71 protein-coding genes and 2 tRNA genes (2 of these 73 cut by a window edge) are annotated in these 49,315 nt (G+C 63.7%); 38 read left to right on the top strand and 35 right to left on the bottom strand.

Features of this window, described 5'->3' with window-relative positions; all coding sequences use genetic code 11:
• From BRAGE_RS0116390 to BRAGE_RS0116350, 9 genes are all read right to left on the bottom strand, one after another.
• On the bottom strand, positions 1 to 1,017 hold the 5' portion of the coding sequence (locus BRAGE_RS0116390) for a 3-deoxy-7-phosphoheptulonate synthase (RefSeq protein ID WP_027557932.1). It extends 69 nt beyond the left edge of the window; only the first 1,017 of its 1,086 coding nucleotides appear in the window; it begins with the start codon at positions 1,015 to 1,017; its stop codon lies off the left edge, out of view.
• A gap of 234 nt (positions 1,018 to 1,251) precedes the next feature.
• Positions 1,252 to 1,830 (bottom strand): HdeD family acid-resistance protein, encoded by a 579-nt coding sequence (locus BRAGE_RS0116385; protein ID WP_027557933.1) that lies wholly within the window; start codon positions 1,828 to 1,830, stop codon positions 1,252 to 1,254.
• Positions 1,831 to 1,899: 69 nt separating this feature from the next.
• Entirely contained in the window at positions 1,900 to 2,940 is a 1,041-nt protein-coding gene (locus BRAGE_RS0116380; RefSeq protein ID WP_027557934.1) for a PrsW family glutamic-type intramembrane protease, read from the bottom strand.
• A gap of 231 nt (positions 2,941 to 3,171) precedes the next feature.
• Positions 3,172 to 3,327: a hypothetical protein gene (locus BRAGE_RS54610; protein ID WP_156950866.1), complete on the bottom strand. Its 156-nt coding sequence runs from the start codon at positions 3,325 to 3,327 to the stop codon at positions 3,172 to 3,174.
• Positions 3,328 to 3,416: 89 nt separating this feature from the next.
• Positions 3,417 to 3,656, bottom strand: a complete 240-nt coding sequence (locus tag BRAGE_RS0116370; protein ID WP_027557935.1) for a hypothetical protein — start codon at positions 3,654 to 3,656, stop codon at positions 3,417 to 3,419.
• 111 nt (positions 3,657 to 3,767) lie between these two features.
• Positions 3,768 to 4,394, bottom strand: a complete 627-nt coding sequence (locus BRAGE_RS0116365) for a pilus assembly protein PilZ (protein ID WP_027557936.1) — start codon at positions 4,392 to 4,394, stop codon at positions 3,768 to 3,770.
• A gap of 152 nt (positions 4,395 to 4,546) precedes the next feature.
• Positions 4,547 to 5,209: a hypothetical protein gene (locus BRAGE_RS0116360; RefSeq protein ID WP_027557937.1), complete on the bottom strand. Its 663-nt coding sequence runs from the start codon at positions 5,207 to 5,209 to the stop codon at positions 4,547 to 4,549.
• 141 nt (positions 5,210 to 5,350) lie between these two features.
• Positions 5,351 to 6,154: an FkbM family methyltransferase gene (locus BRAGE_RS51675; RefSeq protein WP_063617162.1), complete on the bottom strand. Its 804-nt coding sequence runs from the start codon at positions 6,152 to 6,154 to the stop codon at positions 5,351 to 5,353.
• 108 nt (positions 6,155 to 6,262) lie between these two features.
• Positions 6,263 to 6,337, bottom strand: a tRNA-Glu gene (locus BRAGE_RS0116350).
• Between the two features lie 223 nt (positions 6,338 to 6,560).
• On the opposite strand from BRAGE_RS0116350, the gene BRAGE_RS0116345 reads away from it, so the two are divergent.
• From BRAGE_RS0116345 to BRAGE_RS54605, 3 genes are read left to right on the top strand one after another with little or no spacing between them, the layout of a single operon-like run.
• A complete protein-coding gene (locus tag BRAGE_RS0116345; RefSeq protein ID WP_027557938.1) occupies positions 6,561 to 6,815 on the top strand; it encodes a PilZ domain-containing protein in 255 nt (84 codons plus the stop codon).
• Between the two features lie 47 nt (positions 6,816 to 6,862).
• Positions 6,863 to 7,108 (top strand): hypothetical protein, encoded by a 246-nt coding sequence (locus BRAGE_RS0116340; RefSeq protein ID WP_027557939.1) that lies wholly within the window; start codon positions 6,863 to 6,865, stop codon positions 7,106 to 7,108.
• A gap of 5 nt (positions 7,109 to 7,113) precedes the next feature.
• On the top strand, positions 7,114 to 7,281 hold the full coding sequence (locus BRAGE_RS54605) for a hypothetical protein (protein WP_035729766.1): 168 nt from the start codon (positions 7,114 to 7,116) through the stop codon (positions 7,279 to 7,281).
• A 128-nt stretch (positions 7,282 to 7,409) separates the two neighbouring features.
• Here BRAGE_RS54605 and BRAGE_RS0116330 read toward each other — a convergent pair whose 3' ends face one another.
• From BRAGE_RS0116330 to BRAGE_RS0116310, 4 genes are all read right to left on the bottom strand, one after another.
• Positions 7,410 to 8,048, bottom strand: a complete 639-nt coding sequence (locus BRAGE_RS0116330; RefSeq protein ID WP_027557940.1) for a glutathione S-transferase family protein — start codon at positions 8,046 to 8,048, stop codon at positions 7,410 to 7,412.
• 292 nt (positions 8,049 to 8,340) lie between these two features.
• Positions 8,341 to 8,793, bottom strand: a complete 453-nt coding sequence (locus BRAGE_RS0116320) for a VOC family protein (protein ID WP_027557941.1) — start codon at positions 8,791 to 8,793, stop codon at positions 8,341 to 8,343.
• Between the two features lie 96 nt (positions 8,794 to 8,889).
• Positions 8,890 to 9,120, bottom strand: a complete 231-nt coding sequence (locus tag BRAGE_RS0116315) for a hypothetical protein (protein WP_036055544.1) — start codon at positions 9,118 to 9,120, stop codon at positions 8,890 to 8,892.
• 163 nt (positions 9,121 to 9,283) lie between these two features.
• The gene (locus tag BRAGE_RS0116310; RefSeq protein WP_027557943.1) at positions 9,284 to 9,502 is read right to left on the bottom strand and encodes a hypothetical protein; all 219 of its coding nucleotides are present in this window, start codon (positions 9,500 to 9,502) and stop codon (positions 9,284 to 9,286) included.
• A gap of 546 nt (positions 9,503 to 10,048) precedes the next feature.
• Between BRAGE_RS0116310 and BRAGE_RS54595 the strand changes: the two genes are divergently transcribed.
• Complete coding sequence (locus tag BRAGE_RS54595) at positions 10,049 to 10,189, top strand: hypothetical protein (protein ID WP_156950864.1); 141 nt, start codon at positions 10,049 to 10,051, stop codon at positions 10,187 to 10,189.
• A gap of 216 nt (positions 10,190 to 10,405) precedes the next feature.
• Here the strand turns inward: BRAGE_RS54595 and pyrF are convergent, their stop codons facing one another.
• Positions 10,406 to 11,311 carry an orotidine-5'-phosphate decarboxylase gene (pyrF, locus tag BRAGE_RS48730; protein WP_027557944.1) on the bottom strand — a complete coding sequence of 302 codons (906 nt, stop codon included), beginning with the start codon at positions 11,309 to 11,311 and terminating at the stop codon, positions 10,406 to 10,408.
• A 259-nt stretch (positions 11,312 to 11,570) separates the two neighbouring features.
• Here pyrF and BRAGE_RS0116295 point away from each other — a divergent pair, with 259 nt between their 5' ends.
• The gene (locus tag BRAGE_RS0116295) at positions 11,571 to 12,068 is read left to right on the top strand and encodes a hypothetical protein (protein ID WP_141263133.1); all 498 of its coding nucleotides are present in this window, start codon (positions 11,571 to 11,573) and stop codon (positions 12,066 to 12,068) included.
• Between the two features lie 87 nt (positions 12,069 to 12,155).
• Here BRAGE_RS0116295 and BRAGE_RS0116290 read toward each other — a convergent pair whose 3' ends face one another.
• The gene (locus BRAGE_RS0116290; RefSeq protein ID WP_028146298.1) at positions 12,156 to 12,623 is read right to left on the bottom strand and encodes a cupin domain-containing protein; all 468 of its coding nucleotides are present in this window, start codon (positions 12,621 to 12,623) and stop codon (positions 12,156 to 12,158) included.
• 193 nt (positions 12,624 to 12,816) lie between these two features.
• Between BRAGE_RS0116290 and BRAGE_RS0116285 the strand changes: the two genes are divergently transcribed.
• The 5 genes from BRAGE_RS0116285 to BRAGE_RS0116265 are packed head-to-tail and all read left to right on the top strand — an operon-like array spanning position 12,817 to position 14,204.
• On the top strand, positions 12,817 to 13,017 hold the full coding sequence (locus BRAGE_RS0116285; RefSeq protein WP_027557947.1) for a hypothetical protein: 201 nt from the start codon (positions 12,817 to 12,819) through the stop codon (positions 13,015 to 13,017).
• Complete coding sequence (locus tag BRAGE_RS0116280) at positions 13,017 to 13,286, top strand: hypothetical protein (RefSeq protein WP_027557948.1); 270 nt, start codon at positions 13,017 to 13,019, stop codon at positions 13,284 to 13,286. Before BRAGE_RS0116285 ends, BRAGE_RS0116280 begins: the two co-directional genes overlap by 1 nt.
• A 28-nt stretch (positions 13,287 to 13,314) precedes the next feature.
• Positions 13,315 to 13,578, top strand: a complete 264-nt coding sequence (locus tag BRAGE_RS0116275; protein WP_027557949.1) for a hypothetical protein — start codon at positions 13,315 to 13,317, stop codon at positions 13,576 to 13,578.
• Positions 13,579 to 13,589: 11 nt separating this feature from the next.
• On the top strand, positions 13,590 to 13,754 hold the full coding sequence (locus BRAGE_RS54590) for a hypothetical protein (RefSeq protein WP_156950863.1): 165 nt from the start codon (positions 13,590 to 13,592) through the stop codon (positions 13,752 to 13,754).
• A gap of 12 nt (positions 13,755 to 13,766) precedes the next feature.
• The gene (locus BRAGE_RS0116265) at positions 13,767 to 14,204 is read left to right on the top strand and encodes a hypothetical protein (RefSeq protein WP_027557950.1); all 438 of its coding nucleotides are present in this window, start codon (positions 13,767 to 13,769) and stop codon (positions 14,202 to 14,204) included.
• An 86-nt stretch (positions 14,205 to 14,290) separates the two neighbouring features.
• Here BRAGE_RS0116265 and BRAGE_RS55900 read toward each other — a convergent pair whose 3' ends face one another.
• Both BRAGE_RS55900 and BRAGE_RS0116255 read right to left on the bottom strand, forming a co-directional pair.
• Positions 14,291 to 14,467, bottom strand: a complete 177-nt coding sequence (locus tag BRAGE_RS55900) for a hypothetical protein (protein WP_167336509.1) — start codon at positions 14,465 to 14,467, stop codon at positions 14,291 to 14,293.
• A gap of 174 nt (positions 14,468 to 14,641) precedes the next feature.
• Positions 14,642 to 14,914, bottom strand: coding sequence for a hypothetical protein (locus BRAGE_RS0116255; RefSeq protein WP_027557951.1), 273 nt, complete (start codon positions 14,912 to 14,914; stop codon positions 14,642 to 14,644).
• A gap of 392 nt (positions 14,915 to 15,306) precedes the next feature.
• On the opposite strand from BRAGE_RS0116255, the gene BRAGE_RS0116250 reads away from it, so the two are divergent.
• Positions 15,307 to 15,642, top strand: coding sequence for a GYD domain-containing protein (locus tag BRAGE_RS0116250; RefSeq protein WP_027557952.1), 336 nt, complete (start codon positions 15,307 to 15,309; stop codon positions 15,640 to 15,642).
• A gap of 68 nt (positions 15,643 to 15,710) precedes the next feature.
• On the opposite strand, the gene BRAGE_RS0116245 is transcribed toward BRAGE_RS0116250, so the two are convergent.
• Positions 15,711 to 16,013, bottom strand: coding sequence for a hypothetical protein (locus tag BRAGE_RS0116245; RefSeq protein ID WP_027557953.1), 303 nt, complete (start codon positions 16,011 to 16,013; stop codon positions 15,711 to 15,713).
• Between the two features lie 190 nt (positions 16,014 to 16,203).
• On the opposite strand from BRAGE_RS0116245, the gene BRAGE_RS0116240 reads away from it, so the two are divergent.
• The 6 genes from BRAGE_RS0116240 (at position 16,204) to BRAGE_RS0116210 (ending at position 18,962) form a co-directional block, all read left to right on the top strand.
• Positions 16,204 to 16,497: a hypothetical protein gene (locus tag BRAGE_RS0116240; protein WP_027557954.1), complete on the top strand. Its 294-nt coding sequence runs from the start codon at positions 16,204 to 16,206 to the stop codon at positions 16,495 to 16,497.
• A gap of 292 nt (positions 16,498 to 16,789) precedes the next feature.
• Entirely contained in the window at positions 16,790 to 17,086 is a 297-nt protein-coding gene (locus BRAGE_RS0116235; protein WP_027557955.1) for an HU family DNA-binding protein, read from the top strand.
• A 329-nt stretch (positions 17,087 to 17,415) separates the two neighbouring features.
• Positions 17,416 to 17,553 carry a hypothetical protein gene (locus tag BRAGE_RS55895; protein WP_167336508.1) on the top strand — a complete coding sequence of 46 codons (138 nt, stop codon included), beginning with the start codon at positions 17,416 to 17,418 and terminating at the stop codon, positions 17,551 to 17,553.
• Positions 17,554 to 17,900: 347 nt separating this feature from the next.
• Positions 17,901 to 18,038 carry a hypothetical protein gene (locus BRAGE_RS55890; RefSeq protein ID WP_167336507.1) on the top strand — a complete coding sequence of 46 codons (138 nt, stop codon included), beginning with the start codon at positions 17,901 to 17,903 and terminating at the stop codon, positions 18,036 to 18,038.
• A gap of 209 nt (positions 18,039 to 18,247) precedes the next feature.
• Entirely contained in the window at positions 18,248 to 18,613 is a 366-nt protein-coding gene (locus BRAGE_RS0116215) for a hypothetical protein (protein ID WP_027557956.1), read from the top strand.
• 151 nt (positions 18,614 to 18,764) lie between these two features.
• The gene (locus BRAGE_RS0116210; RefSeq protein ID WP_027557957.1) at positions 18,765 to 18,962 is read left to right on the top strand and encodes a hypothetical protein; all 198 of its coding nucleotides are present in this window, start codon (positions 18,765 to 18,767) and stop codon (positions 18,960 to 18,962) included.
• Here BRAGE_RS0116210 and BRAGE_RS57580 read toward each other — a convergent pair.
• Entirely contained in the window at positions 18,959 to 19,084 is a 126-nt protein-coding gene (locus tag BRAGE_RS57580; protein WP_035729763.1) for a hypothetical protein, read from the bottom strand. The genes BRAGE_RS0116210 and BRAGE_RS57580 overlap by 4 nt on opposite strands.
• Positions 19,085 to 19,153: 69 nt before the next feature.
• Entirely contained in the window at positions 19,154 to 19,384 is a 231-nt protein-coding gene (locus BRAGE_RS0116200; protein ID WP_027557958.1) for a hypothetical protein, read from the bottom strand.
• Between the two features lie 283 nt (positions 19,385 to 19,667).
• On the opposite strand from BRAGE_RS0116200, the gene BRAGE_RS0116195 reads away from it, so the two are divergent.
• The gene (locus tag BRAGE_RS0116195) at positions 19,668 to 19,958 is read left to right on the top strand and encodes a hypothetical protein (RefSeq protein ID WP_027557959.1); all 291 of its coding nucleotides are present in this window, start codon (positions 19,668 to 19,670) and stop codon (positions 19,956 to 19,958) included.
• 67 nt (positions 19,959 to 20,025) lie between these two features.
• Here BRAGE_RS0116195 and BRAGE_RS55885 read toward each other — a convergent pair whose 3' ends face one another.
• Positions 20,026 to 20,190: a hypothetical protein gene (locus tag BRAGE_RS55885; protein ID WP_018457755.1), complete on the bottom strand. Its 165-nt coding sequence runs from the start codon at positions 20,188 to 20,190 to the stop codon at positions 20,026 to 20,028.
• Between the two features lie 257 nt (positions 20,191 to 20,447).
• Here BRAGE_RS55885 and BRAGE_RS0116185 point away from each other — a divergent pair, with 257 nt between their 5' ends.
• From BRAGE_RS0116185 to BRAGE_RS0116165, 5 genes are all read left to right on the top strand, one after another.
• Positions 20,448 to 21,209: an SIR2 family NAD-dependent protein deacylase gene (locus BRAGE_RS0116185; protein WP_027557960.1), complete on the top strand. Its 762-nt coding sequence runs from the start codon at positions 20,448 to 20,450 to the stop codon at positions 21,207 to 21,209.
• 198 nt (positions 21,210 to 21,407) lie between these two features.
• A complete protein-coding gene (locus tag BRAGE_RS0116180; RefSeq protein ID WP_027557961.1) occupies positions 21,408 to 22,043 on the top strand; it encodes a cold-shock protein in 636 nt (211 codons plus the stop codon).
• A gap of 247 nt (positions 22,044 to 22,290) precedes the next feature.
• The gene (locus tag BRAGE_RS0116175) at positions 22,291 to 22,773 is read left to right on the top strand and encodes a DUF192 domain-containing protein (RefSeq protein WP_231164020.1); all 483 of its coding nucleotides are present in this window, start codon (positions 22,291 to 22,293) and stop codon (positions 22,771 to 22,773) included.
• Positions 22,774 to 22,891: 118 nt separating this feature from the next.
• Positions 22,892 to 22,968 (top strand) — tRNA-Pro (locus tag BRAGE_RS0116170).
• 175 nt (positions 22,969 to 23,143) lie between these two features.
• Positions 23,144 to 23,872 carry an outer membrane protein gene (locus tag BRAGE_RS0116165; protein WP_027557963.1) on the top strand — a complete coding sequence of 243 codons (729 nt, stop codon included), beginning with the start codon at positions 23,144 to 23,146 and terminating at the stop codon, positions 23,870 to 23,872.
• Between the two features lie 129 nt (positions 23,873 to 24,001).
• On the opposite strand, the gene BRAGE_RS54585 is transcribed toward BRAGE_RS0116165, so the two are convergent.
• The 3 genes from BRAGE_RS54585 to BRAGE_RS55880 form a co-directional block, all read right to left on the bottom strand.
• The gene (locus tag BRAGE_RS54585; protein WP_156950862.1) at positions 24,002 to 24,349 is read right to left on the bottom strand and encodes a hypothetical protein; all 348 of its coding nucleotides are present in this window, start codon (positions 24,347 to 24,349) and stop codon (positions 24,002 to 24,004) included.
• Positions 24,350 to 25,311: 962 nt separating this feature from the next.
• Positions 25,312 to 25,437, bottom strand: coding sequence for a hypothetical protein (locus tag BRAGE_RS57575; RefSeq protein WP_265441953.1), 126 nt, complete (start codon positions 25,435 to 25,437; stop codon positions 25,312 to 25,314).
• Between the two features lie 78 nt (positions 25,438 to 25,515).
• A complete protein-coding gene (locus tag BRAGE_RS55880; protein ID WP_167336506.1) occupies positions 25,516 to 25,674 on the bottom strand; it encodes a hypothetical protein in 159 nt (52 codons plus the stop codon).
• 326 nt (positions 25,675 to 26,000) lie between these two features.
• On the opposite strand from BRAGE_RS55880, the gene BRAGE_RS0116145 reads away from it, so the two are divergent.
• Positions 26,001 to 26,195, top strand: coding sequence for a hypothetical protein (locus tag BRAGE_RS0116145; protein WP_027557964.1), 195 nt, complete (start codon positions 26,001 to 26,003; stop codon positions 26,193 to 26,195).
• A gap of 42 nt (positions 26,196 to 26,237) precedes the next feature.
• Here BRAGE_RS0116145 and BRAGE_RS0116140 read toward each other — a convergent pair whose 3' ends face one another.
• Positions 26,238 to 27,419 carry an OpgC domain-containing protein gene (locus tag BRAGE_RS0116140; protein WP_027557965.1) on the bottom strand — a complete coding sequence of 394 codons (1,182 nt, stop codon included), beginning with the start codon at positions 27,417 to 27,419 and terminating at the stop codon, positions 26,238 to 26,240.
• A gap of 259 nt (positions 27,420 to 27,678) precedes the next feature.
• On the opposite strand from BRAGE_RS0116140, the gene BRAGE_RS0116135 reads away from it, so the two are divergent.
• The 3 genes from BRAGE_RS0116135 (at position 27,679) to BRAGE_RS0116125 (ending at position 29,367) form a co-directional block, all read left to right on the top strand.
• Complete coding sequence (locus BRAGE_RS0116135) at positions 27,679 to 27,984, top strand: ETC complex I subunit (protein ID WP_027557966.1); 306 nt, start codon at positions 27,679 to 27,681, stop codon at positions 27,982 to 27,984.
• 374 nt (positions 27,985 to 28,358) lie between these two features.
• A complete protein-coding gene (locus BRAGE_RS0116130) occupies positions 28,359 to 28,850 on the top strand; it encodes an Lrp/AsnC family transcriptional regulator (protein ID WP_027557967.1) in 492 nt (163 codons plus the stop codon).
• A gap of 226 nt (positions 28,851 to 29,076) precedes the next feature.
• On the top strand, positions 29,077 to 29,367 hold the full coding sequence (locus tag BRAGE_RS0116125) for a DUF3551 domain-containing protein (RefSeq protein WP_027557968.1): 291 nt from the start codon (positions 29,077 to 29,079) through the stop codon (positions 29,365 to 29,367).
• A 91-nt stretch (positions 29,368 to 29,458) separates the two neighbouring features.
• Here BRAGE_RS0116125 and BRAGE_RS0116120 read toward each other — a convergent pair whose 3' ends face one another.
• Positions 29,459 to 30,487: an AraC family transcriptional regulator gene (locus tag BRAGE_RS0116120; protein ID WP_027557969.1), complete on the bottom strand. Its 1,029-nt coding sequence runs from the start codon at positions 30,485 to 30,487 to the stop codon at positions 29,459 to 29,461.
• A 159-nt stretch (positions 30,488 to 30,646) separates the two neighbouring features.
• On the opposite strand from BRAGE_RS0116120, the gene BRAGE_RS0116115 reads away from it, so the two are divergent.
• The 4 genes from BRAGE_RS0116115 to BRAGE_RS0116100 all read left to right on the top strand — a co-directional run bounded on the left by BRAGE_RS0116115 (position 30,647) and on the right by BRAGE_RS0116100 (position 36,372).
• The gene (locus tag BRAGE_RS0116115) at positions 30,647 to 31,774 is read left to right on the top strand and encodes an isovaleryl-CoA dehydrogenase (RefSeq protein ID WP_108914325.1); all 1,128 of its coding nucleotides are present in this window, start codon (positions 30,647 to 30,649) and stop codon (positions 31,772 to 31,774) included.
• Positions 31,775 to 31,846: 72 nt separating this feature from the next.
• Positions 31,847 to 33,451: a carboxyl transferase domain-containing protein gene (locus BRAGE_RS0116110; RefSeq protein WP_027557971.1), complete on the top strand. Its 1,605-nt coding sequence runs from the start codon at positions 31,847 to 31,849 to the stop codon at positions 33,449 to 33,451.
• Positions 33,452 to 33,455: 4 nt separating this feature from the next.
• Positions 33,456 to 35,459 (top strand): acetyl/propionyl/methylcrotonyl-CoA carboxylase subunit alpha, encoded by a 2,004-nt coding sequence (locus BRAGE_RS0116105; protein ID WP_027557972.1) that lies wholly within the window; start codon positions 33,456 to 33,458, stop codon positions 35,457 to 35,459.
• 1 nt (position 35,460) lies between these two features.
• A complete protein-coding gene (locus tag BRAGE_RS0116100) occupies positions 35,461 to 36,372 on the top strand; it encodes a hydroxymethylglutaryl-CoA lyase (protein ID WP_027557973.1) in 912 nt (303 codons plus the stop codon).
• A gap of 129 nt (positions 36,373 to 36,501) precedes the next feature.
• On the opposite strand, the gene BRAGE_RS0116095 is transcribed toward BRAGE_RS0116100, so the two are convergent.
• The 4 genes from BRAGE_RS0116095 to BRAGE_RS0116080 form a co-directional block, all read right to left on the bottom strand.
• Positions 36,502 to 37,428 (bottom strand): dihydrodipicolinate synthase family protein, encoded by a 927-nt coding sequence (locus tag BRAGE_RS0116095; RefSeq protein ID WP_027557974.1) that lies wholly within the window; start codon positions 37,426 to 37,428, stop codon positions 36,502 to 36,504.
• Positions 37,429 to 37,502: 74 nt separating this feature from the next.
• Positions 37,503 to 38,486 carry a TRAP transporter substrate-binding protein gene (locus BRAGE_RS0116090; RefSeq protein ID WP_027557975.1) on the bottom strand — a complete coding sequence of 328 codons (984 nt, stop codon included), beginning with the start codon at positions 38,484 to 38,486 and terminating at the stop codon, positions 37,503 to 37,505.
• A gap of 24 nt (positions 38,487 to 38,510) precedes the next feature.
• The gene (locus tag BRAGE_RS0116085) at positions 38,511 to 39,776 is read right to left on the bottom strand and encodes a TRAP transporter large permease (RefSeq protein WP_027557976.1); all 1,266 of its coding nucleotides are present in this window, start codon (positions 39,774 to 39,776) and stop codon (positions 38,511 to 38,513) included.
• Positions 39,776 to 40,384: a TRAP transporter small permease gene (locus BRAGE_RS0116080; protein WP_035731262.1), complete on the bottom strand. Its 609-nt coding sequence runs from the start codon at positions 40,382 to 40,384 to the stop codon at positions 39,776 to 39,778. The genes BRAGE_RS0116085 and BRAGE_RS0116080 overlap by 1 nt, the downstream gene beginning before the upstream one ends.
• A 214-nt stretch (positions 40,385 to 40,598) precedes the next feature.
• Here BRAGE_RS0116080 and BRAGE_RS0116075 point away from each other — a divergent pair, with 214 nt between their 5' ends.
• Positions 40,599 to 41,282 (top strand): GntR family transcriptional regulator, encoded by a 684-nt coding sequence (locus BRAGE_RS0116075; RefSeq protein WP_028146295.1) that lies wholly within the window; start codon positions 40,599 to 40,601, stop codon positions 41,280 to 41,282.
• 131 nt (positions 41,283 to 41,413) lie between these two features.
• Here the strand turns inward: BRAGE_RS0116075 and BRAGE_RS0116070 are convergent, their stop codons facing one another.
• Genes BRAGE_RS0116070 through dctP form a run of 3 tightly spaced genes read right to left on the bottom strand, consistent with a single transcriptional unit; the run spans position 41,414 to position 44,342 of the window.
• Entirely contained in the window at positions 41,414 to 42,772 is a 1,359-nt protein-coding gene (locus BRAGE_RS0116070; protein WP_027557978.1) for a TRAP transporter large permease, read from the bottom strand.
• Positions 42,769 to 43,323: a TRAP transporter small permease gene (locus BRAGE_RS0116065; RefSeq protein WP_027557979.1), complete on the bottom strand. Its 555-nt coding sequence runs from the start codon at positions 43,321 to 43,323 to the stop codon at positions 42,769 to 42,771. Before BRAGE_RS0116065 ends, BRAGE_RS0116070 begins: the two co-directional genes overlap by 4 nt.
• Complete coding sequence (dctP, locus tag BRAGE_RS0116060) at positions 43,320 to 44,342, bottom strand: TRAP transporter substrate-binding protein (RefSeq protein WP_027557980.1); 1,023 nt, start codon at positions 44,340 to 44,342, stop codon at positions 43,320 to 43,322. The genes BRAGE_RS0116065 and dctP overlap by 4 nt, the downstream gene beginning before the upstream one ends.
• A 347-nt stretch (positions 44,343 to 44,689) precedes the next feature.
• Here dctP and BRAGE_RS0116055 point away from each other — a divergent pair, with 347 nt between their 5' ends.
• Positions 44,690 to 44,932 carry a pentapeptide MXKDX repeat protein gene (locus tag BRAGE_RS0116055; protein WP_027557981.1) on the top strand — a complete coding sequence of 81 codons (243 nt, stop codon included), beginning with the start codon at positions 44,690 to 44,692 and terminating at the stop codon, positions 44,930 to 44,932.
• A 126-nt stretch (positions 44,933 to 45,058) separates the two neighbouring features.
• On the opposite strand, the gene BRAGE_RS0116050 is transcribed toward BRAGE_RS0116055, so the two are convergent.
• A complete protein-coding gene (locus BRAGE_RS0116050; RefSeq protein ID WP_027557982.1) occupies positions 45,059 to 45,406 on the bottom strand; it encodes a DUF6481 family protein in 348 nt (115 codons plus the stop codon).
• Positions 45,407 to 45,672: 266 nt separating this feature from the next.
• Between BRAGE_RS0116050 and BRAGE_RS0116045 the strand changes: the two genes are divergently transcribed.
• From BRAGE_RS0116045 to BRAGE_RS0116035, 3 genes are all read left to right on the top strand, one after another.
• Entirely contained in the window at positions 45,673 to 45,909 is a 237-nt protein-coding gene (locus tag BRAGE_RS0116045) for a hypothetical protein (RefSeq protein ID WP_027557983.1), read from the top strand.
• 76 nt (positions 45,910 to 45,985) lie between these two features.
• Positions 45,986 to 46,204, top strand: a complete 219-nt coding sequence (locus tag BRAGE_RS0116040; RefSeq protein ID WP_027557984.1) for a hypothetical protein — start codon at positions 45,986 to 45,988, stop codon at positions 46,202 to 46,204.
• 174 nt (positions 46,205 to 46,378) lie between these two features.
• The gene (locus BRAGE_RS0116035) at positions 46,379 to 47,158 is read left to right on the top strand and encodes a hypothetical protein (RefSeq protein WP_027557985.1); all 780 of its coding nucleotides are present in this window, start codon (positions 46,379 to 46,381) and stop codon (positions 47,156 to 47,158) included.
• Between the two features lie 396 nt (positions 47,159 to 47,554).
• Here the strand turns inward: BRAGE_RS0116035 and BRAGE_RS55875 are convergent, their stop codons facing one another.
• On the bottom strand, positions 47,555 to 47,716 hold the full coding sequence (locus tag BRAGE_RS55875) for a hypothetical protein (RefSeq protein WP_027557986.1): 162 nt from the start codon (positions 47,714 to 47,716) through the stop codon (positions 47,555 to 47,557).
• A 251-nt stretch (positions 47,717 to 47,967) separates the two neighbouring features.
• Here BRAGE_RS55875 and BRAGE_RS55870 point away from each other — a divergent pair, with 251 nt between their 5' ends.
• A complete protein-coding gene (locus tag BRAGE_RS55870) occupies positions 47,968 to 48,117 on the top strand; it encodes a hypothetical protein (RefSeq protein WP_167336505.1) in 150 nt (49 codons plus the stop codon).
• A 349-nt stretch (positions 48,118 to 48,466) separates the two neighbouring features.
• Positions 48,467 to 49,315: the 5' portion of an autotransporter outer membrane beta-barrel domain-containing protein gene (locus BRAGE_RS51670; protein ID WP_027557987.1), read on the top strand. It continues 825 nt past the right edge of the window; the window shows 849 of its 1,674 coding nt (coding positions 1-849); it begins with the start codon at positions 48,467 to 48,469; its stop codon lies off the right edge, out of view.

The raw sequence follows: 49,315 nt of genomic DNA, 5'->3' as shown, positions 1-49,315 counted from the left end.
CTCGAGCACGGTTGCCGTGGTCTCCCAGTCGATGCAGCCATCGGTGATGCTCTGGCCGTAGGTGAGCGGCTTGCCCGGCACCACGTCCTGACGGCCGGCGACGAGATTGCTCTCGATCATCACGCCCATGATACGGTTTTCGCCGCGGGAAATCTGGCCGGCAATGTCGGCCATCACCAGCGGCTGGTTCTCCGGCTTCTTGCTCGAATTGGCGTGGCTCGCATCCACCATTACCAGCGGCGCGACGCCGGATTTCGCCAGTTCGTTGCAGGCGGCCGCGACGCTTGCGGCGTCATAGTTCGGCTTAGCTCCGCCGCGCAGGATGATGTGGCAGTCCTCGTTGCCTGCGGTCGAGGCGATCGCCGAGCGGCCGAGCTTCGTCACCGCCATGAAATGATGCGGATGCGAGGCCGACTTCACGGCGTCCGCCGCGATGCGCACATTGCCGTCGGTGCCGTTCTTGAAGCCGACCGGGCAGGACAGCCCCGAGGCCAGCTCGCGGTGGATCTGGCTCTCGGTGGTGCGTGCGCCGATCGCGGCCCAGGACACGAGGTCCGCGATGTATTGCGGCGTCGTCATGTCGAGGAATTCGGCGCCGGCGGGCAGGCCGAGATTGTTGACCGCCGACAGCACGTTGCGCGCCAGCCGCAGGCCCTTGTTGATGTCGAAGCTGCCGTCGAGGTCAGGGTCGTTGATCAGGCCCTTCCAGCCGACGGTGGTGCGCGGCTTCTCGAAATAGACCCGCATCACGATCTCGAGCTGGTCGGCGAGATCCTCGCGCAAGGCTGCAAGCCGCTCGGCATATTCGAGCGCGGCCTTGGGATCGTGGACGGAGCAGGGGCCGACCACGACCAGCAGGCGGTCGTCCTGGCCGGTGAGGATGGCATGGATGGCGTTGCGCGCCGCCATCACCACACGCGTTGCGGTGAGCGTGCGCGGGACTTCCCGCATCACCTCTTCCGGCGTGCTCAGCTCTTTCAGTTCGCGGATACGAAGATCGTCAGTCGTGCTCAGCACGGCAGGCTCCTGTCTGTTCTAGAACCTGCCGGCCAATAAAAAAGCCGCCAGGTCTGGCGGCTTGTTCGGACGTTTGCTTCAATATTCAGATTGAGCGCGATCCTCCTGCCGCCAGCGAGCTGTCGTAGCTAAAGTACCAAAAATAGCTGGTGGCGACGGTGATCATGGATCGGCATATAGCGCGCCACCGGCGGGTTGTCACCCCCCAAAACGGCGCTGGCGCAACGAGGCGTCTCAGGTGTTGCTCTTGCGTGCCGCCAGCGCCATGCCGATCAGGGTGGCGCCGCCGAACAGCAAATTGATACCGACAAGGATGCCGATGGCCCATTCCGCCGAGCTCGGCAGTCCCGTGATCACCATGAACGAGATCGCGATGTCGACGAGGCCGGAGATCAGCAGCCACGACCAGCGGCCGCCGGGTTCGCGGCGGTGCTCCAACGCGTACATGATGGTGGCGACGCCTTCGGCGAGGAAATAGGCGCCGAGCACGATGGTCAGCGTCAGCACCGCCTGCATCGGGCGCGCCAAGAGCAGCATGCCGGCGAGCACGGCGAGTGCGGCCGAGATCAGCGACCACCAGAAGCCCGGCGAGCTGCGCGCCCAATAGGTCACGATCAGCCCGCCGATGCCGCTGACCAGGAACATCCAGCCGAGGACAATCGCGATCGCAAGGCTCGCGAGCGGCGGGACGATCAGCGCGGCGATGCCGAGGACGGCGAGCAAGATGCCTTCGAACAGGAAGGCCTTCCAATGCGCCTTCACCGTCCGGCTCATGGCGGATTGCAGCCGTGAAAGGTCTTCGGGCGATGTCATCGGCAGGCTCCAGACTGAAAGCTGTGCGCACAATCTAGGATGCGCACACCATGCTTGCCATCCCGCGGCTTACCCGCCGCCGTGCGCTGACGAAAAGCCCTCGCCGCTGGTGCGGATGCGGTTGCGGCCGAGAATGTAGATCGCCGTTGTGACAACCAGAAGCGCAAGGCCGAGCAGGATCGAGACGAAGCCGATCGGGATCAGCGCCAGCGTCAGATTGCGCTCGGGATTGATCAGCCAGTGGTGGATCGAGGTCAGCACGAAGGCGAGGCCAAGGAAGCCCACGCCGCCGCCGGCGAGCAGCAGCGCCCACATCCGCCGCAACTGGCTGAGCCGCTCCCGCGCGATGTCGGTTCGGGGCGCGTGATGGCGTGCAACACGGCGGACGAGGCGGATGGCAAAGGCGATCGAGCTGAAGCCGATCAGAAGGCTCGCGCCGCCCAGCCACATCCGCAAGGTGGGATCAAGGTCGGGCATGCGCTGGAGCGTGAGCAGCGGAAAGTCGAAAGCCGAATGCAGCGCCAGGGGCCCGGCGAAGATCAAGAGGCGGCTGGAGAGGCGGGCCCAGTCGCGATGATGGCGGTTCGCGCCCAGCGCCGTGCCGGCGCGGGCGATGGTGAGATAGGCGCCGGCGATGATGCCGAGCGCGCCGTGGAACGGCACGGTCAGGACACTGCGCAAGGCTGCGAGCGAGCGCCACATCTCGGCGTGCTGCACGAGGTAAGCGAGGTTCTCGTAGGCGGCGAAGCCGAGACCGACCGCGGCACCATAGACCACCGTGTCCATCGGATTGGCAAAGGTCCGCCGCTTGGTCGAGGATACCAGCACGATGGCGATGACCTTGACGGCCTCCTCGGGCAACGCCACGCCGAACACCGAATGCATGGCCAGCGCCGCCCAGGGATTGTCGGGCGCCGCGACCATCTTGGCGAAGGGCGCGCGGGCAACGCCGAGCAGCGAAATGCTGGCCGCGCCAAGCAGGAACGCGGTCCAGACCTGGGCCGGCGGTCCCGGCCGCTCCTCGGCGGCAATGACGAGCCATAGCATCAGCAGCGCCGGGGCAATGGCGGCCGTTCCGATGACGGTGGGTAACGCTTCAATCAGGTACATCGGCGCCGAAAATAGGTTCCCTTGATCCGCTTAGCTATGTCCACCGATGCGACCATGTGTCATGCGTTTGCTGTCGCCTCGCTTAACGACAGCTGCAGCTTACGTTCATCCGTGTCTACGGCGAAGGTTTAGAATGCAAGCGTAATCAATTGCATGACAGAGCCTGTTCGTCATCTACGGCAAGAGGTTGGTCCTCTTTCGGAGGACGGGCGGCCCGGCAGGCCGGCCCATTCACGCTTCGTCGCGCTTGCGGGAGGGCGACGTAATCCGGCGGGCCCGCACCTGCTCCAGCTCCCAGAAGGCGCGCACGAGGCACGTGCCGAGGCAGGAGACGATGAGCAGCAGCAGGAAGGCCTGGTCGACGGCGGGGATCTGGATCATGACCATAATAAAGCAACGCCCGTGCCACGCGTTCCCGCTGCCGTCCGCGTGCGCTTGCAGATGCGCTAATCCGCGGCGACCGACGTTCCCCGCGCTCAATGCGTGGTGAACGGCGGCGCCTCGGGCGCTATGTCGAAGGCGCCGAGATGGAATTCCTCGCCAACCGCCTCGGGCGGCTCGGACGGTTGCGCGAGCAGCGTGAACGCGGCCTGCGGATATTGCTGCCAGATCGCGAGATCGCCGGCGGTGATGGTGAGCCAGCCGAAGGTGTACATGTAGCGGCCCGGCTCGGTGACCCGGCCGACCCTGTCCCAGGTGATCTTGTTGACTGCCATCCGGTCCCCCGATCGCAAGTCCGCAAATGTCGTCCGCCCAAGGCGCAGACCCCCAAAAAGCTGATCCCGCATTGGGGCCGCTCTAGGGCAGCCGTAGCCGTAAACCGGCGCTCAGGCCGATTGCTGCAAGGGCGAACGGACGATCAGCCGGACGAGGTCGTCCCGCTGCTGCTTCTCGGCGAACTTGACCGCAAAGCCGTGGTCGAATTTGCGGATCACGCGCCCGACGCAGGCGCCGACCGCCAGCGCGGTTCCGACCGGCGGGTCGTACTCGCAGGATATCGCAACGCCGGCCGTGGAGACGTCGATGATGAAGCAGGGGTGGATGCTGCCGTCGGCGAGCGTCAGGAAGGTGTGCGAGACCTGCGGGACGAAGCGCGCGTCATTCCGCAGCTCCTGAATGCTGGCGTCCTTCTGCTTCTTCTCCAGCCAGGTCAGCTTTTCCGACATCCAGGCGCGCCGCGCCCGCGGCATGTCGAGCTCCATCAGGAAGCCCGACTTCAGCGTCGCGCTGATGGTGCACTGGAATTCGCCGAAATCCTGGAAATAGGAGGTCACGCGCTCGCCGATCTTGCCGACGACCGGCACGTCCACGATCATGCGGAACGGCGAGACGCGCTTGGTGCGGCAGGCGAAGGTGCGCAGCTTGCCCTCGCAATCATACCAGCGCGACAGCGAATAGCTGCCGCTCACGGCAACTTCCACTGCACGCTGCCTGAGGAACTCTGCGACGGACATGAGCGATGATCGGGATTTGGGAGGGCTTCCGTAGATTCACGGTAGCAATCAGATTCTAAGCAAATGATACCGGCACTCGCGAGCAGGGGTAAATTTCCGGTAAATGCGCGGGGTCGCCGAGGCTGTGGGTGAATTCACAACCGCGTCATCGCTCAAAGCGATCCGAGCAGCACCAGCAGCGCGAGGACGGCGATGACGATCACGAATTTGATCGTTGCCCAGGTCAGGCTATCCGGCCAGCTTCCCCATCCGAAGCATTGCGAGGCGCGCCGCATCGCGGACGCTCCACAGGCTTCGACCGTCGCGAGCGCAAGGGCGATGCCGGCGATGAACGACCATGACTCGGATGGTGGCATCCACGGCACGAGCCATGCCGGAGCCGAGCCCTTCAGGACGGCAAGCAATGCGAACCAACCGAACCAGGATGCCGAGCCCTTGATGATGTCAGGGCCGATCGTGTCCGGCTCGAGCCGGATGCCGAGCTTTGCGAGTAGGCCCTCGATGCGCTCACCGTCGGTGAGGAACAGAAAGGCGCCGATATAGAGGGGAACGCGCGACATGAAGATGAGCGCGAGCAAGCCGGACAGGACGATATGGCCGAGGAGATCGTGAAGGAGGTCCTGACCGCTCTTGGCTGACCGTTCCGGCGCAGTGGCGGCCTGGCGCTGCGGAAACGATCTGGCGCGGGCCATGTGCTCCAGCATCCTGGCGCGCCGCTCCGGCGCGTATGGCCTCGCGCGGTGCATCCAGCGTGGTACCGACTTTGTCGGGGCGGGGCCGGACTGGTCTTCCGGCGTGGTTTTGGGGAACTCCATGACCTGCATCGTCTCGCGGTTCCGGCATTGGTCGTTCGCGAGCCGTAGGCAGGTTCATGCGGTACGGGCCGAAATCACATTAGGTTATTGTTTGAGCATGATCTCTTCGGAAAACCGCTTCGCACTTTTCCGGATCATGCTTTAGCCGGCAGGCCGCGCGCGAGGCATGGAGGAGGCCGGGCAGCCCGCAACTGCCGACGCCGCCGCGGAGGTCCTGATCCGCTCGTATAGCGGCAGCGGGATGGTGGATCCGATCGCGCTCTCGGGGAAGAACAGGAAGTCGCGGTGTCCGCCGAGGCCGAATTTCGGGTGGGGGACCTGCCAGCCCATGGTGTACGGACAATACTCGTTGCCCAGGAACATCGTGCCGAGATAGCCGAGCTCTTCGAAAAACGCGAACAGCTGGCCGGCGTCCGCCGACACGCTTTCGAACTGCACCACGGGGCGACAGCGCTCGATCAGCCGCCTTGCGCCGGTGAAGACGCTGAGCTCATGGCCTTCGACATCGCATTTGATGAAGCGCGGATTTGCCAGCGCGAGATCGTCGAGAATGGCGAGAGGGACCGCGACCGTCTCATTGCCTGATCTGTCGCGCGCCATGCACAAGGAGGCGCTGCCGTCGCCGACGCGCTGGCGCGTCAGCTGCGCGGTGCCGCAGCTATCGGACAAGGCGGCTTCGATGGTCTCGACATTGGCAAGGCCAAAGCACTGCTTGCGCCGCTGGATATAGCGGATCATCTCGGGCTGAGGCTCGAACGCCAAGACCTTGCCGGACGGACCGACCGCGCGCGCCAGCCAGAAGCTGTAGATGCCCTTGTTGGCGCCGATATCGATGACGGTCGCTCCCTTGAGGTCGAGGAGCATCAGGGTCTTCAGGGGAAGCTTCTCGGTGCGCCAGCGGTAGCGCAGGCATCGGACCAGGAAATGCACGTCTTCAAAATTCATTGCGCGCAACCTCTGAAAGCGAAGCGAGGCTACGCTTCGCGATCGTCGCGCTCAAAGTGCTATTTTGGGATGCGATGCAGCAATCGGATGTCCCGGGCGGTGGCCCGGTGGCGCTCCCTAGCGGAATCGAACCGCTCTCTCCACCGTGAAAGGGTGGCGTCCTAACCGATAGACGAAGGGAGCAAAGTGCCCCGCCGCTTTTCGCGGCACGGCCGCTGGCCGCCCGAGTCAGGCCCGGCGGCGTGCAGCGGGCGAACGTATAGTGGCCTTTGCGCCTCCGGGCAAGCCGTTCGGGAACGGGATCTCGGGGGCGGTGGATAGCGCGGTCCCGGGATCATTCGGGGCCGATTTCAACGGTTTCTTAGGGTTCCCTGAGATAGCGCTGGAATGGGAGATCTCAAAGCCGATGCCTCAGCCGAAGAAGCGCTCAGCCCGCAAGCTGCTGTCGCAGCATGCCTGGATCACGCTCGACGGCGGATTCGCCGCGCGGCACTGCCTGGTCCAGGACATCTCGGAGTCGGGCGCGAAGATCACGATGGACGACGATGCGAGCCAGCTTCCGGGCGTGATCCGGATGGCGTTCGCACGTGATGCGCGCACCGGGCGGAGCTGCCAGGTGGTCTGGCGCCGCGGCAAGTCGGCCGGCGTCCGGTTCCTCTGACCCCCGCCCGGATGGCGCGCGGCGCCGGTCCGGGCTAGAACGGCGCCATGCGCACGCCGCTCCTCGTCCTGATCTCGGCCCTAATCTCGTCCGCAGCCGCGGCGGAGGGCTTGCGCCTGCCGACCGCCGAGCCGCCGCAGGCTGGCAAGACCTTGCCTCTGAAGAGCAACGGCGGGACCGCGAAGGCGGGCTCGTGCGCCTCCTATGGCCGTGGCTTCCATATGGTCGAGGCGACCGGGACCTGCGTGAAGATCGGCGGCGCGGTCAGCGTCGAGACCACGGTCCGGCGGTAAGCGGCATGGTGCCGGATCTGCTGCGGCCCGAGATCATCTTCCCGTTCGTGATGTACTGCGCGCTCTTGTGGTGGGTCGGACGCGGCCTGAGCTGGCCGGCGAAGCTTGCCACCGCCGTGGTGACGCTGGCGCTGATCATCTGCGTGGTGCTGGTCGAGCGCGGCTGGCGCTAGACGCCAAACAAAACCGGCGAAAACAACCCCATGCACAGTAGCCGTCAAGCATCAGCGCGACGCCGTTCCGCGTGCGCGGCAATGCCGATTCAGCGCGGCCTCGGCAGGCTTTAAGCCGCGCCGCCGGGTCACGACATTGGCGGTGCGACGAATTGCGCAAATCCGCTGCGCTTGCCGAGCTCGGCGAGCCAGCGCGTCAGGTGCGGCTGGGCCGGGCGGGTGATGCCCTCGACGCCGAGCCAGCGCCGCGCATAGCAGCCGATCGCGATATCGGCGATGGTGAACTGGTCGCCCTCCATGAAGCGGCGCGTGGCGAGGTGGCGGTCGGCGATCACCCAGACCTCGGCGGCGGCATCGGCATCCCGCTGCACCTGGATCATGTCGCGCTCGGCGGGCGGCGTGCGCACGATACCCCAGAACACCGGGCGATCGACCGGCTGCACGGTCGACAGCGTCCAGTCGAGCCAGCGGTCGACGCTGGCGCGGCTCTTCGGTGCCTCGGGGTAGAGCGGCGTGCCGCGCCCATGCGCGAGACAGAGATAGCGCAGGATGGAGTTGGACTCCCACAGCACGAAGTCACCCTCGACCAGCGTCGGGATCCGCGCATTGGGATTCATCGCGAGATAGTCGGCCTCGCGGGTCTTGCCGAACGCCATGCCGGCGTCGATGCGCTCGAAGGGCAGGCCGAGCTCGGCGAGGCCCCACAGCACCTTCTGCACGTTGACCGAATTGGCGCGGCCCCAGATCGTCAATTGTTGGTCGGGCATCAGGCTTCCTCTCGCGGCGTGGTCGATTTGTGCGGGTGATAGCGGAATTTCGGATGGCGGAGGACGGCGATTGCGGCGCGCCCCTCATGCAAAAAGCTCCGCCATGGGCGGAGCTTTCGTCGGCAAATTCGCATCGCGCTCTAATGGCCGAAGAACAGCCACAACAGAATGATCACCGGGATCGGCACGCCCAGCAGCCACAGCAGGATTCCTCGTCCCATCGCGTTCTCCTCCGATTGCTTTGTCGGAGGGACAATCCCGGGGGCGAGGGCTTGTTCCTGGGCGAGGTGCGTTACCAATGGCCGGTGTTGGGCATCGAGGCCCAGGGTTCCTGCGGCGGCTTCGGCTCGCCCTTCTGCAAGAGCTCGATCGAGTGCAGGTCGGGCGAGCGGACGAAGGCCATGTTGCCGTCGCGCGGCGGACGGTTGATGGTGACGCCGGCCTTCTGCAGCTTCTCGCAGGTCGCGTAGATATCATCGACCTCATAGGCGAGATGGCCGAAGAAGCGGTCCTCGCCGTAAGTCTCCTCGTCCCAATTGTAGGTGAGCTCGACCAGCGGCGCGCCGCGCGTCTTGGGCTGGTTGTTCAGCGCGTCGAGATCGTCTGCCGAGCACAGGAACACCAGCGTGAAGCGGCCCTTGTCGTTCTCGATCCGCCGCACCTCCTTCAGCCCCAGCGCATCCTGGTAGAACTTCAGCGCGACATCGAGATTGCGCACGCGCAGCATGGTGTGGAGGTATCGCATGGTTGTTGCTCCCTGACGTTGGAGGGTTTTGCTTTGGGCCGGACCGGCGGGAGCATCAATTAGCAGCAAAATGCGACAAAGGGCAGGGGGCCGCTCTCAGGGCTTCGGCTTCCGCTCGGGCGCAACCGACGTCTCCCACGGCCGCCGCCCATCGCCGTTGCGGTCCCAGGCGCGTTTGGTCTGGTCGGCTTCCTCGTCGGCCTTGTCCTTTGCGCGCGCGGCCTTGATCTGGTCGCGAACGGACAGGTCGCTTTGCGGAGGAGCCGCGGTCTGCGCCGTGACGGCCGCCGACCAGACGACGAGTAGCATCGTGAGGGATATTTTCATCCCTGCCGTTAACACGTTCAGCCCACGCTGTCCGATTTAGTTTGGTGCGTTTGGTCGAGGCGCTAAAGCGCGATGAGATCAGGATGAATCGTCATCGCGCTTTAGCTTGTTGTTTGCGCATGATCTTTTCGGAAAACCGCTACGCACTTTTCCGGATCATGCTTTAGCGCCGTCGCTGCGGCTGCCCGTTCCAATAGGGTTGAGCCGAGGCAGCCGGCGGCACGCCTTGCCCGATCGGATTGCTGAACGGATTGTTGCTGGGCTGCGTCGCCACGGCGCAGCAGTGCCCGCCCTGCGCAGGGCGGGGGCGTCGTTGCTGCTGCTGGGCGAAGGCGGAGGTCGCGTACAGCAGGAGAGAGATCGCGAGGATTGATCGAAGCATGGGAGTGCCTTTCCGATCAGGGGAAACGCCCGCACGGGCGTGGGTGTTCCCGAGCGGGTGGTCAATATGGGGTTGCTTCTGTTTGCGATCGCGGGTGCACCCAATTGGCCTTGCGAGAAGCCCAGATTGTTGGCGAGCCGGTTCAGTGCACTGTCACCGTAATTCGAAAAATAAAAAGGCGCCGCACAAATCTTGTTCAAGGAAAGTGTGCAAGCGCCCCGGGCGGGGAGTCTCATATCATCAGCCTCCTTGGCAACCGTACATCATATGCATTCAGATTGCGGTTTGGGGCCTACCGGCCAAGGAAGCTCGTCGCCTCGAAACTGGAGGCCGTGATAAAAGCGCTGGGGTTTAAGCCGGGCGAAGCCAAGCGCAAGCCGGATCGAGCCTTGAAGTATCGCGCCCCGAATGGCGAGACCTGTAATTACGATGACAGTGCACTTAATTGATGCGGTGCACCTTGTTCGGAGCGAAACCGCGGAGCCTGCTCGGTGGAGATAACGACTAAATTGAGTGCGTTGTCACCGTAATTGCCGGAAGAGACGAATGGACAACTTGATGCAAGTCGCGGCTGCTGGAGCGCTCCTGGCCGTCTACTACATGTACGAATATTGGTACGTGACCTTGTTTGTCTTGGTGTTGGGATTAGGCGGCATGATCGCTAGCTTCGTGACGAGCGATCGATAGTTGAGTAACCCCTGGAATTACGGCGACAGTGCGCTGGATCATCCGTCGCCTGCGGCTTTACAATTCGCCGCGAGCAGATCGCGATAGAGCGCATTAATTCGTGGCCGCGACGACCACGCTGAGCGCGCAGGCGAAGGCGCCTGAATGCAGAACGTCTGAAACGGGTCTTGGCTGTGTGAAAACGCCAGGGCGCTTGACGGCTGGAACGGAAGAAGGTCACGCACTCGTTCGGGCAAGGTCGCTTCGTCGTGTAGATAGGAGCTTGAATGTTGCGGTTCTTTCCAACACGAGATTGCGATACGCGTCTGCATCAAGATCGCGATCTACGACGGCCGAAAGACCACGCGAAACCGGGAGGAGGAGATCGCCATCGAATCGTCCGCGCAAGGCGCCGATCGTGGCGGCATCCGCGCCCTGCGCGCCCAATCCCGGTGCAAGGATGATCGATTGTGGCATGAGCTGCCGCAACCGTTTGCCCTCATGAACAGCCGTCGCACCAATAACCGCGCCAATCGCGCTCAGGCGTTGCGCTCCCTGCTGCGGAGGCTCAATATTGGCAATCAAGTCTGCAACATGCTCGGAGACCAGCCTGTTGCCCGCCACCTTGTCTTGAAGCCAACCAGCGCCCGGATTTGATGTTCTGCAGAGAACAAACAGACCCTTACCGTAGCTCCGCGCGCAATCGACGAAAGGCTCCAGCGTATCCGGGCCCATGAATGGAGCGACGGTCAGGCAATCGACTTCAAAGTCGCCGCTGCCACCGGCTGAGGTCGGAGTAAGATAGGCCCGGGCGTAGGCCGTTGCGGTCGATCCGATGTCACCTCGCTTGGCATCGAGAATGACTGCCATCCCGTTGGCCTTTGCCTGCCCGATGCCGGCCGATAGTGCCGTCAGGCCCCTCAGTCCGCAGGCCTCAAAATATGCGGACTGAAATTTGACAAAGCCGACCTGCCCCTTGAGTAGCTCAAGCATGTATGTGACGTAGTCTCCGATCCACGAGCCGTCTCGCCTATGATCGAAAAAGGCAGGAAGCTCAGGCAGGTGTGGATCGATGCCCGCGACCAGCTCGCCGAACTCGGTGGCATTCTTCTCGACGAGGTCGATCCAAGAGATCGTGGTCATCGCTAGCTCTCCGGGCGTCATCTGTACAAAAAACGCTGCCTCTTCCGCACAGGGGCAATTAGACCGATTCGACGGGAAGTCGGCTGATTGATGTCCGCTTGTGCCCGGAAGCGTGGTACCGCCACGCGGCGCGAGTGTACGGGCGGTTTCTAGCAGGGGCGATCGGCGTGGTTGCCATGGACGAAGCCATTTCGTTGGGTGCGTTGCCTATTGGCCCTTCACTCGCCCTCTGGTAGCATCGTGACTTTTGGGGGGCAATATGGATCCAGAAGTCATAAATGCGGCGGTTAGGGCGTCAAACACGCACGATACCATTGAACAGAACTGCGGCCCCAACAAACTTATGGGCGTTACAATTTGGGAGGTCTGGGTAAGTGACAAGTTCGACCAGATGGCAACAAGGTTCGTAGAGGTGGACGACGCTGGAAACATCACACAAGTGATGCAGGTTTTCGAAAAGCTCGTTGATCGTTTCAATTCAGAGTTCGGGGAAATTCAGTTTCGTCGCGAGGCTGCTAAGAGAGATTACGAGTTGAAGCGAATAACGGTTATCGGCACAATCGCATGTGCGCTGAGCGGCTTTATCGCAACGCTCGGAATGTTTATCTATCTCACCGTTCACGGCGGCGAGAATTCGTTCTGGCCGTCAATAGTTATGGCGGCGAGTGTCCTCGTAACCTGTGGGACTTATTTGTTCGGGAAGTTTGTGATGGTGGATACTTCGGTTTTGGGTGCGTTGCCCGGGGCGAGAAGCTAGGTCAGCTCGCTATTCACGAACTCGATATTCCCGTCATCAACGAATACTTCTTGACGCGGCGTAACGGGCGCTTTGCTCGCCCTCCCTCTACTTCTCCTCCGCCCCAGTCGCGGTCGCCGGGCCTTCGCCCATGATCAGCAGCACGGCGTCCTCGTCCTTGGCGCCGTCCCAATGCACCTGCTTGCCGGTGTGGGTGACGAAGCTGCCTGATGGCATCGGCACGGTGCCGTGGTCGGGGTCGAATTTCGGACCTGAGCCGACCCACCAGGTGCCTTGCAGCACCACGATGTAGCGGTCGTTGGGATGGAAGTGCGGGCGGCTGAAGTGATTGCCCTTGGTCCATTTGTTGTAGACCATGTAGAAGCCCGCCTTGCTGGGGTCGCCGACCACCACCGCCGTCTGCGCGCCGCGGGCGTCGACCGGGCCCCAGGGGATCTTGTCCGGCAGTTTATAGGTGACGGCGGCGGGATTGAGCTCGGCGGCGGAGCCGATGCTCAGCGTGCCGGCGAGGGCGAGCGGCAGCAGCAGAAGGCGCAAGGCGCGGCGTGTCGTCATGGGGTCCCCCTTGATCGGCGTCGGTTGGATTGACGCCTTGTGGTTGCAGGGGATGCTAGCCTGTCCGGCCGTCAAGGCAAGCGCACAGCGCACATGCGTGATCGTCTGCAATCGCGTCCAGAGGTCTTGCTGATGTCTCGCCGACGATGGCGGGCCGGTTGAACCCCGCCGGAGGTGGTGGCGACCAAACGCCATGGCCGCGCTCGTTGCAGAACTCCTGTTTGATCTCGCCAGAAGCCTCATTGGTGACTGGCTGAGACAGGCCGTACTGGCTGTTGGTGCCTGGCTCGAGACGAAAATTCAGGGCCGCACGGCACGCGTCGTCGTGGGAGTCCTTCTCGGGATCGCCGCTTATTTCCTCATTCCTGTTGTCACCGGGCTATTGGGATTGTGATGCCCTCGGCGAAGACGAATCTCATCATCGCATTGGCGGTCGGGGCGCTGATCTCGGCGACGCTCCTTGCTCTCGAGCAGCCCACCGATTACGCGTTGCTGTCGCTGGAGTGGCCCGGCGTCTCCGCAGCCTATTTGTTCTGGGGAGCGGTCGGAGGCTCCGCCTCTGCAGGCATCGCCATTTCCTGGCTCGTGAATGCGCTCTGCTATGGTCTCGGTGCTTTCGCCATTCTGAGTGTTCTCAAGCTGCTGATCCCGGCAAAGGCGTAGCGGAGATTGAGGCCATGACGAGGGCGGCATGAAGCGCTGGCTTGAAAGGCTCGGCAGGATTGCGACGGTCGCGGGGATTTGCGGGACCGTCGCGTGGCTGGTGCTTTTGGCGAGCTCTCCTCAGCAGCCCGATGCCGCCCATCCCGAACGTTACGCGCACCGGCACTCGGTCCGGTATGTGAGCGCGGGGACGGACCTGGCGCTCCAAATCCTGCTCGGCTCGAACTTCATGCTGGCCCTGGTGGCGCTCGGTTGCCACTTGGCGACCAGCGACAGGCGCGGCGGGATGTAGCGGCGCTCAGAATGATCCAAAGCCTGATCAGCGCGATCCTGGAAATGCTCCTGTCTGCTGCAGTGAGCGCCGTCGTCAAATTCTTCGGTCTGGAAAACGCCGTCGAAATCGCAACCGCCATCATCGGCCTCGGCTTCATCGCGATCGGCTTCACCGCCTATTTGCTCGGTCACTGAAGAGGGAGCGCCGTGACGTCGATCATCCTGCACGCGATTGCGGCCATGCTGCTGGCGTGGCGCTTCGGGCCGGCGTCCAGCGTCGGCGCCATGACGACCGTCTTGGCGATCCTGGTCCTGATCGTGTGGGCCGTGGCGGCTCACGAGGCGAGGTCGGGCCCGCGCGGTGTGGTGAACTGGATCGTCAGCATCATCGCCTCGGTCATCGGGGGCCTGGCTGCGCTGATCTTCATCTCGTTTGCCATCGACCCGATGCTTCCCTACCTTCCGATCGAAGGCTCGATCGACTCGTCGGAGCATCCGGTGAAGTATGTCCTGGTCGCAGCCACTGCGATCCTTGTCGTGCTGGGATCATGGATCCCGCTGCGAGCGACGAGAAGGTTTGACAAAGAAAAACCGCCCCCGGGATTGCCATGGGCGGCTTTCGAAAGTCAGTCTAAAGCGCGATGAGATTTGGATGAACGTCATCGCGCTTTGGGTTGTTGTTTACGCATGATCTTTCCGGAAAACCGCTTCGCACTTTTCCGGATCATGCTTTAGTGACCGGTGCCGGGCTTCGTCGTCTTCGGCGGCTTTCCGTCCTCGACGCGGCCTTCATTCCTGAGGTCACGCCCCTCCTGCGCCTTCTTCTGGCTCTCGGGGGACTTGCCGTGCTCGTGCAGCTCTTCCTTGACGTAACCGGCCGCTTCCTTCGCTTTTCCTTCAACGCTCATCGCGATCTCCTCATCTATGAGGAGTCAATTCGCGCGAGAACTCAGCGTTCCCGCGAACAGTTCATTGCAGCAATGCGCTTGCGAGGAACTCGATCGGCGACAGGCCAATAGAATGGCCGCGCCACCTTGTGGGAAGCGGCGCGGCCGCGAAGCAAGCCGTACAGGGAACCCGGCTTACTTCATGTTGCTGCGAGTCTTCGTGCCGCCCTGATCGCTGCCGGGGCCAGAGCCGCCCTGGCCGGATGCGTCAGGCCGCACCATTCTGCCGCTGCGCATATCGTCGCGGCTCATGCCGGTCGTGCCGGTGCTGGTCGAACCGCGGTCCATCTTGTTCATGCCCGGCTTTTGCATGTTGTCGGATTGCGCAGCGGGGCCGGTCTGGGTCTGGGCAAGTGCGGAGCCGCACATCAGACCGAGCGCAGCAGCGGCGATCATCATCTTCTTCATCTCAAGCTCCTGGTTGGTTTGCATGGGCCAACGGGAGCGGGGAAGCCGCGTTCCTCAACGATACGTTCGACACGAAAGAAAATGCCGGTGAGTTTCTGAAACCATTTGAGTGCGCGTCTGCAGAACCGGCGTCTTGCGAACCTCGTCGTTGACATATGCGAAGGTGCGATGGTGCCGCGTTGCAACCGGCCGATGAGCGAAACCGGCTTTTACACGCCCGCACCCTGATGTAGCTTCCGCGTGAGCCGCCAACGCGGTGTGCCGAAACCGCGTCAGTACCTGACGGCGTTTGTGCCCACGGCGGGCAATGACTTCATCATTTTCAGACCCCACCGTCGTGACGATCAACTCGTCACGATGTGCATTCTCATAATTTCAGAAGGACGACAGCCATGCATTTCTGTCTTACGGGGCAATACACGCAACGCGCTCTCAATGCCATTCTGGAAAACCCGACGACCAATCGTCAGGAGGCGGCAGCCAAGCTGATCGAAGCGGCCGGCGGCAAGCTGGTCTCGATGTACAGCGTCGCCGCCGACGGTCCCGGCGTTCTCGTGATTTTCGATGTGCCTGATCCGAGTGCGGCACCGGCCATCTCCGGCCTGACCGTCACGGCGGGCACGCTGCAGAACGTCAAGCTGATGCGGCTGTTCACACAAGACGAGATCAAGCAGGTGCGGCAGAACGCCGCCAAGCTGCGCTCTTCCTACAAGCCGCCGGGCGGCTGATCTTTCGAGCTTACCGCTAGCAAATGCGAGACCGCCGTTCATTGCATCGAGCGGCGGCCTTGCGAAGGTTAGGCAGCAATCCGCTGCTCGGCGGGAGCGGTCAGCTGCTTCAGCACTTCGGCGTGCTCGAGGTCGGGGACCGCAATGGCCGTGTGGCTGTACATCGCGGTGGTCCGCGATGTCGCGATCCTGTCGAGGATCTCCTTGCCCTTGATGACGTGCAGGCCCATGCCCTCCCGGGTGGGGAAGATCGCCAGCACCACGTCATAGGCGGCGATGACCGCTCTGAGCGCTTCGGCCTTGTCTTCGGCGACGTCGACGAAAATGCGAACGTCAGCCGCGAGTTCACGCAGCTCGTGAAAATCCAGCACTTTGGGGGTACTCCAACGCAACGATACTGACGCGGAGCTTGGAGGCGTTAGGTTACTGAAGTCTGAACAATTTTATTCGAGTCACAGGTTTCACGATGAGGTGACGCGTCGCGGGGGCAGCGTGCGAATTGAATATCTCGCCCATACATCTTGGGCTATGCTTTCGACTGGCAAATAGCGGAGGGCGGCCGTGCGAAAAGTTGTCGTGGTTGCGTTCCTGGCGCTCGGTCTGACGCCGGCATTGGCGCAGGACGCTGCGAAAGCGCCTGATGATAAAAAGCCTGATCCAAAAACGGACAATTGCTTCTACACCGTCGGGACCCAGGCCATCCAGGTCCCGATCGGCGCGAGTGTGTGTCGGCGTCAGCCCGCACCTTACAACGACAAATATTCGCTGCTTCGATGTACCCCGCCGCTCGACGAGCTCGCGAGCGACGTCAAGCGAGGCGATGCACGCTGCGACCGCTACGACGAACGAGAGTAGTGGGCTCTGACGGCGCGATCTTCGCAGATGCGGCCTTTCAGGCAGGATCGTGCGCGGCCGTCATGGCGCGATGCGGCCGCTTTTGACGTGCTCGCGCATTTGACATCCTCCTGAAAGCCTAGATTTTGCCGCAAAGCGAGGCCTCATCCCGGGAGGCCCGGCTTGCGTTTTGGGCCTCGATGGGGTCTAAGCCGCGTCACTTCATGACCAACGGCATGAATCAGAAGCGCGCGCCGCGGGTTCGACCGCGTCCTCAGCAGAGTTGCTCGCGCGCAGATAAAGGAATTCAGACATGGCGAAGATGACGAAGACCCAATTGATTGATGCAATTGCGGAAGGCACGCAGATCTCGAAGAACGACGTGAAGTCGGTGATCGAGTTCATGGCGACGGTCGGCTACAAGGAGCTCAACGAGTCCGGCGAGTTCGTCATTCCCGGCTTCGTCAAGATGTCGGTCGTGAACAAGCCCGCCACCGAAGCGCGGATGGGCATCAATCCCTTCACCAAGGAGCCGATGCAGTTTGCCGCCAAGCCGGCCAGCAAGTCGGTGAAGGCCTCGCCGCTGAAGGTCGCCAAGGACGCGGTCTGATCCAGCCATCCTTCGCCTAACACCGCAGAAGAAAAACCCCGCGCTTTCGCACGGGGCCTTCTCGCCGACGGCGATGGGATTTCAGCGCCTGGCCGTCAGCCGTACCTCTAACTTAAGGTTGAAAACCCAAAGCGCAACAGCGCCGCGGTGACGGAATATCTTCGTCAGGCGGCGCTGCCGTATTTGACTGGGCGCTGAAATCCCCAGCTTTCATGGGTCTGCGTGACCGCCAAAAGGTTCAATGCGCCGTCCCCATAAATCGCGTGTCGGGGACTGGACTTTTTGTTCTCATTTTGTTCTAGATGAGTCATCTTCTTTGGAGGTGACTCATGACCGTGGAAAAACAGCGCGAAGTGATCAGGCTCTGGAACGAGCTGCGGAAGGTCGAGGGCCCCGCGGCAGAAGAGCTCCGCATCCAGATCCTGGAATGCTTTTCCGAGAAGGGCAAAGGCAAGCGGGCCGCGTGATCAGCCTCAGTGTAGATCGACATCCGTCAGGCGCGATCTCGTTTCGGTTACGTGCCTGACGGGCCCGTCGATGAGGCGCGATCGGCGATCGCGATGACGCGGTCGTCTTGTAAGTCCTGTCGAGAGATTGCTGTCGCCGACGACGTGACAGCGCGCGCTTTCACCGATCGTTAGCATTCGCTCCGCGCTGATTTTCTCGACTCCGATTCGTTCTTTGCGAACGAAATGGAGTCGGATGCAGAACATCTCGTGCCTGCCGGCGCGCGTGTCTCAGAACGAAGCAGCGTGATGCTTCGCACGGTCCTGTCCTCATGCCCCGCGTAGAAACATGCGCGAGGGAGAGCGAGATGGATGCGTGCTGGTTTGTCGAGATGTTCGTCGAGATCGCAAAGCTGTTTTGGTACGACCGGCATCCGCGGTTGCGCAAACGCATGCCGTCGGTGCCGCAGGTGCCGCCGCGATCAAGGCTCGAAGAGGCGAGGTGATCGCTCGGGTCGAGATTGTACGCTCGTTTGCCTACAAACGAATTGTTAAGACCTGCTCCGCGCCGATTTCTTCGATTCCGATTCGTTCTTCGAGAACGAAATGTAAGCGAAGCTGGAACAAAACCGGCCGCTGCATCGTGAGCCGCCTCCGCTTTCCGTCTCGACGCTCGCCATGTCCGGCGCTATCGTCTGATGCGTGGGCGCCGGCCATGAAGAACGGACTTTATTCCATCCACATCGACATGCTCGACGGCGTGAAGGGCCGCGACAGCGGCGTCCTGATCCTGCGTGACGGCGTGCTGCTGGGCGGCGGGCCTCACTTCTGGTCGCGTGGGTCGTACAGGGTGGGCGAGCGTGGTTCGAACAGCGGGACCTGGAAGGGCGAGCTCGCCACCAACCAGCATACGCCATACGCCGATGCCTTTGTGCGGCCGCTGTTCGGCGGGCAGGAGGCCACGAGCGGCTTCTCCGGAACGTATCGCGACGACGAGGCCGAGGTGTTCGGCACCGTGCTGGTCGCGGGCCATCGCAGCCTGAGCTTTCGCGCGACGCTGAAGCGTCTCGCCGACATCTGAGCCGCGCGCGCGAACTCCTAACGAAAGCTTGCGCCAAAGGGGCTAACCCTATTTGGTTAGGTTAAAAGCCCAATCGCGTTGCGCGCGCCGCTGCCTAGAGTAGGTATTCTTGCAAGGACAAGAACGACTTTGCCAAGAAGCAGCTTTTGACATGACGCCTTTTTCAAAACCGTCCTTTTATCAAGGCGACCGCCACACCTACCGGCGCGTCGCAATCGTCGGCTCGCTGTTTTGCCTCGCTTTCGTGGTGATCAGCTTCTCGCTGCGGCCGCAAGCCGAGGACACGCGCGTCGCGGTCAAGGCCGATCGCCTGGTGCGCACCGCCGGCCAGGCGCCGCACGCCAACTAGCGCTCGCCGCCGATGATGTGATCCTCGGCGGATTCGTCGGAGCACCCGACGCCCGTCGTCGCGAGCGCCACGAAGCCGGCATAGCCGGTCAGGTTGAGCAGGATTTCGAGCCATGCGGGCATGACTGGCCCCTTCTTCTCTTGAACCTAGCCCAACGTGCGCCGCTGGCGCATGTTCCCGGAATAGTTGCGTCAGAGCGGGGAGGAGGGGTCGAGCCGCCGGCCGAGGGTCGCGACGGACTCGCTCGAGGGCTGCTCCTTCAGGAACTCGGCGATGGCGCGCGCGAGCTCACCGTCGCTCATCGGCGTCGGCGGCGGGCGCAGCGTGCCGACGCCGAAGCTGCGGACGATCTCGTCGTAATGCTGATCGCCGGTTCTGGGAACGAGCCTGCGGATGCGAGCCAGCAAAGTCGATATCGGCAATCTCTCCTCCTTGATCGTCCGTCCCGCTGGCAGAAGCTTGCGTCTGCTGCCATTCGCTCCCATCAAACTGAAAACCCCGCCTGCACCGCGGAGGATGCAGACGGGGTTCTTCGTGCTGTCGCCTCAACCCGGATGGCGGAGGCTTCCGCACTTGCAGTTTCAATCCGCCCGCCGCGCTTTCGTTCCCGCGAAGCAGAGATTTTTTGCGGCCGCCGGTTCCGCCTCCGCGCGCAACCATCGCAGGCGCTCGTCGTTGTTGTCGCAGTACGCGAAGGAGGAGATCATGAAGAAGACACTGGCAGTTCTGGCCACCGTCGCGGCCGTCGGCGTGACGGCTATCGCGGCGCCTGCGCCGGCCGAGGCGCGCGGTCGCGGTATCGGACCGGGCCTCGCATTTGGCCTCGCCGCCGGCGCGATCACCGCGGGCGCGGTCGCCGCGTCCCATCCGTACGGCTATTATGGACCGGGCTACGGCTATTACGGCGGACCGGCCTATTATGATTACGGCCCTGGCCCGTATGCCTATTACGGTGGACCGTACTACCGGCACCACCACTACTACCGTCACTGGTAGCCTCTGACCAAACGAAAAGCCCGGAGCCATGCTCCGGGCTTTTTGCATGCGCGGTGATCAGGCGTGCTTACGGCCAGAGCGAGGGCCGTTCCGCCTTGCGGGCATTGTCGAGCGTCGAGACGAAATACTCCTCACGCTCGCGTTTGAATTTTTCCTGCGTGGCACGGAAGGCGGCGACACGGGCGGCGATCTCTTCACGTTCGCGGATTTTGCGTTGCTCGTCCTCGGTCATTGTCAAATCCCCTCTACACCTGAGTATGAGTGCACTGCTGGACTCAAGCACTGCCGCCGCATCATCCTGAGTCGCGTAAACACATGCATTGGCGCTTCTGATTGGGGCGTCAATGGGGAGGAGGCATTGCAGGATTGTGATATGCGAAGGGCGGAAGAAATTGCCGAGCGCATCGGGTTCGCGCTTCATAAGAGCGTCAGCGATCTTGTCGCTTGCGCCTGTTGCAACTAAGCCAAAACGGATTCGGGAGACCGCTCATGATTGCATCGGATCTTCGCAGCGGCGTCGAGCGACTCGGCGACATGATCGCCGAAGCCAAAACCATCGTGCCGTTCACCGGCGCCGGCATCTCGACCGAATGCGGCATTCCCGACTTCCGCTCGCCGGGCGGGCTCTGGACGCGTTACCGTCCGATCGAGTTCGGTGAGTTCGTCGCAAGCCAGTCAGCGCGCGACGAATCCTGGCGCCGCCGCTTCGCAATGGAGGAGGTGTTCGCGGCGGCAAAGCCCGGCCGCGGCCATCGCGCGCTCGCCTCGCTCTACCGCGCCGGCAAGATCCCCGGCGTGATCACCCAGAACATCGACAATCTGCACCAGGCCTCGGGCTTCGCGCCCGAGCACGTGATTGAACTTCACGGAAATACTACCTATGCGCGTTGCATCGGATGCGGGCAGGCCTATCCGCTCGACTGGGTGAAGCGCCGCTTCGACGGCGATGGCGCCGCACCCAATTGCACGGCGTGCGACGAGCCGGTGAAAACCGCCACGATTTCGTTCGGCCAGATGATGCCCGAGGACGAAATGCAGCGGGCAACCGAGCTGTCACAGGCCTGCGACCTCTTCATCGCGATCGGTTCCTCGCTCGTGGTGTGGCCTGCGGCGGGCTTTCCGATGATGGCGAAGAACGCCGGCGCGCGTCTGGTGATCATCAATCGCGAGCCGACCGAGCAGGACGACATCGCCGACCTCGTGATCCATCACGACATCGGCGAAACCCTCGGGCCCTTTGTCGCAAATTGAGGCATCAATTTGATTCGCGGCTGTGCAAGCTGTTCATAGGTTCCGGCGAATCTCTTTTTTATCTATGCCTCGCAACCGGGAGTGTTATCTTTTGAGTCGAAAGATTCGCGTCGCGTCGAATTGAGAACATTCTCTTAAGACGCGTGATTCGAGAGCCGCCAATGTGGCGGGTTGCATGGCAGTGTGGGGTCCGGGGTTATGGGGTCGTCGGACGGATTTGAGTCCAAGAAGGTCGGAGTTCCAGCGGTAGGCGAACACGGCGGCGCCGGTCGCGACAGCGCGCTCAGTCCCTTCACCGGACTTGGTGAGGGCAGCGCCAACCTCGTCGAGGTTCATGGCGTCATCAAATGGTTCGACGCCTCAAAGGGCTACGGCTTCATCGTTCCCGACAACGGCTGGCCCGACGTGCTCCTGCACGTCACCGTGCTCAGGCGCGACGGCTTCCAGACCGCCTATGAGGGCGCCCGCATTGTCGTCGAATGTGTGCAGCGCGCCAAGGGCTACCAGGCCTTCCGCGTCGTCTCGATGGACGAATCGACCGCGATCCATCCGGCGCAGATGCTGCCGCCGCGCACCCATGTCACGGTCACCCCGACCAGCGGGCTGGAGCGGGCCCAGGTCAAATGGTTCAACCGGCTACGCGGCTTCGGCTTCCTGACCTGCGGTGAGGGCACGCCCGACATCTTCGTGCACATGGAGACGCTGCGCCGCTTCGGCATGACCGAGCTTCGGCCCGGCCAATATGTCCTGGTCCGCTTCGGGCCCGGCTCCAAGGGCATGATGGCGGCCGAGATCCATCCCGAGACCGGCTCGCCGGGATTGCAGTCGCACTAAAGCGCGATGAGGGATGAATCGTCATCGCGCTTTAGGTTGTTGTTTGAGCATGATCTTTCCGGAACACCGCGCCGCACTTTGCGCTAACGCGGCCCTCCGGGTCCGGATCATGCTTTAGCCCTTCCATTCCCGGAATCGTGACAAGAGGCGCGTCGGCAGGCCGGCGCGCCTCTGGCTTTTGTCATGATCGCCGCGTAAGGACTGTTCCAGTCCCACCCGCTCCGAGTGCCATTTCATGACTTTTGCCATGACTTTTCCCATGCGTCTCGCCATGGGATTTGCCAAAAGCCTTGTCGCCAGCCTTGCCGCCATCCTCGTCATCGCCGGCCTTGCCGCCGCCAATGCCGCCAGCTTCCAGCCGCTCGAGATCGTCACCAAGAACGGCGTGCAGGTGTTCTCGGTCGAGATGGCGACCACCGAGGAGGAGAAGCAGACCGGCCTGATGTACCGCAAGGAACTGGCCGACGGCAAAGGCATGCTGTTCGACTTCAATCCCGAGCAGGAAGTGTCGATGTGGATGAAGAACACTTATGTCTCGCTCGACATGATCTTCATCCGCGCCGACGGCCGCATCCTGCGCATCGCCGAGAATACCGAGCCGCTGTCGACCAAGATCATCTCGTCGGGAGGGCCCGCCCGGGCCGTGCTTGAGGTGGTGGCGGGAACGGCGCAGAAATACGGCATCCGCCCCGGCGATCGCGTCGGTCACCCGCTGTTCGGCAGCAAATAGCACCGCCCGGCCGGGGGCCTTGCCAGCCTTGCTGGCGCCGGTTTGTAAGCTTGCTGGCGGCGTTTGTGAGCTTGCTGGCGCTTTGGGAAGCGTGTATCGACGGGGCTCACCGGACATTCGGGGTATAGCGCAGCCTGGTAGCGCGGCAGTTTTGGGTACTGCAGGTCGTTGGTTCGAATCCAGCTGCCCCGACCAGTCCCGAGGTTGAACCTCCTTCATTTCCCTCGAGATCCCAACCAACCGGGCCCGTTTGGGTATTGCCGGCGGAACGCGGCCTGCTCCGCCCGCACGGGAGATGCGGGCATCACGCAACCTCCGCGACAGCTCGGCCCGCTAGAACCTCCGCACGGGCAATGAGGAATGTCGGGACATGTTGAAAGCTCTCGCTGGCGCGGCGCTCGCCGCTTTCTCGGTCACGGCCGCGTCTGCCGCCGATTTTGCGCTGCAAGCACCTCCGATGGCTTCCGTCGTCTTCAACTGGACCGGGTGCTACATCGGCGGTCATCTTGGCGGCGTCGCCAGCGACGATCGCACGATCAACAGCGCCGGGGGAACGGTCGACTTTGGCGCCGCCGGCTTTGTCGGTGGAGGGCAAGCCGGCTGCGACCATCAATTCGCATCCAACTGGGTCGTCGGCGCTGAAGGCCGCGCCGCATGGTCGAGCCTTTCGAGCCAGCATGGGAGCAGTGTCAGATTTCCCGCGCTCGGCAACCTCGCCGTGCCATCGCGGTTCGGCCTCAAGAACGATTTTCTCGCCTCGGCCACAGCACGGCTCGGCTATGCCTATGGCTTGGGCTGGCTGATCTATGCGCGCGGCGGCGTCGCCTGGACGCATGAGAAGATCGATGATGCGTATACCAGTCCGGCCACCGGCTTCGCGGTCGATCCCAGCGCGTCGGTCATGCGGACCGGTTGGACCTTGGGCGCCGGTGTGGAATGGGCGTTCGCGTCAAGTTGGTCGGCCAATGTCGAATATAGTTACTACGACTTCGGCACGAAGAGCCCGATACAGCTGATCAGCCCGTCCGAAAGCATCACCGTGGCCCACCTCAAGGACACGATCCATGCCGCGACGGTCGGTTTGAACTATCACTACTGACGTGATCGGGAGCGTTCGGCTGCTCGGGCTCAGAACAAGCGGCCGATCGACGCGGCGCCGCATGATCGAGGCGAGGGAATAAATCCAGCCCTGCATGGTAATGCTGGAAATGCCCAGCAATCTAATTTCTCAGGTCGACGGCGCCTGCCCGGCGCAGCTTCCGCGTTGAAGGAGGGAGCAAGGCGCGCAACCGGCGCTGCGCCAGCACTTTACTTGGGAAGAGGTTTTCATGTCGATCAGCGCGATTGCTTCAACCGCGGCGGCGGCTTCGACGTCCCAGTCGGCGGCCACGACGTCATCCTCAGCGGCGTCATCGACGTCGGCAACATCGTCGACATCCGCAACGCCGTCGACCTCGGCGACGTCGTCCTCGCAATCGGCGGGCGGCAGCTCCGGCTCGGGCGGCGGCGGTTCGGCCAAGACCGTCGTCAGCGAAGTCTCCATCACCATCGACGGCGTCACCACCACGACGATCACCTATTCCGACGGATCGACCGAGGTCGAGAAGTCCGGGGGCACGCAAAACAGTCAGGGCAGCCAGGCTAGCCAAGGCAGCCAGGCGGGGCAGACCTATAACGCGCAAGGCTCGCTCGGAGGGAATGCCCAGAGCGCATCGAGCGCCAGCAGCGGCGTCTGAACCGGCTTAATCATTGATACGGGTATGCTGCCCATCGCATCCCGAAACGCCTGCGCGATTCGCTGTCCAGTGTGTTCTGAAGCATGAGCGCTTGTTTGTCGCGCGTGGCGACTTCTGCACGATATTTCAGGGGATTGCGATGAGGCGCGCGGCGGCGAATTACCACAGATTCATCGAACCTTTGGTCGTCGCCATAGACATATGTGTGTTGGGGATTTCAGCGCCCAATGCCTAAACGGACGCCGCCAAGCGATGATACTCCGCTTGCGCGGCGTTGCGCTTTTGGTGCGGTGGTGACGGCTCTTGGCAACAGTTAGGCGTGTGCAACTTCTCTTGCGACAAGTGCGGCCACGCTAGCGGATGTGGCCCCAGAGAGCGGCACTCTCGTCCTCTAAAGCGTTACAACTAACCGTTCAGCGCTCCGTAGTCGCCTGAGGGGGAGCGAACGGGCACCCCTGAGGGAGTGGACAACCCGGCGCTGACACACTCCTAAATGAACGCTAGGATGCGCCTGTTTATCTCGAACCCAGTGGGGTCATAACATGAAGTCCATTTTGAAAGTCGCTTTAGCATTTGCTCTCTTCGCGTCACCGCTAGCGGCATTCGCGCAATCACAGCCACCGGCGACCAAGTCCTCGAACGCTCCGAAGGCAAAGCCGAGAATGCATGACGGCTGTCACAGCCGTGCGGCTCAGATGTCAGGGAAACCCTGCCGCTAAGACCAATTGAGGCCGCCGCCTGGCGGCCTCTTTTTCTCTGCTGCCCTGAGAGCAGCGAACGAGCGTCCTGAGGGAGTGAACAGCTAGCCGATCTTGAGCTCGAGCTCCACTTCAAGCTCGTTGAGGTCAAAGTATTGCACCTCGACGTCGCCGCTTTTGGGCCCTCGGCACGGCGCCAGAAAATCGAGAGCGCCGCCGCGGCCTGTCATTGCAACGACCCTTCGCTGCGGTTTCCCGAAAGAGATCATGCTCGACCAACGACCCAAAGCGCGATGACGCCTTAGCGATCAGTTCGAGGCGTACCAGCCGAGCGGAAACGGCAGCAATGGCCATACCAGGTGGTTGTCGTTGGCGGCCTTCAGCGGCACCTCGACGAATATCCTGATCAGCGGAGCAGACGGCGTCGAGTGCACCGCCACACGCAGACATGCACATTGCAAATTCATTGTGGTCGTCCCCGCCCGTCAATACTTTTCAGAATTCCAGCGCGCTCAAATTTCGACGTCGGCTCAAAATCGTCACGCGTCCAAAACGGCGCGCTCATTCTCAAATGGTGCACGCATTCTAGAAAAATCGGCGTCCGCTTTCAACCAGTCCGGAACAGCTGCGCACGACAAGTAAGGTTGACCAGTTAGGTTAAGGCGGAGCGATTGTTGCGGATGCCCTGGTAATCACTATCAAATCGGTCCCGGCTCGCGACGGGGTACCTCCAATTGGTGCTCACACAAGATCACAGTTCGTCGCTACGCTCGTATCGTGTGAGTTCTGCGTCATGTCTTTCGATCGCAACGTCCGAACCGTCGGTTCGCAGTCGAACTGGACCGAGGTCTGGCACCTCTGGACCGTGATCGTGCCGCGCCGCTCGATCAACGGGCAGCTCGTGTACGGCAAGGTGTGGCGCCGCCACGACGGCCGCGACTGGATCTACAAGAAGTTCACCGAGTTCGACGGCGAAGAGGCGGCCTGAGGCGGCATCGCCGCCATCAGGCACAGCATCGCTGCGGCGGGCTCAGGCAGCCTTTGCCGGCGAGGCGGCCGCAGGCTTGGCGGGCGGCGGCGGCTTCAGCGGCTTGTCCTGCTTCTTCGACCAGGAAATGTAATAGGCCACCGTCGTCATGATGGCGATGCCGGCGATGCTGACGAAGAGCTGTGCGAACAGCGAGCCCGAGCTCATCGACAGCTCGAAATGGCCGACGAAGGACAGGAACACGCCGACGCAGAACACGGCGAGCGACTGCTGGCCGCAGACGATGACCGGGTCGAAGATCTTCCATTCGAGCCCCGGCCAGTCCTTCGGCAAGAAGCGGATCACCAGGATCACGATCACGACGAAGTGGATGAAGCGATAGGGCGCGAGGTTGGTCTTGTCGTTAGGGTTGAAGGCCGAGAACAGCCATTCCGGAAACATGCCACCGAAGCTCGGGAAGCGACCGGCCATGGTCATGACCAGCGCGAAGGCGAGATAGGCGAGGCAGAGCCACAGCGTGATCTGCGAGTTGATCAGCGCGCCCGAGCGCCGTGCCCCGCCCATGGCGCACCAGGCGCCGAACACGAACAGCACCTGCCAGCAATAGGGGTTGAAGTACCACTGGCCGGCCGGATAGGCGTTCAGATTCCAGCCGAAGTGACGCGCGGCCAGCCACAGGGCGATGGAGAATCCCATCGTCAGGTCGGGCTTGCGCAGCATGAACCACAACACCGGCGGAAACAGCCCCATCAGCACGATGTAGAGCGGCAGCACGTCGAGATTGAGCGGCTTGAAGCGCAGGAACAGGCCCTGGCGCAGCGTCTCGGTGGCGTTGTCGACGAGGCCGGCGACGTTGAACTCGTTGATCATCTCGGAATCGCCGAAGCGCAGCGCGAGATAGCTGATCGAGGCGATGTAGATCACGAACAGGATGATGTGGGCGACGTAGAGCTGCCAGACCCGCTTGGTCAGGCGCGTGGCGCCGACGATGAACCCGCGCTCGAGCATCATCCGCGCATAGACGAAGGAGGCGGTGTAGCCCGAGATGAAGACGAACAGGTCCGCGGCGTCGGAGAAACCGTAATTGCGCGTCGTGATCCAGTTCACGACGTTGTCCGGGATGTGGTCGAGAAAGATCGCCCAGTTCGCGACGCCGCGAAACAGGTCGAGCCTGAGGTCGCGGCCTTTCTCGGGGAGCGTTGCGCTGACGTTCAGGAAGGTCATGCGACGGGAGCTTTCGTAGGGGACGGATACGCTGAGGTCGGCGAGGCGGGGGCACCGGCCGGGATCCCGGGGCGGGCGGCGGGTACGCAATTGTCACGGTGCAGCATAATGACTATACCCGTCGGTGAAGGGCACCCAAGGGACTGGAATCACCGAACAGTTCCCAAAAGGTGTCTCTATACTATGCCCGCGGTTTCCACCAACTGCTACCGTGACGCATCGAAATCGAACGATAAAGACCAAGAGGCCCGGACCGACCATGACCGCACGCATTTTCAAGCCCGCCAAGAACGCGATGCAATCCGGCCGGTCCAAGACCAAGGAATGGCAGCTGGATTACGAGCCGGAGCAGCCGCGCTCGGTCGAGCCGCTGATGGGATGGACCTCGTCCGGCGACATGAAGCAGCAGATCACGCTACGCTTCGAAACCAAGGAAGAGGCGGTCGCTTATTGCGAGCGCAAAGGCATCGCCTACCAGGTGATCGAGCCCCAGGATTCGATCCGCCGCCCGGTCGCCTATGCCGACAATTTCTCGTTCCGCCGCGGCGAGCCCTGGACGCATTAGAGCGCCATTCTCGTCTGAGACGCCGTCATGCCCGGGCTTGCCCCGCCTGCGGGGCCGAAGCCCCTTCGGCGAGGCGAAGGCCCGGGCATCCACGTTTTCGGGGAGGGTGAACTCGGCCTGCATGTTTCGCCCGGCGATGCAGAGCATCGTCCGGAGGCGCTCCGCTTTGGCGGGCTCCTCACCATGAGGGTCTGATATCTTTCCGCGAAACGCGACCTCATCTTGAGGGCCCGCCGGAGACGGGCGTCTCGAAGGATGGGCCGCAGGCGAGATTTCCGCCACGCTCTCAAGCCCCCTAGAAACCCAAGGTGGTTGGCATCCAGTCCGCCCCGTGCTTCGCTGCCCTCATGATACGACCATGACGAGGGTAGGGTATGGCCGGGCGTGACCAGCTCGACGGCGTCGATCTCAAAATACTCTCCGAGCTCCAGCAGGACGGGCGGGTGCGCAATAACGAGCTGGCGCTGCGCGTCGGCGTGTCCGCGCCGAACTGCCTGCGGCGGCTGAAATCGCTGTTCAGCCGCGGCGTGATCCGGGCGGTGCGCGCGGTCATCGACGAGCGGCTGCTCGGCTACGAGGTGGTGTCGTTCGTCTCGATCCAGCTTGGCAGCCAGGCCCAGCCGGTGTTGGAGGCGTTCGAGAGCTCGATCGCTGCGATCCCGCGCATCCAGCAGTGCTGGCGGATCTCCGGTGACACGGACTATCTCCTGAAATGCGTCGCACCGAGCGTGGAGAGCATGCGTCAGCAGCTTCTTCACTTTGCCGCGATGCCCGACGTGAGGAACGTCCGCAGCTTCCCGGTGCTGGGCGTCGCCAAGGACGTGCCGCTGCCGGTGCAGGAGTTGGCGGTCGCCTCGGCGGGCTAGGGGACTTCACACTTTTACGGCGAGCCATTTCATAAAAGCCGAGACTGCGAGTCTGTCATATAGTTTAGTAACTCACCTAACTGTGACATGTGATTTACGAAGCCCTGCAATGCGCCGGGGCACGATTGCCGGCTCCCGCGTGCGGCCTAGATGCAAGGTGTGAACCTCGGCCTGTGTCGCATGCCGGGGGCGCTTTTGTGGGACCCTTTAAGCAGGAAAAGACAGCATGACTCCGACCTCGAAGACGTTCGTCGCGTCCGCCGCGACGCTGTTTGCATCTGCGTTCTTGATGATGACCGCGCCGGCTGCGAAGGCAGACGACTATTGCATCACCAACGGCGCCCAGGCCGCGCATGGCTGCGGCTATCCGACGATGGAAGCCTGCCGTCAGGCGGCCGGCGGCATCGGCGGCTCGTGCTCGCAGGCCGGTGGCTCGTCGAAGACCGGCAACGACGCGCTCGCCTTCCAGCCGAAGCAGACGAAGCAGCCCAAGGCTCGCCAGGGTGCGCAGAATTAACGCCTGACATCGAGACCCGATCCAGGACATTGCGGCCTCCGGGAGCGATCTCGGAGGCCGTCAATTTATGACAGGCCGATGATGGCGCGCCTCATCGATACCTTCCGCGAAACTCGCGCGGCGAGGCGCCGGTCCAGCTGCGGAACGCGCGGGAAAAACTCTTCTCGTTGCGGAAGCCGGCGATCTCCGCGATCCGCTTGATCGGGGTGCGGCCGCGCATCAGTTCCTGTTTTGCCAGCTCGAACTTTGCTTCCTCCTTGAGATCACGCAGCGAGGTTGCTTCCTCGCGCAGGCGGCGGTGCATAGTGCGCGTTGAAAGCGCAAGCTCGCTCGCGACATCCTCGGCGCCGAGACTGCGGCCGCGCGCATGGCGCAGCACGCGGCGGACGCGCTCGACCAGCAGGCGGTCGCGCCGGTAGGGCAGCACGGTCAGCCGCAGCGCGCCCTTGAGCATGCTGTCGAGATCGGCGGCGCTGCGCGTCAGCGGCAGCGACAGATAGTGCTTGTCGAAGACGATGCGGGCGCCATCCGCATCGAAGCTCAAGGTCCGGCAGAAGATGGTCGGATAGACCGAGACATGGCCGGGCTCGGCGTAAGGAAACTCGGCGGCGCGCAGCGCGATCCTGGAGTCCACCGCCCAGCAGGAGAAGCCGAGCACGTAGCGGAGCAGGGTGACGAGGCAGAATTCGCGGAAAGCGCCGAGATCGCGCTGTTCGCGAATGGCGATGGTCGCGGTCTCATCACCGACCGAGAGCTCGAACAGCACGTCCTCGGTGAGCAGGCGGTGATGCCGGCACCAGCGCTTGAGCGCGACCTCGAGATTGGGCGCCGTGATCGAGGCGCGGCACAGCATGCCATAGGTGCCCCAGGGCAACCGGCGCGAGAACCAGCCGAGCGCCTCGTCGTCGAGCTCGCGCATGGCATGGCCCGCCAGCGCCTCGAACTGGGCGGCGGTTATCCGCCCGTCGCTGGACCCGACCAGGTCTTCGGTGACCTGCCCCTTGGCCAGCGCGTCCGCCGGATCCCGCCCGTAGCGGCCATAGGCGGCGACCACACCGCGGACGAAGGCGGCGGGGGTCATGGCGCGGCGGGGCAATACTGTCGCAGCTTGAAAGGGCATGAAAAATCCTCGCCAAACTTGGCGGAAAATGCAACCTTTTCGACCGAAGCGGCACCCGGGCGGGGGTAGGTTCGGGCCGACAATTCGGGCCGACAAGAAGACGGAGGAATCGCCTTGAACATCCCGAGCATCGACTTCGATCTGGGTGAAGACATCGGCATGCTGCGCGACACCGTGCGCGCCTTCGTGGAAGCGGAGGTCGCCCCGCGCGCCGCCGAGGTCGAGAAGGCCAATTTGTTCCCGGCCGACCTCTGGAAGCGCTTCGGCGACCTCGGTCTGCTCGGCATGACCGCGCCGGAGCAATATGGCGGCTCGAACATGGGCTATCTCGCCCACATCGTCGCCATGGAGGAGATTTCGCGAGGCTCCGCGGCCGTGGGCCTGTCCTACGGCGCGCACTCCAACCTCTGCGTCAACCAGATCCGCCGCAACGGCACCGACGCGCAGCGGCAGCGCTATCTACCGAAGCTGATCTCCGGCGAATATGTCGGCGCGCTGGCAATGTCCGAGCCCGGCGCCGGCTCCGACGTGGTCTCGATGAAGCTGCGCGCCGACAAGCGCGGCGACCGCTATGTGCTCAACGGCTCCAAGATGTGGATCACCAATGGCGGCGATGCCGACGTGCTGGTGGTCTACGCCAAGACCGATCCGGAGGCCGGTCCGCGTGGCATGACCGCGTTCCTGATCGAGAAAGGTTTCAAGGGTTTCACCCACGGCCAGCATCTCGACAAGCTCGGCATGCGCGGCTCCAACACCTATCCCTTGTTCTTCGACGAGTGCGAGGTGCCCGAGGAGAACGTGCTCGGCGCAGTCGGCGAGGGCGTCAAGGTGCTGATGTCGGGTCTCGACTACGAGCGCGCCGTGCTGTCCGGAGGCCCGCTCGGCATCATGGCGGCCTGCATGGACGCGGTGGTGCCCTACATGCACGAGCGCAAGCAGTTCGGCCAGCCGATCGGCGATTTCCAGCTGATGCAGGGCAAGCTCGCCGATATGTATTCGACCTGGCAGGCGACGCGTGCCTATGTCTATGCCGTGGGAAAGGCCTGCGACCGCGGTGGCCACGCGCGCACGCTGCGCAAGGATGCGGCGGCCGCGATCCTCTATTCCGCGGAGAAGGCGACGTGGATGGCCGGTGAAGCGATCCAGGCGCTCGGCGGCGTCGGCTATACATCCGAGTTTCCGGTCGGACGGCTCTGGCGCGATGCCAAGCTGTACGAGATCGGCGCGGGGACGTCGGAAGTGCGGCGCATGCTGATCGGCCGCGAATTGATGTCCGAGACCGCCTGACCCCTCCACAATGGAACGGCCGCGGCGCCTTGCCCGCGGCCTCTCACACGTCACACCAGAACGCGGGACCACATGCCGCTCCATTCCAGCATCGATACGTCTTCGTCCGATTTTGCGCGCAACTCCGATGCCATGCGCGCCCTCGTCGCCGACTTGCGCGAAAAGCTGAGCCAGGTCGCCGGCGGTGGCGGCGAGGCCTCGCGCAACCGCCACACCGCGCGCGGCAAGATGCTGGCGCGCGAGCGGGTCGACCTGCTGGTCGATCCCGGCACCTCGTTCCTGGAGCTGTCGCCGCTCGCGGCCTACGGCCTCTATGGCGGCGACGTGCACTCGGCGAGCGTCGTCACCGGCGTCGGGCGCATCTCGGGCCGCGAATGCGTTGTTGTCGCCAATGACGCCACCATCAAGGGCGGCACCTACTACCCCATGACCGTGAAAAAGCATCTGCGCGCGCAGGACATCGCGCGGCAGAACGATTTGCCTTGCGTCTACATGGTCGATTCCGGCGGCGCCTTCCTGCCGATGCAGGACGAGATCTTTCCGGACGAGCGCCATTTCGGGCGGATCTTCTACAACCAGGCGCAGATGTCCTCACAGGGCATTCCACAAATCGCGATCGTGATGGGCTCCTGCACCGCCGGCGGCGCCTATGTGCCGGCGATGTCGGACGAGAGCATCATCGTGCGGAATCAAGGCACCATCTTCCTCGGCGGTCCGCCGCTGGTGAAGGCCGCGACAGGCGAGGTCGTCAGTGCGGAAGAGCTCGGCGGCGCCGACGTGCATTCGCGCCAGTCGGGCGTGACCGACCACTACGCCCAGAACGATGCCCACGCGATCGGCATTGCCCGACGCATCGTCGGCACGCTGAAGCCGTCCACGCGGCCGAACCTCAACATGCATAAGCCGCGCGATCCGCTGTTCGGCGCGGAGGAGATCTACGGCGTGGTTCCGGTCGATGGCAGAAAACCGTTCGACGTGCGCGACATCATCGCGCGTGTGGTCGACGGCTCGGAGTTCGACGAATTCAAAAAACTCTACGGCACGACGCTGGTGTGCGGTTTCGCCCATATCTGGGGTTTCCCCGTCGGCATCATCGCCAACAACGGCATCTTGTTCAGCGAAAGCTCGCTGAAGGGCGCGCATTTCATCGAGCTGTGCTGCCAGCGCGGCATTCCCCTGGTGTTCCTGCAGAACATCACCGGCTTCATGGTCGGCAAGAAATACGAGGCCGGGGGCATCGCGCGCGACGGCGCCAAGCTCGTGACGGCGGTTGCGACCGCCTCGGTGCCGAAATTCACCGTGGTGATCGGCGGCTCCTACGGTGCCGGCAATTATGGCATGTGCGGCCGCGCCTACTCGCCGCGCTTCCTTTGGATGTGGCCGAATGCGCGCATCTCGGTGATGGGCGGCGAGCAGGCCTCGATGGTGCTGAGCCAAGTCCGCCGCGACAATATCGAGGCCAAGGGCGATAGCTGGTCGAAGGAAGCGGAAGACAAATTCCGCGAGCCCATCCGCGCGCAATATGAGCACCAGGGGCATCCCTATTACGCGACCGCGCGGCTCTGGGACGACGGCGTGATCGACCCCGCCGACACGCGCCTCGTGCTCGGCCTTGGCCTCTCGGCGGCGTCGAATGCGCCGATCGAGCCAACGAAGTTCGGCCTGTTCAGGATGTGATGCGATGGACCGTACAAAACTCTACCGGCGTTTTCGCACCCTCCTGATCGCCAACCGCGGCGAGATCGCCTGCCGCGTCATCCGTACCGCGCGCGCCATGGGCCTGCGCACGGTCGCGGTCTATTCCGAGGCCGACCGCGACGCCATGCATGTCGCGCTCGCGGATGAGGCCGTGCTGCTCGGGCCGGCACGTGCCCGCGACAGCTATCTCAATGTCGAGCGGCTGATCGAGGCCGCGAAGAAGACCGGCGCCGAGGCCGTGCATCCCGGCTACGGCTTCCTGTCGGAGAATGCCGAGTTCGCGCAGGCCTGCTACGACGCGGGCCTTGTCTTCGTCGGCCCGACCGCCGAGATGATGACGGCGATGGGCTCGAAGTCCGGCTCGAAAGCGCTGATGGAGAAGGCGGGCGTGCCGCTGGTGCCCGGCTATCATGGCGATGCGCAGGATGATGCGACCCTGGCGAAGGCGGCCGAGAAGGTCGGCTTCCCGGTTCTCGTGAAGGCTTCAGCCGGCGGCGGCGGGCGCGGCATGCGCATCGTGCGCTCGGCGGCCGAGCTTGGCCCCGCGATCGTCAGCGCCAAGCGCGAGGCCCTGGCCGCGTTCGGCGACGACCGCATGCTGATCGAGAAATATGTCGACAATCCCCGGCATATCGAGGTGCAGATCATCGGCGACAGCCAGGGCAATCTGCTCTCGCTGTTCGAGCGTGAATGCACGCTGCAGCGCCGGCACCAGAAGGTGATCGAGGAGGCGCCGTCGCCGACGCTCAATGCCGCCCAGCGCGAAACGGTCTGTGCGGCTGCGCGAAAGGCGGCGGGCGCGGTGAACTATGTCGGCGCCGGCACCATCGAGTTCGTCTCCGACGGCAAGGACGTGTTCTTCATCGAGATGAACACGCGCCTCCAGGTCGAGCATCCCGTGACCGAGCTGATCACGGGCATCGACCTTGTCGAGTGGCAGCTGCGTGTCGCTTTCGGCGAAGCGCTGCCGCTCAAGCAGGACGAGATCAAGCTCAACGGCCATGCCGTCGAGGCGCGCGTCTACGCGGAAAATCCGACCAAGAACTTCATGCCCTCGGTCGGGCGGATTTCCACGTGGCGCCTGCCTGACGAGACCGGCGGCCTGCGCATCGATGCCGGCTATCGCGAGGGCGATACGGTCTCGCCGTATTATGACGCCATGCTTGCCAAGATGATCGCGTGGGCGCCGACGCGGGATGTTGCGATCGAGCGGTTGAACCGCGGGCTGGAGGAGTCCGACGTCCGCGGCATCGTCACCAATATCCCGTTCCTGTCGGCACTGATGACGCATCCGAAGGTGCGAACCAATGCGATCGACACCGGCTTCATCGAGCGCGAGCTGGCGGTGCTGACGACCGCAGCGCCGGCGCCGGGCGAACTCGAGCTCTGCGCCGCGATCGCCGCGGTCGTCAACGGGGAGCGGCAGGCTGCGCGGGCCGAGGCGGGGTCTCCTTGGCAGACCTTTGGCTGGCAGCCGGTTGGCCGGCGCCAGCGCAGCTTTGCCTTCCGCGTGGGACATGGTCCGGAGCAGAAGATCGCGCTGAACTATGGCAGCGGGCCGTCGACGCTGGTGATCGGCGAGCGCGAGCTGGCGTTTGCGATCGCGCCGAAGGATGGCGGCTTCGACCTGACGCTGGACGGCGTCAAATCCTCCGTCGCCGCCGTGATCGACGGCCACGAGCTTTACTTGCGCACGCGCAACGGCCGCTTCGATTTGCACTGGGTCGATCCGTTCGGTGGCGAGAGCGAGGAGCATGTCGGTGAGGACAAGATCGCCGCGCCCTTGCCGGGCACGGTCGTTGCCGTGCTGGCCGAAGAGGGAGCAAAACTCGACAAGGGCGCGCCGATCCTGACGCTCGAAGTGATGAAGATGGAGCAGACGCTGCGGGCGCCCTATGCCGGCGTGCTGAAGTCGATCAAATGCAAGGTCGGCGACATCGTGCAGGAGGGCGTCGAGCTTGCCGTGGTCGAACCTTCAGGGGAATGACATGAGCGATCCCGTCCGCATCATCGAAATGGGGCCGCGTGACGGCCTCCAGAACGAGAAGACGCCGGTCAGCGTCGAGGCCCGCATCGCCTTCATCGAGGCGCTGGTTGCGGCCGGCCTCGATACGGTCGAGGTCGGCGCGTTCGTCTCGCCCAAGGCGATCCCGCAGATGGCGAGCTCCGATGCCGTGCTGCGCGGCGTCGCCCACGTCAAGGGCGCCGAATTCCACGTGCTGGTGCCGAACGAGAAGGGCTATGACGCCGCCCGCGCTGCCGGCGCCAAGGTCGTCTCCGTATTCGCGGCAGCGTCCGAAGGCTTTTCGCGCGCCAACATCAATTGCACGGTCGCGGAGTCCATCGAGCGCTTCAAGCCGGTACTGGCGCGCGCCAAGGCCGATGGTGTGCCCGTGCGCGGCTATATCTCCTGCGTGCTCGGCTGTCCGTTCGACGGCGAGATCAAGCCGAAGGCGGTCGCCGATCTCGCCAAGGCGCTGTGGGACCTCGGCTGCTACGAGATCTCGCTCGGCGACACCATCGGCGTTGGCACGCCCGCCAAGGCGAAAGAGATGCTGCGCGCGGTCAGCGCCAACATCCCGCCCGCGAAACTCGCGATGCATTTTCACGACACCTACGGTCAGGCGCTCGCCAATCTCTACGCCGGTCTGGAGGAGGGCGTCCGCGTCATCGACGCCGCCGCCGGCGGCCTCGGCGGCTGTCCCTACGCCCCCGGCGCGACCGGCAATGTCGCGACCGAGGATGTCGTCTACATGCTCGAAGGCATGGGCATCAGGACGGGTGTCGACATGGAGAGGTTGCTCGCGGCCACCAATGAGATGAGCGGTGTGCTGGGCAAGCCGCCGGTCAGCCGCGTGGCATCCGCGCTGAACGCGAAGAAGAAGCGGGCGGCGTCGTAAGGCCGCTTGCGGCGCGCACAGGTGCCGTAGGGTGGGCAAAGGGGCGCGCAGCGCCGTGCCCACCATCTTCCTCAATCACTCGCAGATGGTGGGCACGCTGTCGTTTTGCCCACCCTACGAAATCTTCGCCTAAGCCGCCTTCAGCCCGACATCCGGCAGGCGCGGCCGGTTCTTGAGCGCCTTGACCATCATGGCCTCGACCTCGGCCTTCTCCTGCGGCAGCAGTGCCAGGCGCGGCGGGCGGGTCAGGGCGGTGCCGCGGCCCATGATGTGCTCGCACAGCTTGATGCACTGGACGAGGTCGGGGCGGGCATCGAGGTGCAAGAGTGGCATGAACCATTCGTAGAGCGGCATGGCCTCGGCCAAGCGGCCGGCCCTGGCGAGGCGGAACAGCGTCTCGCCCTCGCGCGGGAAGGCGTTCGACATGCCGGAGACCCAGCCGACGGCGCCCATGGCGACGCTCTCGACGATGACGTCGTCGAGGCCTGCGAACAGCACGAAGCGGTCGCCGACCATGTTCCTGGTGTCGATGAAACGGCGCGTGTCACCCGAGGAATCCTTGAAGCAGACCACGGTCTCGACGTCGGCAAGCGAGGCCAGGATATCGGGGGTGACGTCGTTCTTGTAGATCGGCGGGTTGTTGTAGAGCATCACCGGCAGGTCGGTGGCGCTGGCGACGGCCCGGAAATGCGCGGCGGTCTCATGCGGCTTGGACGAGTAGACCAGCGCCGGCATCACCATCACGCCGTCGATGCCGACACGCGCGGCTTCCTTGGCGGTCTCGACCGCGAACGCCGTGGTGAATTCGGCGATGCCGCACAGCACGGGCACGCGGCCGGCGGCGACGGACTTCGCCGTCTCCATGATCGCAACCTTCTCCTTGCGCTCCAGCGAGGTATTCTCGCCGACCGAGCCGCAGACGATCAGGCCGGAGACGCCGTCGCGGATCAGTCCGTCCATCACCTTGGCGGTCGCATCGATGTCGAGCGAGAGATCGTCGTGGAATTGCGTGGTGACGGCCGGGAAGACGCCTTCCCAGGAAACGCGGCGGCTCATGGTTTTAACTCCAGGCGAGTAGGCCGGCGGAGGGCTGGGGCCGCCGGCTGTGGCGAAAAGGATGGCGGATGGGATCAGAGCGTGGCGCCGACCTTGCGCAGCTCGGCGAGAACGGGTGCCTTGGGCAGCCAGATCTTGTCGAACTCGGCGATGACAGCCTCGGTGTCGCCGGCCGGGACCTGGCGGATCGGGATCGGCGCGTTCTTGAAGTTCTCGATCAGCGCCGGCTCGTTGCCGGCGAGCTCATCGATCTGCGCATCCAGCGTCGTCTTGATCGTCTTGGCGATCAGCTCGCGGTCGGCGGCGGAGAGCGACTGCCAGACCCGGCCCGAGATCACCGCTGCCATCGGCATGAAGACGGCGTTCATCTGCAGGATCACCTTCGACACCTTGTCGAAGCGCTGGTTCCAGGAGAATTCGAGGTCGGCCTCGAGGCCGTCGACCTGGCCGTTGGCCATGGCGTCGAACACCTGCGGGGTGGGGATCGGCGTCGGGGCTGCGCCGAGCGAGGAATAGAAGTCGCGGTAGACCGGGGTCGGGTTGATGCGCAGCTTCATGCCCTTGATATCGGCGAGCGAATTGAGGTCCTTGGACGAGAACACCGCGCGCATGCCGGTGATGCCCCAGCCGAGGCCGATTGTGCCGGTCTCCTGCGGCAGCACCTCGAATAGTTTGACGGCCGCCGGATGCCGCACGAATTTCGCCACCGCCGGCGTCGAGCGGACGATGTAGGGCGCGTTGATCGCGGCGATGTGCGGCACGCGCGAGCCGAGCTCGGCGGCCTGGATGAAGCCCATGTCGAGCGCGCCGGACTGCAATTGCTGCATCATCGCCGGCTCGTTGCCGAGCTGGCCGGAGTGGAACACGGTCACGGTCAGGCGGCCATTGGTGGCGGCCTTCAGCTCGTCGCCGAATTTGAGCGCGGCCTTGTTCCAGGAATGGCCGTTGGGCGTGATCAGGCCGAGGCGAAATTCCTTGGCCTGGGCGAGCGCGAGCGAGGGCGCGAACACCGATGCGGCGGCACTGGCGGCGAGAAAGCGGCGGCGTGAAAGCGGCATGGTCGGGCTTCCTATTGTACGGGCCTATTTGACGAGGATCAGCGAGAGCGAGGGGTAGAGCGAGAGCAGCACGAGGAGGACGCAGGAGATGACGAAGAACGGCAGCGTCACCATGAACATCTTGCCGGGCTTGGCGCCGGTGACGGCGGCCGCGACGAAGAAGCAGAGCCCGACCGGCGGCGACAAGAGACCCAGCACGAGATTGATCACCACAACGACGCCGAACTGCCGGGGATCGATGTGATAGACGTCAGTTGCGACCGGCAGCAGGATCGGCACCGTCATGATCAGGCCGGGAATGCCGTCGATGACAGTGCCGATGATCAGCAGGATGACGTTGCAGATCAGCATGAAGCTGATCGGGTCCTTCGCGGCCGACTGGATCCAGCCGGCGGTTTCCTGCGGCACCTTGCCGAAGATCAGGACCCAGGAGAACACTGCCGCGGCGGCGACCAGGAACAGTACGATCGCCGAATAGATGCCGCTGCGCAGCATCATCTGCGGCAGCTGCGAGAACTCGAATTCCTTGGTCCAGTACTTGCCAACAAGTGCCGCGGCAACGGCGCCGACGGCGGCGGATTCCGTGGCATTGGCGAGGCCGCTCAAAATCGTGCCGACGATGACGATCGGGATCAGCAGCGTCGGCGAGGTGCGCAGGATCGTCATCAGGCGCTGGCGCGGCGTCTGATAGTCGGCGCGGGGATAGTTGTACATGTAGCCCATCAGCGCGATGACGAGACAGAACATCACGGTGAGGATGACGCCCGGCACGATGCCGGCGATCAGCATGTCGCTGACGGAGACCTGCGCCAGCACGCTGTAGACGACGAACATCACCGAGGGCGGAATGATCGGGCCGAGCATGCCACCATAGGCGGTGAGGCCCGCTGCAAATGTCTTGTCGTAGCCCTTCTTCTCCATCTCCGGCACCATGATCTGGGCCATGATCGCGACCTGCGCGGTCGCCGATCCCAGGATCGAGGAGATGAACATGTTGGCGAGGATGTTGACGTAGGCGAGCCCGCCCTTGAGCGAGCCGACGAATGCCATCGCCATGTCGACGATGCGCCGCGTGATGCCGCCGCCGTTCATGATCTCGCCGATCAGGATGAAGAGCGGGATGGCGATCAGGCCGTAGCTGTCGACGCCGCCGAACAGCTGGAGCGGATAGGACTGAAACAGCACGGGATTGCCTGACGCCGCGATATAGACGAGGCCGGCAAGGCACAGGCAGAGCCCGATCGGCACGCCGACCAGCATGATCGCGACGAAGGCGGCAGACGTGACCATCAGTTGACCCCGTCGAGCTCGGAGAGCTGGAAGCCTTTCGGTGGCGTGCGCGGCACCAGCTCGAGATCTTCCAGGAGGTTGGCGAGGCCGTGCACGGTCATCGAGACCGCGAAGATCGGCAGCGTCAGATAGAGCACCCAGGTCGGCCAGTTCAGCGTCTGGGTGTGCTCGGTGTAGAGGAAGTTGAAGGTTTCGGCCGCGAGCTTGCGCCCGTCGAATCCAGCGCGCGCGAGCCCGACCGGGTCCATCCAGAGCACGCAGGTGACGCTCAAGGCGATGCCGAACACGACGACGAGGCCGGTCGAGATTACCTTGGCGATCTTCTGGTGCTGCGGCGAAAGCCGCTCCGTCAGCATCGTCACCGCGAAGTCGAGCCGCAGCCGCGTCATCGCGGAGGCCCCGACGAAGGTCAGCCAGACTACGCAATAAACAGCGGATTCATCGATCCAGTAGATCGGGAAACGCGCGTAGCGGGTGATGACGTTCACCAGGATCAGACCGGTGAGCAGGTACATCAGCCCCATCAGCGCCAGACGCTCGAAGGCGAGCAGGGCGCTCGACATCCGGACGATCGTACGTCGGACGCTGAGCGCGCGCGTGGCCGGCATCGTCTGCTCGATCATGAAGAGGCCCCAACCCCCGAAGATTTGTCGTGCGACTGCCAAATGTATAATTTATACATTTTGGCTGTCAAACGGAGATTGCGGTCATTTCCGCGGCAGGGCGCGCTTTTGCTGGGCAGCTGGCTTTTGCAGGGCACCTCAACATGCAAGACAGGGACCGCTTCGGCCGAGCGAGTCGGGAAGGACAACAGACGATCAGATGAAACAGCCTCTGAAGCATCGCACCCTGTCGGCTGCGATCGTCGACCAGCTCAGGCAGGCGATCCTCGACGGCACCTATCCGGCCGGATCGCAGCTGCGGCAGGATGCGCTTGGCGAGGCCTATGGCGTCAGCCGCATCCCCGTGCGCGAGGCACTGTTCCAGCTCGAGGCCGAAGGGCTGGTGCGGATCGTGCCGCAGAAGGGCGCGATCGTCTCGGAGCTGTCACTGGACGAGATCAACGACGTGTTCGATCTGCGCTGTATCCTGGAGCCACGGTTGCTGGCGCAATCGGCGCCGCGTTTCAGCGCGGAGGATTTCGAGGGCCTCGACGACATCCACAAGCAGTTCGAGAAGGCGATCAAGGCGCGCAATGTCAGCGAATGGGGCCAGCTCAACGCCGATTTCCACATGGCGCTCTACGTTCACGCCCCGCAGCCGCGCACCCGCGCGATCGTGCTGTCGCTGCTCCAGACCAGCGACCGCTACACGCGGCTGCAGCTCTCCAACACCAAGGCAATGGGCACGGCAGAAAAGGAGCACGCTCATCTGATCGCGCTGTGCCGCGCGCACAAGGTCGAGGAGGCGTGCCGCTTCCTGGAGCGGCACATCGAGGCCGTGCGCAAGGATCTCTTGCAGGTGGTGGCGCACGCACCGAAGTCGCGGCGGAAGGAAAAATCGTAGGGTGGGTTAGCCTTGCGGCTGTGCGGAGCGCATAACTCGTAGGGTGGGCAAAGCGCAGCGTGCCCACCATTCAGAAGTGGTGGGCACGGCGCTACGCGCCTTTGCCCACCCTACGGCAGTCGTGAGTGCCGCTACCTGCTCCCGTCCGGCCCCATCACGAGATCCGGCAGCCAGGTCGAGATCTCCGGCACGAAGCACAGCAGCAGCACCGCGAGCATCATCAAGAGCACGAAGGGCAGGGTGCCCCAGATCACCTCGCTCAAGGGGATGTCGGGCGCGACGTTGCGGATGACGAAGATGTTGAGCCCGACCGGCGGATGGATCAGCCCCATCTCCATCACGATGGTCATGACGACGCCGAACCAGATGATGTCGAAGTTCGCAGCGCGGAGCGGCGGCAGGATGATCGGCGCTGTCATCAGGATGATCGAGACCGGCGGCAGGAAGAAGCCGAGCACGACGACCATGACGAGGATCGCGAACAGCAGCTCCCAGCGCGGCAGGTGCATCGCGACGATGGATTCGGCGACCGATTGCGAGATGTGCAGATAGCTCATCACGTAGGAATAGAGCAGCGACATGCCGATGATCATCATCAGCATGGTCGATTCCCGGATCGTCGATCTCATGATCGGGGCGAGGTCGCCCGGCCGCCAGACGCTGTAGATCGCCGCGATCAGCGCCAGTGCCAGCAGGCCGCCGAGGCCTGCCGTCTCCGACGGCGTGGCGAAGCCGCCATAGAGCGCGATCATGACGCCGGTCAGCAGCAGCACGAACGGGATCACGCGCGGCAGCACGCTGAAGCGTTCGGCGAGCGTGTACTCGTCGCGCTGCAGGATCGGAGCCTCCGGGCCGCCTTTCTCGTAGATCGCCGCGGCGGCGGCATATTCCTGGCGGAAACGGATCACGGCGTAGGCGCCGAACAGGGAGACCAGCAGCAGACCCGGACCGATGCCGGCGAGGAACAGCCGCCCGAGCGACTTCTCGGCCGCGACCGCGAACAGGATCATGGTGATCGAGGGCGGCAGCAGGATGCCGAGCGTGCCGCCGGCGGCGATGATGCCGGCGGCAAAACCGCCGGAATAGCCGCGCTTGCGCATCTCCGGGATGCCGGCCGAACCGATCGCCGAACAGGTCGCTGGGCTCGAGCCCGCCATTGCCGCGAACAGGGCGCAGGCGAAGACGTTGGCGACACCGAGGCCGCCGGGCACGCGGTGCAGCCAGGCATGCAGCGCCGAATAGAGGTCCTGGCCCGCGCGCGACTTGCCGATCGCCGCGCCCTTCAGGATGAACAGCGGGATCGACAGGAGCGTGATCGAGGCCATTTCCTCGTAGACGTTCTGCGTCACCGTATCGAGCGAGGCGGCGGGCATGTAGATGCCCATGAACACCACCGCGACCGCGCCGAGGGCGAACGCGATGGGCATGCCTGAAAACATCACGAGCAGCGTTGCTATCCCGTAGGCAACACCGATACTGAAAACGCTCATGAACGCCTCGCTCCCGCGAAAGGCAGCGCAAGCTGCACGAGGATCTGGACGCAGAGCAGGCTCATGCCGAGCGCCATCAGCGAATAGGGAATGGCGAGCGGCGGCGACCACATCGAGTTCGAGACCTGGCCGTCGACATAGGCTTCATGGGCCAGCGTCCAGGACTTCCAGGTGAAGAAGGCGCAGAACAGGAACGTCGCGGCATCGACCAGCCAAAGACGGATCCTGTTGGCGAGCGGCGACAGCAGGCCGACAAAGGCCTCGATGCCGATGTGACCGCGGTTCTGCTGCACATAGGCTGCCGTCATGAAGGTCGCGCCGACCAGCAGGAAGACTGCGGCCTCGTCCTGCCAGTAATTGGCGGCCTTGAACAGCGCGCGGCTGAGCACGCTGTAGCTCAGGATGGCGCAGGCGGCGACCAGCGCGATCGCGGCGAGCACGACGATGATGCTGTTGAGGATGGCGAGACCGCGATCAATCGCCGCCGCAGGGCCAGTCCCTGCGGCAGCGGTCGCCTGGTCATCACGATCCGGAAGCGGACCGTGGCTCATGCCGAGACGTCGGAGGCGAGCTTCAAGAGTTTCGCCGCCGTCGCGGTCTTGGCGCCGTAATCCTTCCACGCGGTGTCGCGGGCGATGTCGCGCCACTTGCCGACAGTCGCGGCGTCGAGCGCCGAGACCTTGGCTCCGGCCTTCTCGTAGACCTTGGCGACCTCGACGTCGTCGTCCTGCGCGCCCTTGCGGCCGAAGGTTTCGAGCTCGGAGCCGACCGCGAGCAGGACGTCCTGATGGTTCTTCGGCAGCTTGTCGAAGATCGCCTTCGACATCATCAGCGGCTCGAGCATGAACCAGTAGGAGGCGCCCGCGCCCGAGGTCAGCGACTTCGCGACTTCCTCGAGGCGGAACGAGATCAGGCTGGTCGAGGAGGTGATGCCGGCATCGCAGGCGCCGGTCTGCATCGCCGCGTAGATTTCGTTCGACGGCACCGACAGCACCGAGGCGCCCGCGGTCTGGAGCACCATGTCCATCTCGCGCGAGCCGCCGCGCACCTTCATGCCCTTGGCGTCTTCAGGGGCGACGATCGGCTTGGAGCGGCTGGCGACGCCGCCGGCCTGCCAGACCCAGGTGAGCAGGATGATGCCCTTGTCGGCAAGAAAATCGGTCAGCGCCTTGCCGACCGGCTCCTTCTTCCAGCGCATGCCCTGGTCGTAGGTGGTCACAAGGCCCGGCATCAGGCCGATATTGGTCTCCGGCAGCTCGCCGCCGGCATAGGGCATCGGATAGAGGCTGATGTCGAGCGCGCCCTTGCGCATCGCGGAGAACTGCGCGTTGGTCTTGATCAGCGAGGAGTTCGGATAGATCTCGGCGGCGATGTCGCCCTTGCTGCGCTTGCTGACCTCGGCGGCGAACATGCGGCAGAGCCGGTCGCGGAAATCGCCCTTGTCGACGGTGCCGCCCGGGAATTGGTGCGAGATCTTCAGCGTGGTCGCGGCATGCGCGGTGCCGGTGCCGAAGCGGAGAATGGCGGGTGCTGCGACGGCAGTCGCGAGCAGGTGACGACGCGTGAACATAGATTTATCCCCTTGGACGGTTCTTGACGTGATCGGGTCTTAAGAGGCCCGGCTTCAGGCCCATCCTAGCCGGTCTTGTACCCGATATTCTCTAATCTGATAGTTCGAGACCGAATGCGGCGGCAAGTCGCGGGGGGCATTGCTGCGCCGCACACTCACCCTTCGGTCGCGGGCGGCACTAGCGGGGGTCACGCAGGCAAAATTGTGTCAAACCGGTGGTCCCGCGGTCAGGTTTCGCATTGGCGAAAAAAAATTCCGCCGCACGTAACAGGTGCGGCCCGTCATCCGTCGAGCATGAGGTAGCGGCATCCGTCGCTGGCCAACATCACCTCGAAGGAAGATGACCCATGACCATTCGCACCCGCATCGCGCTCGGCATCTCGGCTGCCGCTCTCTCGCTCGGCCTTGCGCTGTCGCCGGCCGCCTTTGCCCAGGACAAAATGGGCAAGGACGACGGCATGATGAAGAAGGACACGATGTCCAAGGACGGCATGAAGAAGGATACCATGTCCAAGGACGACGGCATGAAGAAGGACCACATGTCCAAGGACGGGATGAAGAAAGACGACGGGATGATGAAGAAGAACTGATCGTCCGCCGCCGTCGCGGGCGCATGCAAACGGCAGGCGCGCGCTTCGGAAAATCTGGGGGCGGTCATTTGGACCGCCCCGAAATCACGTCGCAGCCCAACTTCAATTGGACGTGACTTTTGAACGTTACTTGCGCTTGGCCTTGCGGGCGGCGTAGCGGGCGTCGCGCTTGGCCTTCTGCTCGGCCTCGAGCGCAGCCTGCCGCGCGACCGCCTCTTCGGCCTCGCGGGCGATCCGCGCGGCTTCAGCGGCCTTGGCTTCTTCCTCGACGCGCTTCTGCTCGGCCTTTTCCGCCTCGCGCGCAGCCTTGGCCTCGGCACGCTTGGCCGAGAGCGCTTCGCGCTCGGCGCGACGCGCGGCCACCGCCGGATCGTCGGGGCCCGGCTGCGACTTGAATTTGTTCAAAAGATTTTTGCGGGCGTCCTGCGCCGCCTTTTGCCGGTCCGCGAAGCCGGGTTCCCTGAATCCACTCATCGACGAGCCTTGTCTTCCTCGCTTTCAATCCTACATCACTGCTGTTGGTACGTCGGCTGGGCATAGCAGGCGCCACGCGACGCAGAAGCGTGTACATCGGCGCGCGTCGCGAAGCCACCCATAATCGCAGCCGATCAGGTCAACGAAAAATCGCCAGCCCCGACGATCTCTCGTAACCCGGAAAAACTGCCGAATTGTGATGTCCCTCATAGCGGGCACCCGACGCCGCGCCTAGCGTGCGCCCCAATACGAGACGGAGCACGGGCATGACCATCTTCCGGCTGACCCTCAAGGCGCTTGCGCTCGCCTTCGTGGTGGCGGCGCTGGCGGGCGGGGCGTTGCTGTTCGCCCGTCCGCAGCCGATCGAGAACGCCGTCCTGGGCGCCGGCTGGGAGTGCAGCCAGACGGCCTTCGTGCTTACGACCTGTGCGCCCCGCGCGCACCAGGCGATCCCGGCTGTCGAGACCTCACGCAAGGATGCGATCCGCCAGACCCGCGGTTGAACAGCAAGGGCATGCCGGGATGTGACGCCACGCCGCAGAGGTGATAAAGCCGGCTCGCCCGTGCAATCAGGTCACCATGTCCGAGTCCAAGCCCGAACCGGGCGAGAAGCCCAGAACCCCGCCACGCTCCCCATCCGGTGACAATCGCCGCGGCGCCATCGCCGGCCTGATCATCGCGCTTCTGATCCTCGGCATCGGCTGGTGGCTCGCCCGCGATCTGACCTCGACCAGCAAGATGCAGGATTGCCTGATGTCGGGGCGAACCAATTGCAATGTGATCGAGCCGGCTCGCTAGAAGCGGTCCAAGCACGACCGCAGGGCCGAAAAATTGCCGTGATCTTAAACATTTGTAACGGGACTTAGCCGACAAAGCAGATCAGTTATGTCGGCCGGCATCAGCCCGGCGCGAGCCGAATCGTCTATCGCGCCAGGGACCACGGCAACCGAGAGAGTAGGGGGTCTAGCACGCATGAGTGCGTCCAGCCGCATGAAGATCATCATTCCCGTGGTTTCGGCCATGTCCCTTGTCGCGCTTTCGGCGCAGGCCCAGGACGCGTTGCCGCCGAGGCCGCAAGCCCAGCCGCAGGCGGCGCCCGGCGCAGGTGCGCCACCCCCGAACAACCAGAACATGCGCAAGGGGCCGCCGCCGCAGCAGGCCGCCCGTCCCCCGGGACAGCCTGGCGGCCCGCCTCACGCGGGCGGTCCAGGCCCGGGCCCGCACAATGCCGGCGGTCCGCCGCCCGGCCGCAATTATGCCCGCGGGCCCGCACCGGCGCGCGACTGGGGCGGACACGCCTATCGCGGCAATCTCGCCTGGGACGGCGGGCGCTGGCGCCACGAGGTCCACAACGGCCGCTCCGGCTGGTGGTGGGACGTCGGCGGCGTCTGGTATTATTATCCGCAGCGGATGGCCGGCCCGCCCGCCTACATCTCCGAGGAGTATTACGACGACGTGCCGGTGGCCTATGCCCCGCCGCCGGTCGCCTATGAACCGCCACCTCCGCCTCCGCCGCCGGCCGATCCCGGCGCAAGCGCGCTCGGCGGCGCCATCGTCGGCGGCGTGCTGGGCGGCCTGATCTCCGGCAATGCCTCGGGTGCGGCCGCAGGCGCCGTGATCGGCGGCGCCACCGGCGCCATCGCCGGCGCCACGGCGGCCTCGCGCCCGGGCTATTATCTCGCCCAGGGCAATTGCTACTACCGCTATCCGAACGGCCAGTACGTGCAGGCCGATCCCCGCGCCTGCTACTGACGATCCAGACGAGCTTTGAAGCGAAGAGGCGGGCTTAGGCCCGCCTCTTTTGTTTTGGGGATTAGCTAGCTGCGCCTGTCGCCGCCGGTTCGGCGGCGCACAACAACTGCCTCCAATTATCACTGGCGCATGTCGGCGCTTCGCGCATTCTCAAAAGAAAAAAGTCGGGACGTGATTCGCGGGGGAGTGTGGATATGCTGGATGCAATCCAGGTCAGCCTGGCGCTGTGGGCCATGATCGTGTGCGGCGGGATCAAGCTGGCGCAGTTCGCGCATTGGCTGTTCTAGAGCATGATCCGGAAAAGTGTGCAGCGGTTTTCCGAAAAGATCATGCTCAAACAACAACCTAAAGTGCGATGATCTCATCGCGCTTTAGAGCCCGTCATCGCGCGCGGGATCAAGACACCAGCCAGCTGAAGAACGCGATGGCGGCCCAGACCAGGCCGCAGATCCAGGCCAGCATGACGATGCCGATGGTCCCGAGATAGGCGATGCCGAGCAGGTCGGAGCGTTGCCGCGGCGCCGGGACGTCAGCTTCGGATGCTGTTTCTTGTGTCATGATGGGAAACACACCCATGCCCTCGTTACGCTTCTGGAAGCGTCGAAGCGCTGTTTAGCGGAGATGCCGGATGGTGGCTGTGACGCAATTCACAGATCAGTCCGAATGATGCCTGGCCTCACGGCTTCGTCATCGGCCTGAGAGTCGGAGCAACCGCGGCGGAGCAGTCTGAGCGACGCCAGCGTCAACCCGCAATGATACGGACGAAATTGCCATCCGCATGTCCAGATCGGTCGGTTAGGGTGGAGCGCATGTGTACCAAGTACGATCCACAGCACGAAGCCGAGGCCGCGATGAAGCAGGCTGCCGCCTCCGAAGGCGACGACCGGCAGCGCCTGATCCAGCTCGCTTTGGCGTGGCACCAGCTCGCCCGCGAGCGGCGCGAAGAAGAGACGGATTGATTCCGTTACGCGGGTCGATCGACGCCGCCGGACTTCGATTCAGACAAGCGCGATTGAGCTGGACGGCGCCGTCCTTGCAGCAGGTATTCCCGCGCGGCTGTGGACGACAGATATTGTCGGCACGCGACGCAGCATCGCCGCAATTCAATGGGACGAAAAACCCAATCATCTCAACGTCGCGATGTGTCCCTCTATCCAATTATGTTGTTTTTGGGTCACGTTTGATTGCTAATCGTTGCTGAGAACCCGAACAGCAATTGCCCGTCCTCCTGCGTTCGACGTATTGCTTGGCGGCACGATATTGACGGCTATTCATTCGTTTTTTCTGGATTTGATTTGGGGGTGGGCAATGAAGTCCTTGGTGACTCGCAAGGCGCTGTGGCTCGGCAGCGCGGCCTTTCTTGCTCTGGGCACGTCTGCACAGGCGCAAAACATCGACACCATGCCGCAATGGAACGGCACCTCGTTCATCTCGAGCTGGGGCGTGCCTAACACGGCGACCTACGGACAGACCTTCACGCCGACGAGTGGCCAGACCCGCCTGTCGGGCTTCAACTTCCAGCTGTCGCTGCCGTTCGGTACCGCGCCGCAGTACCAGGCCTTCGTTTACGCGTTCGATCCGACCACCCAGCACATCACTGGCTCGGCGCTCTTCAGCTCCGGTATCATGACCGCGCCGAGCGGCTCCGCGTATCAGACCGTGTCGATCAACACAGGCGGCGTCTCGCTCACGCCCGGACAGCAATACGTTCTGTTCCTGACCACGTCGACGATCACGGGGCAGCCGAACTCTGCCTACCGGTGGGGTGCGCTGACCAACAACACGGCGATTCCCAACGGCCAGTTCGTGTATCAGAACAACGGCACGAATTTCGGGATGTTGAGCGCCACGTCGTGGAGCTCCATCGGCGAAGATCTGGCGATGCAGGCCTTCCTGTCCGGTGGCAACACCGGTGAGAACCTGGCCCAGGCGCAGTCCGGCGCATTCCAGCTCGGCAGCTCCTACCTCTCGTTGCTGACCGATCCGTTCGCGACCAACAAGGTCTCGACGACGGGCACGCTGAGCTATGCCGGCGAAAAGCCGGTGCCGGCTGCCGTGCGCTCGGCCTTCGGTGCCTATTTGAAGGCACCGCCGCCCGTGGTTGCCTATGCCCCGCACTGGGACGTCTGGGGCGCGGCCTTTGGCGGCGCTAACAAC

It is taken from the genome of Bradyrhizobium genosp. SA-4 str. CB756 (assembly GCF_000473125.1).
Lineage (GTDB): Bacteria > Pseudomonadota > Alphaproteobacteria > Rhizobiales > Xanthobacteraceae > Bradyrhizobium > Bradyrhizobium arachidis.
This window is presented reverse-complemented; position numbering and strand designations above follow the sequence as displayed.

Bases quoted from the DNA above. Each gene is read 5' to 3' on its own strand.
- BRAGE_RS0116235 (WP_027557955.1), top strand. From the start codon at position 16,790: ATGGCGAAGATGACGAAGACCCAATTGATTGATGCAATTGCGGAAGGC.
- BRAGE_RS0116080 (WP_035731262.1), bottom strand. From the start codon at position 40,384: ATGCCGGCCACGCGCGCGCTCAGCGTCCGACGTACGATCGTCCGGATG.
- BRAGE_RS0116105 (WP_027557972.1), top strand. From the start codon at position 33,456: ATGGACCGTACAAAACTCTACCGGCGTTTTCGCACCCTCCTGATCGCC.
- BRAGE_RS0116135 (WP_027557966.1), top strand. From the start codon at position 27,679: ATGACCGCACGCATTTTCAAGCCCGCCAAGAACGCGATGCAATCCGGC.
- BRAGE_RS0116340 (WP_027557939.1), top strand. From the start codon at position 6,863: ATGCGCACGCCGCTCCTCGTCCTGATCTCGGCCCTAATCTCGTCCGCA.
- BRAGE_RS0116070 (WP_027557978.1), bottom strand. From the start codon at position 42,772: ATGAGCGTTTTCAGTATCGGTGTTGCCTACGGGATAGCAACGCTGCTC.
- BRAGE_RS0116035 (WP_027557985.1), top strand. From the start codon at position 46,379: ATGAGTGCGTCCAGCCGCATGAAGATCATCATTCCCGTGGTTTCGGCC.
- BRAGE_RS0116185 (WP_027557960.1), top strand. From the start codon at position 20,448: ATGATTGCATCGGATCTTCGCAGCGGCGTCGAGCGACTCGGCGACATG.
- BRAGE_RS55875 (WP_027557986.1), bottom strand. From the start codon at position 47,716: ATGACACAAGAAACAGCATCCGAAGCTGACGTCCCGGCGCCGCGGCAA.
- BRAGE_RS0116315 (WP_036055544.1), bottom strand. From the start codon at position 9,120: ATGAAAATATCCCTCACGATGCTACTCGTCGTCTGGTCGGCGGCCGTC.
- BRAGE_RS0116250 (WP_027557952.1), top strand. From the start codon at position 15,307: ATGCATTTCTGTCTTACGGGGCAATACACGCAACGCGCTCTCAATGCC.
- BRAGE_RS54610 (WP_156950866.1), bottom strand. From the start codon at position 3,327: ATGGTCATGATCCAGATCCCCGCCGTCGACCAGGCCTTCCTGCTGCTG.
- BRAGE_RS0116295 (WP_141263133.1), top strand. From the start codon at position 11,571: ATGGATCCAGAAGTCATAAATGCGGCGGTTAGGGCGTCAAACACGCAC.
- BRAGE_RS0116275 (WP_027557949.1), top strand. From the start codon at position 13,315: ATGAAGCGCTGGCTTGAAAGGCTCGGCAGGATTGCGACGGTCGCGGGG.
- BRAGE_RS0116290 (WP_028146298.1), bottom strand. From the start codon at position 12,623: ATGACGACACGCCGCGCCTTGCGCCTTCTGCTGCTGCCGCTCGCCCTC.
- BRAGE_RS0116045 (WP_027557983.1), top strand. From the start codon at position 45,673: ATGACCATCTTCCGGCTGACCCTCAAGGCGCTTGCGCTCGCCTTCGTG.
- BRAGE_RS0116195 (WP_027557959.1), top strand. From the start codon at position 19,668: ATGAAGAAGACACTGGCAGTTCTGGCCACCGTCGCGGCCGTCGGCGTG.
- BRAGE_RS0116330 (WP_027557940.1), bottom strand. From the start codon at position 8,048: ATGCCCGACCAACAATTGACGATCTGGGGCCGCGCCAATTCGGTCAAC.
- BRAGE_RS57575 (WP_265441953.1), bottom strand. From the start codon at position 25,437: ATGACAGGCCGCGGCGGCGCTCTCGATTTTCTGGCGCCGTGCCGAGGG.
- BRAGE_RS0116380 (WP_027557934.1), bottom strand. From the start codon at position 2,940: ATGTACCTGATTGAAGCGTTACCCACCGTCATCGGAACGGCCGCCATT.
- BRAGE_RS0116210 (WP_027557957.1), top strand. From the start codon at position 18,765: ATGACGCCTTTTTCAAAACCGTCCTTTTATCAAGGCGACCGCCACACC.
- BRAGE_RS54590 (WP_156950863.1), top strand. From the start codon at position 13,590: ATGATCCAAAGCCTGATCAGCGCGATCCTGGAAATGCTCCTGTCTGCT.
- BRAGE_RS0116040 (WP_027557984.1), top strand. From the start codon at position 45,986: ATGTCCGAGTCCAAGCCCGAACCGGGCGAGAAGCCCAGAACCCCGCCA.
- BRAGE_RS55885 (WP_018457755.1), bottom strand. From the start codon at position 20,190: ATGACCGAGGACGAGCAACGCAAAATCCGCGAACGTGAAGAGATCGCC.
- BRAGE_RS0116385 (WP_027557933.1), bottom strand. From the start codon at position 1,830: ATGACATCGCCCGAAGACCTTTCACGGCTGCAATCCGCCATGAGCCGG.
- BRAGE_RS51675 (WP_063617162.1), bottom strand. From the start codon at position 6,154: ATGAATTTTGAAGACGTGCATTTCCTGGTCCGATGCCTGCGCTACCGC.
- BRAGE_RS55870 (WP_167336505.1), top strand. From the start codon at position 47,968: ATGTGTACCAAGTACGATCCACAGCACGAAGCCGAGGCCGCGATGAAG.
- BRAGE_RS0116180 (WP_027557961.1), top strand. From the start codon at position 21,408: ATGGGGTCGTCGGACGGATTTGAGTCCAAGAAGGTCGGAGTTCCAGCG.
- BRAGE_RS0116215 (WP_027557956.1), top strand. From the start codon at position 18,248: ATGAAGAACGGACTTTATTCCATCCACATCGACATGCTCGACGGCGTG.
- BRAGE_RS0116370 (WP_027557935.1), bottom strand. From the start codon at position 3,656: ATGGCAGTCAACAAGATCACCTGGGACAGGGTCGGCCGGGTCACCGAG.
- BRAGE_RS0116085 (WP_027557976.1), bottom strand. From the start codon at position 39,776: ATGGTCACGTCTGCCGCCTTCGTCGCGATCATGCTGGTCGGCGTGCCG.
- BRAGE_RS0116130 (WP_027557967.1), top strand. From the start codon at position 28,359: ATGGCCGGGCGTGACCAGCTCGACGGCGTCGATCTCAAAATACTCTCC.
- dctP (WP_027557980.1), bottom strand. From the start codon at position 44,342: ATGTTCACGCGTCGTCACCTGCTCGCGACTGCCGTCGCAGCACCCGCC.
- BRAGE_RS0116255 (WP_027557951.1), bottom strand. From the start codon at position 14,914: ATGAAGAAGATGATGATCGCCGCTGCTGCGCTCGGTCTGATGTGCGGC.
- BRAGE_RS55890 (WP_167336507.1), top strand. From the start codon at position 17,901: ATGGATGCGTGCTGGTTTGTCGAGATGTTCGTCGAGATCGCAAAGCTG.
- BRAGE_RS55900 (WP_167336509.1), bottom strand. From the start codon at position 14,467: ATGAGCGTTGAAGGAAAAGCGAAGGAAGCGGCCGGTTACGTCAAGGAA.
- BRAGE_RS0116285 (WP_027557947.1), top strand. From the start codon at position 12,817: ATGGCCGCGCTCGTTGCAGAACTCCTGTTTGATCTCGCCAGAAGCCTC.
- BRAGE_RS0116140 (WP_027557965.1), bottom strand. From the start codon at position 27,419: ATGACCTTCCTGAACGTCAGCGCAACGCTCCCCGAGAAAGGCCGCGAC.
- BRAGE_RS0116065 (WP_027557979.1), bottom strand. From the start codon at position 43,323: ATGAGCCACGGTCCGCTTCCGGATCGTGATGACCAGGCGACCGCTGCC.
- BRAGE_RS0116090 (WP_027557975.1), bottom strand. From the start codon at position 38,486: ATGCCGCTTTCACGCCGCCGCTTTCTCGCCGCCAGTGCCGCCGCATCG.
- BRAGE_RS0116320 (WP_027557941.1), bottom strand. From the start codon at position 8,793: ATGCGATACCTCCACACCATGCTGCGCGTGCGCAATCTCGATGTCGCG.
- BRAGE_RS55895 (WP_167336508.1), top strand. From the start codon at position 17,416: ATGACCGTGGAAAAACAGCGCGAAGTGATCAGGCTCTGGAACGAGCTG.
- BRAGE_RS54605 (WP_035729766.1), top strand. From the start codon at position 7,114: ATGGTGCCGGATCTGCTGCGGCCCGAGATCATCTTCCCGTTCGTGATG.
- BRAGE_RS54595 (WP_156950864.1), top strand. From the start codon at position 10,049: ATGGACAACTTGATGCAAGTCGCGGCTGCTGGAGCGCTCCTGGCCGTC.
- BRAGE_RS0116110 (WP_027557971.1), top strand. From the start codon at position 31,847: ATGCCGCTCCATTCCAGCATCGATACGTCTTCGTCCGATTTTGCGCGC.
- BRAGE_RS0116310 (WP_027557943.1), bottom strand. From the start codon at position 9,502: ATGCTTCGATCAATCCTCGCGATCTCTCTCCTGCTGTACGCGACCTCC.
- BRAGE_RS0116175 (WP_231164020.1), top strand. From the start codon at position 22,291: ATGACTTTTCCCATGCGTCTCGCCATGGGATTTGCCAAAAGCCTTGTC.
- BRAGE_RS57580 (WP_035729763.1), bottom strand. From the start codon at position 19,084: ATGCCCGCATGGCTCGAAATCCTGCTCAACCTGACCGGCTATGCCGGC.
- BRAGE_RS0116120 (WP_027557969.1), bottom strand. From the start codon at position 30,487: ATGCCCTTTCAAGCTGCGACAGTATTGCCCCGCCGCGCCATGACCCCC.
- BRAGE_RS0116165 (WP_027557963.1), top strand. From the start codon at position 23,144: ATGTTGAAAGCTCTCGCTGGCGCGGCGCTCGCCGCTTTCTCGGTCACG.
- BRAGE_RS0116345 (WP_027557938.1), top strand. From the start codon at position 6,561: ATGCCTCAGCCGAAGAAGCGCTCAGCCCGCAAGCTGCTGTCGCAGCAT.
- BRAGE_RS0116145 (WP_027557964.1), top strand. From the start codon at position 26,001: ATGTCTTTCGATCGCAACGTCCGAACCGTCGGTTCGCAGTCGAACTGG.
- pyrF (WP_027557944.1), bottom strand. From the start codon at position 11,311: ATGACCACGATCTCTTGGATCGACCTCGTCGAGAAGAATGCCACCGAG.
- BRAGE_RS0116050 (WP_027557982.1), bottom strand. From the start codon at position 45,406: ATGAGTGGATTCAGGGAACCCGGCTTCGCGGACCGGCAAAAGGCGGCG.
- BRAGE_RS0116365 (WP_027557936.1), bottom strand. From the start codon at position 4,394: ATGTCCGTCGCAGAGTTCCTCAGGCAGCGTGCAGTGGAAGTTGCCGTG.
- BRAGE_RS0116360 (WP_027557937.1), bottom strand. From the start codon at position 5,209: ATGGAGTTCCCCAAAACCACGCCGGAAGACCAGTCCGGCCCCGCCCCG.
- BRAGE_RS0116280 (WP_027557948.1), top strand. From the start codon at position 13,017: ATGCCCTCGGCGAAGACGAATCTCATCATCGCATTGGCGGTCGGGGCG.
- BRAGE_RS0116075 (WP_028146295.1), top strand. From the start codon at position 40,599: ATGAAACAGCCTCTGAAGCATCGCACCCTGTCGGCTGCGATCGTCGAC.
- BRAGE_RS0116055 (WP_027557981.1), top strand. From the start codon at position 44,690: ATGACCATTCGCACCCGCATCGCGCTCGGCATCTCGGCTGCCGCTCTC.
- BRAGE_RS0116100 (WP_027557973.1), top strand. From the start codon at position 35,461: ATGAGCGATCCCGTCCGCATCATCGAAATGGGGCCGCGTGACGGCCTC.
- BRAGE_RS55880 (WP_167336506.1), bottom strand. From the start codon at position 25,674: ATGAATTTGCAATGTGCATGTCTGCGTGTGGCGGTGCACTCGACGCCG.
- BRAGE_RS0116125 (WP_027557968.1), top strand. From the start codon at position 29,077: ATGACTCCGACCTCGAAGACGTTCGTCGCGTCCGCCGCGACGCTGTTT.
- BRAGE_RS0116095 (WP_027557974.1), bottom strand. From the start codon at position 37,428: ATGAGCCGCCGCGTTTCCTGGGAAGGCGTCTTCCCGGCCGTCACCACG.
- BRAGE_RS0116115 (WP_108914325.1), top strand. From the start codon at position 30,647: ATGCTGCGCGACACCGTGCGCGCCTTCGTGGAAGCGGAGGTCGCCCCG.